Annotated in this window: 52 protein-coding genes (1 of these 52 only partly in view); 27 read left to right on the top strand and 25 right to left on the bottom strand. The window is 61.5% G+C overall.

The genetic code is table 11. From position 1 onward, the window contains the following. Positions 1–150: 150 nt before the first annotated feature. Together ACGSLL_RS21615 and ACGSLL_RS21620 are read right to left on the bottom strand one after the other, a co-directional pair. Positions 151–804, bottom strand: coding sequence for a class I SAM-dependent methyltransferase (locus tag ACGSLL_RS21615; protein ID WP_394507866.1), 654 nt, complete (start codon positions 802–804; stop codon positions 151–153). Then, a complete protein-coding gene (locus tag ACGSLL_RS21620) occupies positions 801–1,265 on the bottom strand; it encodes a YbaY family lipoprotein (RefSeq protein ID WP_093097910.1) in 465 nt (154 codons plus the stop codon). The genes ACGSLL_RS21615 and ACGSLL_RS21620 overlap by 4 nt, the downstream gene beginning before the upstream one ends. Positions 1,266–1,393: 128 nt before the next feature. Between ACGSLL_RS21620 and nrdR the strand changes: the two genes are divergently transcribed. The 12 genes from nrdR to ACGSLL_RS21680 all read left to right on the top strand — a co-directional run bounded on the left by nrdR (position 1,394) and on the right by ACGSLL_RS21680 (position 10,219). After that, positions 1,394–1,858 carry a transcriptional regulator NrdR gene (gene nrdR, locus ACGSLL_RS21625; protein WP_172833237.1) on the top strand — a complete coding sequence of 155 codons (465 nt, stop codon included), beginning with the start codon at positions 1,394–1,396 and terminating at the stop codon, positions 1,856–1,858. Continuing rightward, complete coding sequence (gene ribD / locus ACGSLL_RS21630; protein WP_394507867.1) at positions 1,855–2,985, top strand: bifunctional diaminohydroxyphosphoribosylaminopyrimidine deaminase/5-amino-6-(5-phosphoribosylamino)uracil reductase RibD; 1,131 nt, start codon at positions 1,855–1,857, stop codon at positions 2,983–2,985. The genes nrdR and ribD overlap by 4 nt, the downstream gene beginning before the upstream one ends. A 47-nt stretch (positions 2,986–3,032) precedes the next feature. Further along, entirely contained in the window at positions 3,033–3,695 is a 663-nt protein-coding gene (locus ACGSLL_RS21635; RefSeq protein WP_090286709.1) for a riboflavin synthase, read from the top strand. A gap of 21 nt (positions 3,696–3,716) precedes the next feature. Further along, on the top strand, positions 3,717–4,808 hold the full coding sequence (ribBA, locus tag ACGSLL_RS21640) for a bifunctional 3,4-dihydroxy-2-butanone-4-phosphate synthase/GTP cyclohydrolase II (protein ID WP_093097920.1): 1,092 nt from the start codon (positions 3,717–3,719) through the stop codon (positions 4,806–4,808). A gap of 90 nt (positions 4,809–4,898) precedes the next feature. Then, positions 4,899–5,375: a 6,7-dimethyl-8-ribityllumazine synthase gene (ribH, locus tag ACGSLL_RS21645; RefSeq protein WP_258447870.1), complete on the top strand. Its 477-nt coding sequence runs from the start codon at positions 4,899–4,901 to the stop codon at positions 5,373–5,375. Then, complete coding sequence (gene nusB / locus ACGSLL_RS21650) at positions 5,372–5,872, top strand: transcription antitermination factor NusB (RefSeq protein ID WP_039761889.1); 501 nt, start codon at positions 5,372–5,374, stop codon at positions 5,870–5,872. The genes ribH and nusB overlap by 4 nt, the downstream gene beginning before the upstream one ends. A gap of 27 nt (positions 5,873–5,899) precedes the next feature. Beyond that, a complete protein-coding gene (thiL, locus tag ACGSLL_RS21655) occupies positions 5,900–6,865 on the top strand; it encodes a thiamine-phosphate kinase (protein WP_394507868.1) in 966 nt (321 codons plus the stop codon). After that, entirely contained in the window at positions 6,862–7,365 is a 504-nt protein-coding gene (locus tag ACGSLL_RS21660) for a phosphatidylglycerophosphatase A family protein (RefSeq protein WP_090286703.1), read from the top strand. The genes thiL and ACGSLL_RS21660 overlap by 4 nt, the downstream gene beginning before the upstream one ends. Positions 7,366–7,396: 31 nt before the next feature. Beyond that, the gene (locus tag ACGSLL_RS21665; RefSeq protein WP_394507869.1) at positions 7,397–8,134 is read left to right on the top strand and encodes a substrate-binding periplasmic protein; all 738 of its coding nucleotides are present in this window, start codon (positions 7,397–7,399) and stop codon (positions 8,132–8,134) included. A gap of 251 nt (positions 8,135–8,385) precedes the next feature. Next, complete coding sequence (ribA, locus tag ACGSLL_RS21670; protein ID WP_090286700.1) at positions 8,386–9,003, top strand: GTP cyclohydrolase II; 618 nt, start codon at positions 8,386–8,388, stop codon at positions 9,001–9,003. Then, complete coding sequence (locus ACGSLL_RS21675) at positions 9,000–9,419, top strand: MFS transporter (protein WP_394507870.1); 420 nt, start codon at positions 9,000–9,002, stop codon at positions 9,417–9,419. Before ribA ends, ACGSLL_RS21675 begins: the two co-directional genes overlap by 4 nt. Beyond that, positions 9,419–10,219, top strand: coding sequence for a cobalamin-binding protein (locus tag ACGSLL_RS21680; RefSeq protein ID WP_394507871.1), 801 nt, complete (start codon positions 9,419–9,421; stop codon positions 10,217–10,219). Before ACGSLL_RS21675 ends, ACGSLL_RS21680 begins: the two co-directional genes overlap by 1 nt. A 135-nt stretch (positions 10,220–10,354) precedes the next feature. On the opposite strand, the gene ACGSLL_RS21685 is transcribed toward ACGSLL_RS21680, so the two are convergent. The 5 genes from ACGSLL_RS21685 to ACGSLL_RS21705 form a co-directional block, all read right to left on the bottom strand. After that, positions 10,355–12,238, bottom strand: a complete 1,884-nt coding sequence (locus tag ACGSLL_RS21685; RefSeq protein ID WP_394507872.1) for a TonB-dependent receptor domain-containing protein — start codon at positions 12,236–12,238, stop codon at positions 10,355–10,357. A 156-nt stretch (positions 12,239–12,394) separates the two neighbouring features. Next, positions 12,395–14,293 (bottom strand): 1-deoxy-D-xylulose-5-phosphate synthase, encoded by a 1,899-nt coding sequence (gene dxs / locus ACGSLL_RS21690; protein WP_394507873.1) that lies wholly within the window; start codon positions 14,291–14,293, stop codon positions 12,395–12,397. Positions 14,294–14,384: 91 nt separating this feature from the next. Beyond that, the gene (gene ispA / locus ACGSLL_RS21695) at positions 14,385–15,272 is read right to left on the bottom strand and encodes a (2E,6E)-farnesyl diphosphate synthase (RefSeq protein WP_394507874.1); all 888 of its coding nucleotides are present in this window, start codon (positions 15,270–15,272) and stop codon (positions 14,385–14,387) included. Next, entirely contained in the window at positions 15,269–15,511 is a 243-nt protein-coding gene (locus tag ACGSLL_RS21700) for an exodeoxyribonuclease VII small subunit (protein WP_003228627.1), read from the bottom strand. Before ACGSLL_RS21700 ends, ispA begins: the two co-directional genes overlap by 4 nt. A 106-nt stretch (positions 15,512–15,617) precedes the next feature. Then, positions 15,618–16,751, bottom strand: a complete 1,134-nt coding sequence (locus tag ACGSLL_RS21705) for a Fic family protein (RefSeq protein WP_394507875.1) — start codon at positions 16,749–16,751, stop codon at positions 15,618–15,620. 275 nt (positions 16,752–17,026) lie between these two features. On the opposite strand from ACGSLL_RS21705, the gene ACGSLL_RS21710 reads away from it, so the two are divergent. From ACGSLL_RS21710 to ACGSLL_RS21735, 6 genes are read left to right on the top strand one after another with little or no spacing between them, the layout of a single operon-like run. After that, positions 17,027–17,821 carry a YfaP family protein gene (locus tag ACGSLL_RS21710; RefSeq protein WP_208939602.1) on the top strand — a complete coding sequence of 265 codons (795 nt, stop codon included), beginning with the start codon at positions 17,027–17,029 and terminating at the stop codon, positions 17,819–17,821. 35 nt (positions 17,822–17,856) lie between these two features. Further along, on the top strand, positions 17,857–19,569 hold the full coding sequence (locus ACGSLL_RS21715) for a DUF2138 domain-containing protein (protein ID WP_394507876.1): 1,713 nt from the start codon (positions 17,857–17,859) through the stop codon (positions 19,567–19,569). Further along, positions 19,554–20,219 (top strand): DUF1175 domain-containing protein, encoded by a 666-nt coding sequence (locus tag ACGSLL_RS21720; RefSeq protein ID WP_394507991.1) that lies wholly within the window; start codon positions 19,554–19,556, stop codon positions 20,217–20,219. The genes ACGSLL_RS21715 and ACGSLL_RS21720 overlap by 16 nt, the downstream gene beginning before the upstream one ends. Beyond that, a complete protein-coding gene (locus tag ACGSLL_RS21725; RefSeq protein ID WP_394507877.1) occupies positions 20,216–24,790 on the top strand; it encodes an alpha-2-macroglobulin family protein in 4,575 nt (1,524 codons plus the stop codon). The genes ACGSLL_RS21720 and ACGSLL_RS21725 overlap by 4 nt, the downstream gene beginning before the upstream one ends. Before the next feature lies 1 nt (position 24,791). Further along, on the top strand, positions 24,792–26,411 hold the full coding sequence (locus ACGSLL_RS21730) for a DUF2300 domain-containing protein (protein WP_394507878.1): 1,620 nt from the start codon (positions 24,792–24,794) through the stop codon (positions 26,409–26,411). 3 nt (positions 26,412–26,414) lie between these two features. Further along, the gene (locus ACGSLL_RS21735; RefSeq protein ID WP_394507879.1) at positions 26,415–27,227 is read left to right on the top strand and encodes a YfaP family protein; all 813 of its coding nucleotides are present in this window, start codon (positions 26,415–26,417) and stop codon (positions 27,225–27,227) included. Between the two features lie 7 nt (positions 27,228–27,234). Here ACGSLL_RS21735 and ACGSLL_RS21740 read toward each other — a convergent pair whose 3' ends face one another. The 11 genes from ACGSLL_RS21740 to exaC all read right to left on the bottom strand — a co-directional run bounded on the left by ACGSLL_RS21740 (position 27,235) and on the right by exaC (position 37,806). Beyond that, positions 27,235–27,669 (bottom strand): hypothetical protein, encoded by a 435-nt coding sequence (locus tag ACGSLL_RS21740; RefSeq protein ID WP_394507880.1) that lies wholly within the window; start codon positions 27,667–27,669, stop codon positions 27,235–27,237. 113 nt (positions 27,670–27,782) lie between these two features. Then, positions 27,783–28,022, bottom strand: coding sequence for a type II toxin-antitoxin system RelB/DinJ family antitoxin (locus tag ACGSLL_RS21745; RefSeq protein WP_394507881.1), 240 nt, complete (start codon positions 28,020–28,022; stop codon positions 27,783–27,785). Positions 28,023–28,463: 441 nt separating this feature from the next. Continuing rightward, positions 28,464–29,207, bottom strand: a complete 744-nt coding sequence (locus ACGSLL_RS21750; RefSeq protein ID WP_394507882.1) for a S24 family peptidase — start codon at positions 29,205–29,207, stop codon at positions 28,464–28,466. 222 nt (positions 29,208–29,429) lie between these two features. Further along, entirely contained in the window at positions 29,430–29,957 is a 528-nt protein-coding gene (ppa, locus tag ACGSLL_RS21755; RefSeq protein WP_003205933.1) for an inorganic diphosphatase, read from the bottom strand. A gap of 112 nt (positions 29,958–30,069) precedes the next feature. Beyond that, positions 30,070–30,882, bottom strand: coding sequence for a M90 family metallopeptidase (locus tag ACGSLL_RS21760; protein ID WP_394507883.1), 813 nt, complete (start codon positions 30,880–30,882; stop codon positions 30,070–30,072). A gap of 3 nt (positions 30,883–30,885) precedes the next feature. Further along, entirely contained in the window at positions 30,886–31,536 is a 651-nt protein-coding gene (locus tag ACGSLL_RS21765) for a DedA family protein (RefSeq protein WP_093097959.1), read from the bottom strand. A gap of 227 nt (positions 31,537–31,763) precedes the next feature. Continuing rightward, a complete protein-coding gene (locus ACGSLL_RS21770) occupies positions 31,764–32,225 on the bottom strand; it encodes a GNAT family N-acetyltransferase (protein WP_007958617.1) in 462 nt (153 codons plus the stop codon). 115 nt (positions 32,226–32,340) lie between these two features. Then, a complete protein-coding gene (gene eutC, locus ACGSLL_RS21775; protein ID WP_394507884.1) occupies positions 32,341–33,174 on the bottom strand; it encodes an ethanolamine ammonia-lyase subunit EutC in 834 nt (277 codons plus the stop codon). Beyond that, on the bottom strand, positions 33,171–34,565 hold the full coding sequence (locus tag ACGSLL_RS21780; protein ID WP_394507885.1) for an ethanolamine ammonia-lyase subunit EutB: 1,395 nt from the start codon (positions 34,563–34,565) through the stop codon (positions 33,171–33,173). The genes eutC and ACGSLL_RS21780 overlap by 4 nt, the downstream gene beginning before the upstream one ends. 51 nt (positions 34,566–34,616) lie before the next feature. Continuing rightward, a complete protein-coding gene (gene eat, locus ACGSLL_RS21785; protein WP_394507886.1) occupies positions 34,617–36,065 on the bottom strand; it encodes an ethanolamine permease in 1,449 nt (482 codons plus the stop codon). Between the two features lie 220 nt (positions 36,066–36,285). Next, positions 36,286–37,806, bottom strand: a complete 1,521-nt coding sequence (gene exaC / locus ACGSLL_RS21790) for an acetaldehyde dehydrogenase ExaC (RefSeq protein ID WP_090286659.1) — start codon at positions 37,804–37,806, stop codon at positions 36,286–36,288. A 301-nt stretch (positions 37,807–38,107) separates the two neighbouring features. Between exaC and ACGSLL_RS21795 the strand changes: the two genes are divergently transcribed. The 4 genes from ACGSLL_RS21795 to ACGSLL_RS21810 all read left to right on the top strand — a co-directional run bounded on the left by ACGSLL_RS21795 (position 38,108) and on the right by ACGSLL_RS21810 (position 42,561). Continuing rightward, positions 38,108–40,021 (top strand): sigma-54-dependent Fis family transcriptional regulator, encoded by a 1,914-nt coding sequence (locus ACGSLL_RS21795; protein WP_394507887.1) that lies wholly within the window; start codon positions 38,108–38,110, stop codon positions 40,019–40,021. Between the two features lie 269 nt (positions 40,022–40,290). Then, positions 40,291–41,640, top strand: a complete 1,350-nt coding sequence (gene mpl / locus ACGSLL_RS21800) for a UDP-N-acetylmuramate:L-alanyl-gamma-D-glutamyl-meso-diaminopimelate ligase (RefSeq protein WP_394507888.1) — start codon at positions 40,291–40,293, stop codon at positions 41,638–41,640. Beyond that, positions 41,637–42,284 (top strand): flavin prenyltransferase UbiX, encoded by a 648-nt coding sequence (gene ubiX / locus ACGSLL_RS21805; protein ID WP_258447890.1) that lies wholly within the window; start codon positions 41,637–41,639, stop codon positions 42,282–42,284. Before mpl ends, ubiX begins: the two co-directional genes overlap by 4 nt. Further along, positions 42,277–42,561 (top strand): YceK/YidQ family lipoprotein, encoded by a 285-nt coding sequence (locus tag ACGSLL_RS21810; protein WP_394507889.1) that lies wholly within the window; start codon positions 42,277–42,279, stop codon positions 42,559–42,561. The genes ubiX and ACGSLL_RS21810 overlap by 8 nt, the downstream gene beginning before the upstream one ends. A gap of 111 nt (positions 42,562–42,672) precedes the next feature. Here the strand turns inward: ACGSLL_RS21810 and ACGSLL_RS21815 are convergent, their stop codons facing one another. The 3 genes from ACGSLL_RS21815 to ACGSLL_RS21825 form a co-directional block, all read right to left on the bottom strand. Continuing rightward, on the bottom strand, positions 42,673–43,314 hold the full coding sequence (locus ACGSLL_RS21815; RefSeq protein ID WP_394507890.1) for an oxidoreductase: 642 nt from the start codon (positions 43,312–43,314) through the stop codon (positions 42,673–42,675). Between the two features lie 27 nt (positions 43,315–43,341). Then, positions 43,342–45,069, bottom strand: coding sequence for a C13 family peptidase (locus ACGSLL_RS21820; RefSeq protein WP_093097980.1), 1,728 nt, complete (start codon positions 45,067–45,069; stop codon positions 43,342–43,344). Between the two features lie 102 nt (positions 45,070–45,171). Further along, on the bottom strand, positions 45,172–45,627 hold the full coding sequence (locus ACGSLL_RS21825; RefSeq protein ID WP_090286645.1) for a MaoC family dehydratase: 456 nt from the start codon (positions 45,625–45,627) through the stop codon (positions 45,172–45,174). A gap of 180 nt (positions 45,628–45,807) precedes the next feature. On the opposite strand from ACGSLL_RS21825, the gene ACGSLL_RS21830 reads away from it, so the two are divergent. The 5 genes from ACGSLL_RS21830 (at position 45,808) to ACGSLL_RS21850 (ending at position 48,491) form a co-directional block, all read left to right on the top strand. Continuing rightward, on the top strand, positions 45,808–46,170 hold the full coding sequence (locus tag ACGSLL_RS21830) for a CidA/LrgA family protein (RefSeq protein ID WP_394507891.1): 363 nt from the start codon (positions 45,808–45,810) through the stop codon (positions 46,168–46,170). After that, positions 46,170–46,886, top strand: coding sequence for an LrgB family protein (locus ACGSLL_RS21835; protein WP_093097985.1), 717 nt, complete (start codon positions 46,170–46,172; stop codon positions 46,884–46,886). Before ACGSLL_RS21830 ends, ACGSLL_RS21835 begins: the two co-directional genes overlap by 1 nt. A 10-nt stretch (positions 46,887–46,896) precedes the next feature. Continuing rightward, entirely contained in the window at positions 46,897–47,487 is a 591-nt protein-coding gene (locus ACGSLL_RS21840) for an LON peptidase substrate-binding domain-containing protein (protein WP_394507892.1), read from the top strand. Positions 47,488–47,613: 126 nt separating this feature from the next. After that, positions 47,614–47,844 (top strand): hypothetical protein, encoded by a 231-nt coding sequence (locus tag ACGSLL_RS21845; RefSeq protein ID WP_394507893.1) that lies wholly within the window; start codon positions 47,614–47,616, stop codon positions 47,842–47,844. A 71-nt stretch (positions 47,845–47,915) separates the two neighbouring features. Beyond that, positions 47,916–48,491: a hypothetical protein gene (locus tag ACGSLL_RS21850; protein WP_394507894.1), complete on the top strand. Its 576-nt coding sequence runs from the start codon at positions 47,916–47,918 to the stop codon at positions 48,489–48,491. A gap of 391 nt (positions 48,492–48,882) precedes the next feature. Here ACGSLL_RS21850 and ACGSLL_RS21855 read toward each other — a convergent pair whose 3' ends face one another. The 4 genes from ACGSLL_RS21855 to ACGSLL_RS21870 all read right to left on the bottom strand — a co-directional run. Further along, a complete protein-coding gene (locus ACGSLL_RS21855) occupies positions 48,883–52,362 on the bottom strand; it encodes a calcium-binding protein (protein ID WP_394507895.1) in 3,480 nt (1,159 codons plus the stop codon). 55 nt (positions 52,363–52,417) lie between these two features. Continuing rightward, positions 52,418–54,223 (bottom strand): hypothetical protein, encoded by a 1,806-nt coding sequence (locus tag ACGSLL_RS21860; RefSeq protein ID WP_394507896.1) that lies wholly within the window; start codon positions 54,221–54,223, stop codon positions 52,418–52,420. A 548-nt stretch (positions 54,224–54,771) separates the two neighbouring features. Further along, positions 54,772–56,088: a bifunctional DedA family/phosphatase PAP2 family protein gene (locus tag ACGSLL_RS21865; protein WP_394507897.1), complete on the bottom strand. Its 1,317-nt coding sequence runs from the start codon at positions 56,086–56,088 to the stop codon at positions 54,772–54,774. A 148-nt stretch (positions 56,089–56,236) separates the two neighbouring features. Beyond that, positions 56,237–56,775, bottom strand: partial view of a DNA-3-methyladenine glycosylase gene (locus ACGSLL_RS21870; protein ID WP_394507898.1) — the 3' portion only. The gene runs 187 nt beyond the window's last position; 539 of the gene's 726 nt are visible here — the last part of the coding sequence; the start codon falls outside the window, past its right edge; the stop codon is at positions 56,237–56,239.

A 56,775-nucleotide genomic window follows, 5' to 3' on the forward strand; every position in this document is an offset into this window, starting at 1 on the left:
ACGAAGCATTCTTTATCGGCGCTTTGGTGGAAGGGGTGGGGCGATGTCTCCCACGGTCTGTACTGCGGCTAACAGTCAGAAGCCAGCTTGAGGTCCCACCCACCCCTTCGAGTCCTACCATACAAGCCAGCCTGCTGGCGATGCTTTCAGCTAGCGCCGCGCATGGTAGAGGCTGACATGTCTGAATTCTTCGGGCTCGGCCAGATCGGGGAGGGTCATCGCCTCGAGCATCTCGATCCGCTCATATAGCGGATGCTGGAAATCCCGCACCCGCGAATCCGCCACCAGCGCCTCGCGGCCACGGTTGAGAAAGGCATCGAGCAGCGGCAGATTCGCCCGGTCATACAGCACGTCCGCGACCAGAATCAAATCGAAGCGATCGGCCTCGGCGAAGAAGTCGGTCGAATAATTCATCTCGACATCATTCAACACAGCATTCGCCCGACACGCCGCAATCGCCAGCGGATCGAGATCGCAGGCCACCACTTCCAGCGCGCCGGCTTTCACCGCCGCGATCCCGGCAATTCCGGAACCGGCACCGAAATCCAGCACGCGCTTGCCGCGCACCCACTCGGGAAACTCCGCCAGATAGCGCGCAACCGCCAGGCCGCTGGCCCAGCAGAAACTCCAGTAGGGCGGCTCATGCAGGATGCGCTGGGTTTCTTCCTGGCTGAATTCGCGGGCCATGTTGTCGCCGTCGATCAACCACAGCTGCAAATCGGTGCCCGGCAACGCGCAGGCTTTCAGGCGGGCGTCGCCGAGCAGTTCGCCCAAGGCTTGTTGCAGGTCGAGCGGTGCGGTCATGGGGCTTTGACAAATTGCAGTTGGCCCAGTGCCTGGGTGGTCGGCTGAGAAATGGTCTGCGACGGCAGGTGCAGAATCAACTGGCCGGACTGGCTGGCGCGACCACGCAGCTCAACCCGCGCACCGGCCGGAAACGCTTCGGGATTGAAGCGCAGGCGAAACGGCAGCAGCTGATTGGTGCCGATCAGACTGGAGCTGGCGAGCAGTTGTTGCGGGCGATCCTTTTCATCGATCACCAGCAGCGCCAGTTCGACTTCGGCCCCGGCGGGTACGCCTTGCAGGGTGCCGCTCAGCTCACGTTGATAGGCCGGCAGCGGGCCGAGTTCGGCGGCCTCTTTGGCTTTTTTCTGTGCCTGCTGTGGCGCAGGGCCCGGCGTTGGCGGCTGGGGCTTGGGTGCGTCGCTGCCACAGGCCACCAGCAGGCTGAAAAGACTGAGCAATACGAGCGGACGTAACGGCATTGGAGGCTCCGGCAGAATGAATTCCATGGATCAAACGATCATGCCGTTCTGTATACCGCAAAGGCTATGGCTTGTCTTGCCACCGGGATGCGCTACCATGGCCCTCCCTTTTTTTGTTGCCAGCCACCATGCACTGTCCCTTCTGCGGTGCCAACGACACCAAGGTCATCGACTCGCGTCTGGTCGCCGAGGGCGAACAGGTGCGCCGCCGGCGTGAATGCCTGGCCTGCGGCGAACGTTTCACGACGTTCGAGACGGCCGAACTGGTGTTGCCGCGCCTGATCAAAACCGACGGTAGCCGCCAGCCGTTCGACGAAGAAAAACTTCGTGCCGGCATGCAGCGCGCACTGGAGAAACGTCCGGTAAGCGTCGAACGCCTCGAATCCTCTCTGGTTCACATCAAGCACAAGTTGCGCGCCACCGGCGAGCGCGAGGTCAAATCTCTCGTCGTCGGTGAGCTGGTGATGGCCGAACTGCAAAAGCTCGATGAAGTCGCCTACATCCGTTTCGCCTCGGTGTACAAGCGCTTCCAGGACCTCAACGAATTCCGCGAAGAGATCGACCGCCTCGCCCGCGAACCGGTGCAAGAATGACCGCCGCCGAGCAGGCCATCCTCGACGCGCATTTCATGGCGCGCGCGCTGGAACTGGCGCGCAAGGGTCACTACACCACCCATCCCAATCCGCGGGTCGGCTGTGTGGTGGTGCGCGACGGGCAGATTGTCGGCGAAGGCTGGCATGAACGCGCCGGCGAACCGCATGCTGAAATTCACGCATTGCGCGCGGCCGGAGAGCAGGCTCGCGGCGCCACCGCTTACGTGACCCTCGAACCGTGCAGCCACCATGGCCGCACGCCGCCGTGCGCCGATGCGCTGGTGAATGCCGGCGTGGCGCGGGTGGTGGCCGCAATGCGCGACCCCAATCCGCAAGTTGCCGGGCGCGGTTTGCAGCGCCTGGCCGATGCCGGCATCGCCACCGAAAGCGGCGTGCTCGAAGCCGAAGCGCGGATGCTCAATCAAGGCTTTCTCAAACGCATGGAACACGGCTTGCCGTTCGTGCGGGTCAAATTGGCGATGAGCCTCGATGGCCGCACGGCGATGGAGAGCGGCGAAAGCCAGTGGATTACCGGCCCGGCCGCACGTTCGGCGGTCCAGCGTTTGCGCGCCGAGGCCGCGGTGGTGCTGACCGGCGCCGATACCGTGCTGGCCGACGGTGCGCGCTTGACCGTGCGCGCTGACGAGTTGGGGCTGGATGCCGAGCTAACCGCGCAAGTGATGAACCGGCCGCCGTTGCGCGTGTTGATCGACGGCCGCCTGCGGGTGCCGCTGGATGCACCGTTCTTCAAGGCCGGCCCGGCGCTGGTCGCCACCTGCGTGGCGGTCGAAGAACAGTACGCCAACGGCCCGGAATGCTTGATTGTGCCGGGTGACGATGGTCAGGTCGACCTGCATCAGCTGCTGCTGGAGCTGGCCCATCGCGGCGTCAACGAGGTGCTGGTCGAGGCCGGTCCGCGTCTGGCCGGGGCTTTCGCGCAGCTTGGTCTGGTCGACGAATTCGTGATTTTCATCGCTGGCAAGTTTCTCGGCTCCACGGCGCGTCCGCTGCTCGACTGGCCGCTGGCCTCTATGAAGGATGCGCCGCAGCTGAAAATCACTGAAATCCGCGCGGTCGGCGATGACTGGCGAGTCACTGCCCGCCCTGTCCCTGCGGCGCGCGTATAATTCCCGGCCATCGCCTTAGCGCTGGCCCCGTTCTCAAGGAGAACCCCATGTTCACCGGCATCATCGAATCCATCGGCAGCATCCGTGCACTGACCCCCAAGGGCGGTGATGTGCGTGTGCATGTCGACACCGGCAAGCTCGACCTGAGCGACGTCAAACTCGGCGACAGCATCGCCGTCAACGGCGTCTGCCTGACCGCGGTTGAGCTGCCCGGCAATGGTTTTGCCGCCGACGTCAGCCGCGAAACCCTTGATTGCACCGCCATGAACGACCTGAAAAGCGGCAGTCCGGTCAATCTGGAAAAAGCCCTGACCCCGACCACCCGTCTCGGTGGGCATCTGGTCAGCGGCCACGTCGACGGTGTCGGCGAAGTGGTATCGCGCAGCGACAACGCCCGCGCCGTGGAATTCTGCATTCGCGCGCCGAAGGAGCTGGCCAAGTACATCGCCCACAAAGGCTCGATCACCGTCGATGGCACCAGCCTGACCGTGAACGCGGTCGATGGCGCCGAATTCATGCTGACGATCATCCCGCACACCCTGAGCGAAACCATCATGGCGTCGTATAAGCCAGGTCGCCGGGTGAATCTTGAGGTCGACCTGCTGGCGCGTTATCTGGAGCGTCTGCTGCTGGGTGACAAGGCCGCCGAGAAGACCGCCGGCAGCACGATCACCGAAAGCTTTCTGGCCCAAAACGGCTACCTCAAATAATTCAAAAGAAGGGGGTGCCTTGTGGCGCTCAATAGCATCGAAGAACTGGTTGAAGACATCCGCCAAGGCAAGATGGTCATCCTTATGGATGACGAAGACCGCGAGAACGAAGGTGATCTGATCATGGCCGCCGAGTGCTGCCAGGCCGAACACATCAACTTCATGGCCAAACACGCCCGTGGCCTGATCTGCATGCCGATGAGCCGCGAGCGCTGCGAACTGTTGAAGCTGCCGTTGATGGCGCCGCGCAACGGTTCCGGCTTCGGCACCAAGTTCACCGTCTCGATCGAAGCCGCCGAAGGCGTGACCACCGGCATCTCCGCCGCGGACCGTGCGCGCACCGTGCAGGCGGCTGCCGCCAAAGATGCCAAGGCTGAAGACATCGTCAGCCCGGGCCACATTTTTCCGCTGATGGCCCAGGCCGGCGGCACCCTCGCACGCGCCGGCCACACCGAAGCCGCATGCGATCTGGCGCGCATGGCCGGTTACGAGCCAAGCGGGGTGATCTGCGAAGTGATGAACGATGACGGCACCATGTCCCGTCGCGCCGAACTCGAAGCCTTCGCTGCCGAGCACAACATCAAGATCGGCACCATTGCCGACCTGATTCACTATCGGATGATCCACGAACGTACCGTTCAGCGGATTGCCGAGCAGCCGCTGGACAGCGAACTGGGCCAATTCAACCTGGTGACCTATCGTGATTCGGTGGAAGGCGACGTACACATGGCGCTGACCTTGGGCACCGTTTGCGCCGAGGAGCCGACGCTGGTGCGCGTGCACAACATGGACCCGCTGCGCGACCTGTTGATGGTCAAGCAACCGGGCCGCTGGAGCCTGCGCGCCGCCATGGCTGCGGTCGCCGAGGCGGGCAGCGGTGTGGTGCTGTTGCTCGGCCACCCGCTCGACGGCGACGTGCTGCTGGCGCATATCCGCGAAACCGGCGATCAGCCGGCGCCGAAAAAACCGACCACCTACAGCATCGTCGGTGCCGGTTCGCAGATTCTGCGCGACCTCGGCGTGCGCAAAATGCGCTTGATGAGCGCACCGATGAAGTTCAATGCGATATCCGGTTTCGATCTGGAAGTTGTAGAATACGTGCCCTCCGAATAACGACCGGCTGTTTGCGGACTCCAATTCGCGGCAAATAATCACTGAGGGGCGCGTAACAGACGCGTCCCGGCTCTTTAAGAGAACTGACGAATGACCCTGAAGACCATCGAAGGTACCTTCATCGCCCCCAAAGGCCGCTACGCTCTGGTAGTGGGCCGCTTCAACAGCTTCGTGGTTGAAAGCCTGGTCAGCGGTGCCGTTGATGCCCTGGTTCGCCACGGCGTGAGCGAAAACGACATCACCATCATCCGCGCACCGGGCGCCTTCGAAATCCCGCTGGTTGCGCAGAAAGTCGCGCAGAAAGGCGAGTTCGCCGCAATCATCGCCCTCGGCGCGGTCATTCGTGGCGGCACCCCGCACTTCGAATACGTGGCGGGCGAATGCACCAAGGGTCTGGCTCAGGTGTCCATGGAGTTCGGCGTGCCGGTCGCTTTCGGCGTGCTGACCGTTGATTCCATCGAGCAAGCCATCGAACGTTCCGGCACCAAGGCCGGTAACAAAGGTGCTGAAGCTGCCCTGTCCGCTCTGGAAATGGTCAGCCTGCTGGCGCAGTTGGAGGCCAAGTGATTAGCGACGAAAGCGATCGTTTCAACCCGCGCGATCCGAAACCTGCGGATGCCGGCAAGCCCTCGAAAAGCGTCAAGCGTCGCGAAGCCCGTCAGCTCGCGACTCAGGCGTTGTACCAGTGGCACATGGCCAAGCAATCGCTGAACGAGATCGAAGCGCAGTTTCGCGTTGATAACGATTTCACTGATGTCGACGGCGCCTACTTCCGCGAGATCCTGCACGGGGTTCCGCAGTTCAAGACCGAAATCGACACCGCCCTGACGCCGTGCCTGGATCTGGCGATCGAGGAGCTCGACCCGGTTGAACTGGCGGTTCTGCGCCTGTCCACCTGGGAACTGCTCAAGCGCGTCGACGTACCGTACCGCGTGGTAATCAACGAAGGTATCGAGCTGGCGAAAGTCTTCGGTTCGACCGACGGCCACAAGTTCGTCAACGGCGTTCTCGACAAGCTGGCCCCGCGCCTGCGTGAAGCTGAAGTGAAGGCGTTCAAGCGCTGATCGGCGCTTGAACACTTTGTCTCAGCCATGGGCGAGTTTGAGCTGATCCGCAATTTCTTCGCCGCCGCGCCTTGTGCGCAGGGCGGCGAAGGCGTTGCTCTCGGGATTGGCGATGACTGTGCCTTGCTGACGGTTCCCGCCGGGGAACAGTTGGCCATTTCTACCGATACGCTGGTGGCCGGTGTGCATTTCGCCGACCCTTGCGATCCGTTTCTGCTCGGTCAGCGCTCGCTGGCCGTCGCGGTCAGCGACCTGGCCGCCATGGGCGCCACGCCCGTTGCCTTTACCCTTGCCCTGACTGTGCCGACGGTGACCGCCGATTGGCTGCAAGCCTATGCCCGCGGTTTGAACCGCATGGCGCAGAGTTGCGGCGTAGCGTTGGTTGGCGGCGACACCACGCGTGGGCCGTTGAGCCTGACGGTCACCGTGTTTGGCCGCGTACCCGCTGGCCAGGCGTTGACCCGCAGCGGCGCGCGACCGGGCGATCTGCTCTGTGTCGGCGGTGAGTTGGGCAATGCTGCCGGCGCGTTGCCGCTGGTGCTGGGGCAACGCGACGCCGCGGCCGAAATCGCCCAGCCGCTGCTCGATCATTACTGGTCGCCACAGCCGCAACTGGCCCTCGGTCAGGCTTTACGAGGCAAAGCCACAGCGGCGCTGGACATCTCCGACGGCCTGCTCGCCGACTGCGGTCATATCGCACTGGCGTCAAAGGTGCGACTTGAGATTGAACGCGAGCGTGTACCGTTGTCGGATGCCTTAGTGGCGTTTCTCGGGCAGCGCGGTGCCGAACGTGCGGCGCTCAGTGGTGGCGATGATTACGTGCTGGCCTTCACGCTGCCGTCCGACGAGCTGCCGGCACTGCTGGCAGCCGGCTGGCCGATCCATGTGATCGGCCGCGTCAGCGACGGCCAGGGCGTGGTGCTGCTGGATCGTGACGGTCGCGACATCACCCCGCATACCCGCGGTTATCAACATTTTCAGGAGACACCGTGACAGATCACCCGAAACAGGTTCCGGCTGAATTCGTGCCGCCGTCGGTCTGGCGCAATCCCTGGCATTTCCTCGCGTTCGGCTTCGGTTCCGGCACGCTGCCCAAAGCCCCGGGCACCTGGGGCTCGTTGGTGGCGCTGCCGTTCATTCCGTTGTGGCAGATGCTGCCGGACTGGGGCTACTGGCTGATGCTGGGCATCACCATGCTGTTCGGCTTCTGGCTGTGCGGCAAAGTCGCTGATGATTTGCGCGTGCACGACCACGAAGGCATCGTCTGGGACGAAATGGTCGGCATGTGGATCACCTTGTGGCTGGTGCCGGAAGGCTGGTACTGGTTGCTCGCGGGTTTTCTGGTGTTCCGCTTCTTCGATATTCTCAAGCCGTGGCCGATCCGCTGGATCGACAAACATGTGCATGGCGGCGTCGGCATCATGCTCGACGACGTGCTCGCCGGGGTGTTTGCCTGGCTGGCGATGCAGGGGCTGGTGTGGCTGTTCGCCTGATCAGGATCAGGGGCAAGTGAGGGGCAGGTAGATGTTGCGACGCGGGTTGGCGATGCTGGTTCTGGCTCTGTTGGGCGCGTTCGCCCATGCGCACGAAGCGCCACCGACGCCTGCGGTGATCCATCTGGCCAGCGAAGACTGGGAAGACTACACCGCCGCCGACGGTCATGGCCTCGCCTGGGACGTTCTGCGCAAAGTGTTCGAACCGGCTGGCGTGAAGCTGGACATTCGCACGGTGCCCTACACCCGGTCGATCGGCCTGGTGCAGTTGAAGGAAGTCGACGCGCTGGTCGGCTCCTACCGCGATGAAGCCCAGCAGGTGCTGTATCCGAAATGGAATTTCGATTCCGACCACATTTACGCACTGGGGCTGGCCAGCAGCCCCGAACCGACCCTGGCGACGCTGGGCAAATACCGCTTGGCATGGGTGCGCGGCTATCGCTACGAAAACTACCTGCCGAACATCAAGCGCTACAACCAGATCGAGCGGCGCAGCGGCATTCTGTCGATGCTCAAACAGGGGCGGGCGGATTACTACATTGACGCGCGGACCGAGGTTGAAGCCGTGGTGCGCGATGCGCCGGACCCGGCGCAGTACCGTTATTCGCATCTGGCCGAGTTGCCGTTGTTCCTCGGTTTCGCCGATACCCCGCAAGCCCGGGCGCTGATGGCGTTGTATGACCGGCGGATGGCGCAACTGGTCAAGAGCGACGAGCTGAAGCCCGTTTTCGAGAAGTGGAAGCAGCCGTATCCGTTCACCTCGAACTGATCGTAGATCTAATGACTGACGATGCACCTGTGGGAGCGAGCCTGCTCGCGAAAGCGGTCGATCAGTCATCACTTGGTTGACTGAACTGACGTCTTCGCGAGCAGGCTCGCTCCCACGGGGGTGGGGTGCAGGCCATTGTCATCAAACTTTTTGATCGTTATCGCCGATAATTCAGCCTAAGCGTCCACAGGAACCTGCTGTTACAATGCCGGCCTGCGAATTTTCAGAATTTTTAGATCAGGAGCACACCGGTGCCTGTCGTCTTTGTTGCCGCTTGCAAGCTGCCAACGCCTTATGCGCAATTCACCATGCACGGGTTTCTCGATGAAACGACCGGCCGCGAGCACGTCGTGCTGAGCCTGGGTGAAATTGCCGACGGCGCTCCGGTACTCGGCCGTTTGCACTCCGAATGCCTGACCGGCGATGCCTTGTTCAGCCAGCGCTGCGACTGCGGTTCGCAACTGGACGCCGCCCTGCAGGCGATCGCCCGCGAAGGCCGTGGCGTGCTCTTGTATCTGCGCCAGGAAGGTCGCGGCATCGGTCTGTTGAACAAGATCCGTGCCTACGAATTGCAGGACGGCGGCGCCGACACCGTTGAAGCCAACGAACGTCTGGGCTTTGCCGCCGATCAGCGTGACTACGCCATGTGCCTGCCAATGCTCGAACATTTGGGCGTCAAATCCCTGCGCCTGATGACCAACAACCCGCGCAAGGTCAAAGCCTTGACCGAGATGGGCATCGTCGTCGCCGAGCGCGTGCCGCTGCACACCGGCCACAACCCGCACAACAAACTTTACCTGGCGACCAAGGCCAGCAAGCTCGACCACATGATGGGCAACGAGCATCAGGGCGAGGTCGACCGCGCGTGACGCGCGGACAGGTGCGGCGCCGATTGTCGGTGGCCTGGTGGCAATACCTGGCGCTGGCGCTGTTGCCGCTGTTCGTCATCAATGCGTTGTTCGGCGCGGGCGAGGGGCTGCTGCCGGTACTGGCGATGCCGTTGTTCATTGCCGGTGTCGCGTCGATGTTCGTCAGCCTGAAGTTTTTCGGCCGCTACAAGCATGCGCTGATCGCCACGCAAAAAGCCCTCGACACGCCCGATGAGCCGGCCGCGTGGATTGCGCTGGCAGCGCGCCGTCGTGCGGCGCTCCTTGTCGCTTCCTTGCCGGCGTGGATCGGTACGCTGGCAGTGTTCGTCGGCCTCGAAGCCGTGCCGCTGATGTTGCTGGCGCTGTCCACGGCAGTGCTGTTTTACCTCTACCGTATTCCGCGTCAACTCGGCTGATGCGCCGGCTCTGGCTGGCGGCTCTGCTGCTGATCAGTGCTGGCCCGGTGTTGGCCGAGCTGCGCGTGGTCAGCCTCGCCCCGTCGCTGTCGGAAATTGTCGTTGAACTCGATTCAGCCGACCTGCTGGTCGGCGTGCTCGATGCCGGCGAGCGCCCCGAGTCAATCGCGCATGTGGCCTCGGTTGGGCGATATGGCCAGCTCGACATCGAGCGTTTGCTCAGCCTCAAGCCTGACCTGTTGTTGCTCTGGCCCGGCAGTGTCGGCGCGGCGCAGCGTGATCAGCTCAAGCGTCTGGGTATTGCGACCTTCGTCGCCGAGCCGCACTCTTTCGAACAACTGATAAACCAGATCGAAGCCATTGCCACGCGCCTGGGACGACCGGAGCGCGGCCTGAAGCGCGCGGATTCCTTGCGCCAACAACTCGCCGATCTGCGCCAGCGCTATCGCCGTGAGGTGCCGTTGCGGGTGTTCTATCAGGTCTGGGACACGCCGCTGTACACCATTGGCGGCGGACAGATCATCAGTGATGCGCTTGAGGTCTGCGGGGCGCGCAATGTCTTCGCCGACCTGAGTTTGCCGGCGCCGCAGGTGAGTATCGAGGCGGTGTTGCAGCGTGATCCCGAGGTGATACTGGCGGGGGATCAGCCGCAGCTGGAGGCGTGGGAGAGCTGGCCGCAGGTGGCAGCGGTAAAGCAGGGGAAGTTGCTGTTGGTGACTGACAAAGGTCTTGAGCGCCCCAGTGGCCAAATGATCAGCGCCACTGCCAAGCTTTGCCGGTTGATTGCGCCCGACCATTGAGACCGCAGCGCCTGCATCGCGAGCAGGCTCGCTCCCACATTTGATTGGGTTTTAACCCCCGAGTTTGAGTGCAACAGAGATCCACTGTGGGAGCGAGCCTGCTCGCGAAGAGGCCCGCAAACCACCAAAAAAGGATCAGAGCTCCGGCGTCCAGGTCACCCCAAACATCCACACCCGACCTTCTTCGCGATACCCATACTGGCTGCCGTCATAGCTGTAATTGGCCCGGCTGTAACCCTTGTCGAAAACGTTGTCGACCTTCAAGTCCAGCTTGATCTCGCGATTCAGCGCCCAACTGCTGCGCAAGCCGAACAGCGCATAGCCACCCAATGATTGCTGGTTGTCGCGATCGTCATAACTGCTGCTTACCGTCTGCCAGCTCGCGCCCAGGCTCAAGCGGTCGAACTGCCGATCCAGATCCCAGTTCAGCGTTCGCCGCGCACGGCGCGCCAGGGTGTGCCCGCTGTCGCGGTCACGCGGGTCGATGATCGAAACGCCGAGATTGCTCTGCCAACCGAACAGGTCTTGCTTGAGTGCCGCTTCAAAGCCATTGATCCGTGCCGAAGCGACGTTTTCCGGGCGTGAATTGCTGCCGAAGATGATCGCGTCTTCCAGGTCGGTCCTATAGATCGACGCTTCGAGGCGGCTGCTGTCGCTCAACTGGCTGCGCCATTGCAGCTCGTAGCTTTTCGAGGTTTCCGGTTTCAGATCGGGATTGCTGAAATCCGGGTAGTAGAGGTCATTGAAGGTCGGCGCGCGGAAGCCTTCGCTGTAGCTCAGCAACACATCGTTGTCCGGGTTGAGCGGCAATGTGAAGGTGCCGCTCCAGGTGTTCTGACTGCCGAACTGCTGATTGTCGTCATGGCGCAGGCCCAGCTCGGTGGAAAAGCTGTCGCCCTGGTAGCGATGCTGGATGAAGGCGGCGCGGTTCCAGCGGCTGTCCTCGTCGAACGCGGTGCTGCTGTTGATGCGGTCTTCGTACCAGTCGCCGCCGAGAATCAGGCTGTTGCGCGCATCAAGGGTCAGGTCGTTCTGCCAGTTGACCGAGTCACGATAGGTGTTGAACACCGTGCGCTCGTCGCTGAGCTTGTCGAAGGTTTTTTCGCGATTCTCTGTGTGGCCAAACTCGACACGGGTTTTCCAGCGTTCATTGACCCGCGCGTCGACGTAGCTGTTGAGGCTGCTGACGTTGAAATCGCTGTAGGGCTGTTGCTGGTAGGACTGCTTCGTCGCGAAGTCATATCTACCGAATGGGCTGTCGAATTCGCTTTTGCCACGGTTATCCAGCAGATTGGCGCCGACCTCGATGTCGTCGGTCAGCGCATGGCTGAGGCTCAGGCTGATGGATTGGTTGCGGTAGGCGTCGTGATCGCCGTCGCTCGGGTAGGAGTCGTGAGTGCGGTCGATGCCGGCGCTTTCATCGAGGCTGGCACCAAGGTTGAAGCGGGTTTTATCGTCGCCCCCGGACAAACCGAGGCTGCGCTCCCAGCTCTGGTTGCTGCCCAAGCCCATGTGCAGGCGTGGCTGCAAGCCTTGACCGGTGCCGCGGCGGGTGAAGATCTGGATCACCCCGCCAATCGCATCGCTGCCATAAATCACCGAGCGTGAGCCGCGCAGCACTTCGACGCGTTCGATCTGCTCGATATTCAAATGCTGCAGATTGCTGTCACCGGACGTCGAGTTGCCGATGCGCTGGCCGTCGACCAGCACCAGACTCTGCGCCGACTGTGTGCCGCGAATGTAAATGCCCGGCAGGCTGCCGCGCCCGCCAGTTTGTGCCACTTGCACGCCGGGTACGCGGCGCAGCAGGTCAGGGACGTCGCTCGGTTGCAGGCGATCAATGTCTTCGCGAGTGAACACGGTATTGGCGGCGCTGCTGTCGTTGCGGGCTTCGACCTGGCGGTTGGCGCTGATCAGCATGTCCGGCAGCTTCAGGGCCTGGTCGCGCTCGAAGGTGTCGGCGAAGGTGTTGGCGGTCGGCAGCAGGAAGAAGGGCAGGGCGAGGCGCGAGAGGTTCATCGACATTCCACAGGTATTTCAGGTGTACACACGAAATCAGGGTTTCACAAAACACTGTGGGAGCGAGCCTGCTCGCGAAAGCGGACTGCCAGTCAAAGTAGTGTTGACTGATGGGCCGTATTCGCGAACAGGCTCGCTCCCACAGGGGTATTGCGTTTACTGGTCGAGCAATGCCAGCCGTTGGCGAATCGATGCTTCGATCCCGGCCTCATCGAGCCCGCATTCGGCGAGCATTTGCGCCGGCTTCGCATGCTCGACATAGATATCCGGCAAGCCCAGATGCAGCATCGACTTGAGGATGTTCTCGCGCGCGAGGAATTCGCTGACCGCGCCACCGGCGCCGCCCATGATCGCGTTTTCTTCGATAGTCACCAGCAGCTCGTGGCTGCCGGCGATCTCGCGAACCAGGGCTTCGTCCAGCGGTTTGACGAAGCGCATGTCGACCACCGTGGCATCAAGCTTCTCGGCGACTTTCAGCGCTTCGGCCAGTTGCACGCCGAACACCAGCAGGGCAACTTTGCTGCCCTGACGGCGGACGATGCCTTTGCCGATTTCAATCGGTTCGAGGTCTTTCTCGATGGTCGCGTTCGGGCCGTTGCCGCGCGGGTAACGCACTGCCGCCGGGCCGTTGTACAGGTGGCCGGTGGTGAGCATCTTGCGCAGTTCGTTTTCATCGCTCGGCGTCATGATCAGCATGCCCGGGATGCAGCGCAGGTACGACAGGTCGAAGCTGCCGGCGTGGGTCGGGCCGTCTTCGCCGACCAGGCCGGCGCGGTCGATGGCGAACAGCACGTCGAGATTCTGTACCGCGACGTCATGCACCAGTTGGTCGTAACCGCGCTGCAGGAACGTCGAGTAGATCGCCACCACCGGTTTAGCACCTTCGCAGGCCATGCCAGCGGCGAACGTTACCGCGTGTTGCTCGGCAATCGCCACGTCAAAATAGCGCAGCGGGAAGCGTTCGCTGAACGCCACCAGATCAGAGCCTTCCTTCATTGCCGGGGTAATCCCGACCAGACGCGGGTCGCTGGCGGCCATGTCGCACAGCCACTCGCCGAACACCGCCGAGTACTTCGGCCCGCTGGCGGCTTTCGGCGCGGCGGCCGGCGCGTCCAGTGGCTCGAGTTTGGTGATAGCGTGGTAACCGATCGGGTCGACTTCCGCCGGGGCGAAGCCTTTGCCTTTCTTGGTGACGATGTGCAGGAACTGCGGGCCTTTCAGATCACGCATGTTGCGCAGCGTGGCGATCAGGGTCGGCAGGTCGTGGCCGTCGATCGGGCCGATGTAATTCCAGCCCAGCTCTTCGAACAGCGTGCCCGGAACCAGCATGCCTTTGGCGTACTCTTCGGTGCGACGGGCGATTTCCCAGGCGCCCGGCAGGCGCGACAGGACTTTCTTGCTGCCTTCGCGCATGCTCGCGTAAGTGCGGCTGGAAAGGATCTTCGCCAGATAATTCGACAGCCCGCCGACGTTGCGCGAAATCGACATGTCGTTGTCGTTGAGGATCACCAGCATGTTGGCATTGACTTCCGGCGCGTGGTTCAGCGCCTCGAAGGCCATGCCGGCAGTCAACGCGCCATCGCCGATCACCGCGATGGCCTTGCGATCGCTGTCCTGCAGGCGGGCGGCAATCGCCATGCCCAGCGCGGCGCTGATCGAAGTGCTGGAGTGGCCGACGCCAAAGGTGTCGTACTCGCTCTCGGAGCGGCGCGGGAACGCGGCAATGCCGTCCTTCTGGCGCAGGCTGGCCATGCGCTCGCGACGGCCGGTGAGGATCTTGTGCGGATACGCCTGATGGCCGACGTCCCACAGCAACCGGTCGTCCGGCGTGTCGAAGACGTAATGCAGCGCGATGGTCAGCTCGATCACGCCCAGGCCGGCACCGAAATGCCCGCCGGTCTGGCCGACCGTGTAGAGCAGTTCCAGGCGCAACTCATCGGCCAGGGTTTCCAGCTCGGCTTCGCCTAACCGGCGCAGGCCGTCCGGCGTGTTCGCGCGGTCGAGCAGGGGCGTGGTCGGGCGCTTGCGGGGAATCTCATGAAACGTCGTGGGCATCAGGCGAATCGTTATAGGTATAGAAGATGCGGCAGTTTACCTGATGCATCGGCCCCTGCCCACGCGTTGGTCTTTTTTGGCCGATTCGCCGTCAGTTGCGCCGCTCGACGATATACCGGGCCAGCTCACGCAGCGGCTCGGCCGCCGCGTCAAACGGTCGCAGGGCGTGCAGCGCCTGATCACGCAGCTCCAGCGCATAGGCCTTGGCCGCGTCGAGGCCGAGCAGGGCCGGGTAGGTCGGCTTGTCGCGCGCGATGTCGGCGCCCTGGCGTTTGCCGAGGGTCGCGGTATCGCTTTCGACGTCGAGAATGTCGTCCTGGACCTGAAACGCCAGACCGATGGCCTGTGCATAAGTTTGCAAGGATTTCAGTTCGTCCGCCTCGGCCCGGCCGCTGGCGAGGGCGCCCAGGCGCACGCTGACTTCGATCAGCGCGCCGGTTTTGTGCCGATGCATCTGTTCGAGGGCTTTCTGATCGAGTTTCAAGCCGACCGAGCCAAGATCGATGGCCTGGCCGCCGACCATGCCCGCCGGGCCTGCAGCCTGCGCCAGCGCGGTGACCATTTGCAGGCGAATGTCGCTGCTGCAATTGCTCAGACGCGGGTCGAGCAGGGCGCTGAACGCCAGACTCTGCAAACCGTCACCGGCAAGAATCGCGCACGCTTCATCGAATTTTTTGTGGGTCGTCGGTTGGCCTCGACGCAGATCATCGTCGTCCATCGCCGGCAGATCATCGTGTACCAGCGAATATGCGTGAATCAGCTCCACCGCGCAGGCCGCGCCGTTGGCTTGCTCGGCCTTGCCACCGAGCGCTTCGCACGCGGCGTAAGCCAGCAACGGGCGCACGCGTTTGCCGCCGTTCATCACGCTGTAGCGCATGGCTTCGTAGAGCCGCGCCAACTCCGGCAACGGCGCATTGAACAGACTCTCCAGCGCCGCGTTGACTCGGGCCTGGCTGGTCGCCGAATACGCTGCAATCATTCTGGCTGTTCCGCGTCGAAGGGTTCCTCGGCGAGTTCGCCATCGCGCTCCAGCAGCACCTGGACCTTCTGCTCGGCCTGCGCCAGCGCCGCCTGGCAATCACGGGTCAGACCGATGCCCTGCTCGAAAGCGGTCAGCGAGTCTTCCAGCGACAATTCACCGTTCTCCAGACGCTCGACCAGTGTTTGCAGGTCGGCGAGGGACTGTTCGAAATCCAGTGCAGCTTTTTTGCGGGCCATGGCGGCAATTTCCGGTAGACGTTAAACCGGCGCGACACTAGCAGATAGGGGGGGTATGGGCAAATGAGCGGCGCTGGCGCCGGGTGCAGACTCAATGATTCAGGGATCAGTCCGGATAGTTGATTCGATAGCGTGTGCTGCGGCCCCCTCCGGGCAATCGCTGCAGGCAGCCCTTGTCCAGCAGCTCGGCGAGATGGCGGGTCGCGGTGGCTTTCGACACCTTCGCCACCGCCTGATATTGCCCGGCACTGATGCCCTGTTCAAAACCGCGGTCGCCGCCGTCCAACAGCCCATTGAGCACCTTCACCTGTTCGACGGAAAGTTCCGACTCGCGGTGCGCCTGCCAGAAGCGGGTCTTGCCGAGAACGCTGTCGATGCGCGCGATCGCCTGGCGCAGACTGCGCAGCAAGGTTTGCAGGAACCAGTCGAGCCACTCAGTGATGTCCAGCGTGGCTTTCTGACTCGACTCCAGAATTCGGTAATAGCCCGAGCGATCTTCGAGGATGCTTGCCGACATGGCGTAGAAACGGATCGCCTGCGCCTCACCCTGAGCCAGTGCCAGATCGGTGATGGTGCGGGTCAGGCGGCCATTGCCGTCATCGAATGGGTGCAAGGTCACAAACCAGAAATGCGCGATGCCGGCGCGCAACAAAGGGTCCAGTGCAGTTTGATTCCGGCTCGCTTCGAACCAGTCGAGGAACTGCTCCAGTTGCCGTTCAAGACCTTTGCGCGGCGGCGCCTCGAAATGCACGGTCGGGCGATCAATGCGACCGGACACTACCTGCATTGACTCGTCGCCGCGCAGCGCGCCAACGTGCATCGCTCTCGCGTTAAGGTCGTTTTCCTGATCAGGGAATAACCATCGGTGCCACTCAAGCAAGCGCGCGCAGGTCAGCGGTTCGGCAAAGCGCCGGGTCGCATCGAGCATCAGTTGTGCCAGCCCCTCACTGCGCGGACTGACGCTAGTCCCGTCAACCAGTTCCAGGCCCAGACGTCGAGCCAATGATGAGCGTACCGAGCCGACGTTGAGTTGTTCACCCTCGATGGCCGAAGAGGTCACGATGTTCTGCAGCAGGGCGTCGAGTTCGGTCTGCGCCCCCAGGGCATGACTGACCGACCCCGCCATGCCCATCAGCTGACCTTGCGCCTGCACGCATTCGCGCAACACACCCGCCAAGCGTTCTGTCTGCCAGTTGAAGTCCGGCCAATCGGGTTGCTGCCAGATCCATTGAGTTGCCATTTGAATGCCTGCGTCGGTTCATGAGCCGAATACAAAAGCTATTCGGCTCATCTAGTGAGCCGAATATGACGGCTATTCGGCTCATCGTCCACTGGGTTGGCGCAATTCCTACAGCAAAAGCACATGTATCCGATTGTTAAAAAACCGCCGAATCGCTAATCTTCGCGCCTTCGACGACCCGCATTGGCGGGTTCATCAGACGAAACGCAGTTCACCGCTGTGAAGCGCCGAGGATCGGGTGCAAGGTTTCGTTGGGGCATGGCAGGAGGCGTCACATGCGTTCATTTCTGTTGCTGCTGATTGGTCTGGCCTGTGCGCCGGGGCTGTGGGCGGCTGCGCCGAGCGCCGAATTGTCCGAGCCGGTGGGTGGCTGGCGCTATCACGGTTTGCTCGATCGCACGGAAAATCCGCAGGTCGCCTATCCGACGCCGCCGATCGATCGCGGCGTCCAGCGCAATCGCACGATGATCCAGGGTCAGCTCAAGGCCCTCGGCCATATGCGCCCGCCGCACAGCCTCGCGGTGAATGGCAATCCACTCAATCTGTACACCGACGACCAGGGCCGCTTCGCCCGGCCGTATGCGTTCGGCGCCGGTTCCAACAGCGTCGAGGTGATCAGCGCCGAGGGTCAGTCGCTCAAGCGCGTGCAATTTTATGAAGCCAATCATCTGCGCACGCCGGCGCGGATTCGTCTTGTCCTGGGCTGGGACGATCCGAAAGCCGAACTCGATCTGCATATTGTCACCCCCGACGGTCAGCATGCGTTCTGGGCGCGGCCAGCGCTGAGCAATGGCGGTGGTCTCGACCCGGATGGCGTCGATGGTCCGGGCCCGGAGATGTTCACCATGACGGCGCCGCTGCACGGCACCTATCTGGTTTACGTCAACTATTGGGGCAACTACGGCGCCGGCGGCTATAACTTCGAGGAGACCAGCAACCAGAACGAGGTGATCACCTCGCAAATCACGCTGGTGCTCAACGAAAACACCGTCGACGAAAAACGCGAAACCTTCATCGTGCCCCTGCGCGCGATCGGTGATCTGCTGCTGGTCAAGACTTTCAACTATTAAGCATCCCGCCACGGATGAACTCGGATGTTGTGAACATGAGCGATAACACTGCTACCCCGGCTGCTGCTACTCCGGCTGCCAAACCTTCGCGGCGCTGGCCGTTGCTGTTGCTCGGGCTGTGCCTGATCGCCGGCGTGGCGGGCGGTTTCGGCTGGCTGCTGCTCAAGCCCAAGGCGCCGCCGGCCGAGCTGGCCAGTGACAAGCTCGGCCTCAGTCGCCCGGACGCGTTGCTGGAAACCCGCTCGCTGAGCCAGTTGCCCAAAGACCTGCTGACGGTGCCGTTCCTCAAGGCCACGCTGACCGAAGATTTCGTCTTCTATTACGAAACCCATGCAGATCGCCTCGGCCTGATCGGCAGCCTGCGGCGGATCGTCTACGAGCATGATCTGAAATTGCAGGACAGCCTGATCGAGCAGCTTTTCGATCAGCCGGCGGACGTGGCGCTGTGGCGTGGCGCCGATGGCCGCTTGAAGGATTTCCTGCTGGTGATGGATCGTGGCGGGCTGGCGAAACTCCTCGAGCCACTGGCGAAAGTCGCGCTGGATGACAGCCAGCTCAGCCTGATCGGCAACCTCAAGGTTGGCAGCGACGAAGTGCCGCTCTATCAGCTCAGCTACAACGCCAGCAAATCGCTGCTGTTCGCGTCGCGCGGCGACAAACTGGTGGTGTTGTCCAACCCGGCCAAGTACTACGACCCCGAGAACGGCGCGTCTGAGGAATCCGGTCACGTTTCGTCGCAAGCATTGGCGGCATTGCTCAACGGCGAAAAACTCTTTCCCGAAGCGTTCGGTCTGCCGGCGAAAAACCCCGAAACCAAACAGCGGCTGTCGGTCAATGCCAGCGTGCTTGCCATGGGCTATCAGCGCTTTATCCCGAATTTTGCCGGGCTGCGTTTCGACATGGACGACAAGGGCTGGCACAGCTACCTGGCCATGGACGAGCTGGAAAACCAGCCGGACTTCGATTTCAAACCGGTGTGGCAGGCGATGCCGCTGGGTGCCAGTGCCTGTGTGACCTTGCCGGTGGCAGCCGAACCGCAGAGGCCGTTACTGGTAAAGCTCGGCGCCGACGACGCCGTGGCGCAGACGCTGACCGAGCACGTCGCCGGTGCGGCCGGCCTGTGTTGGTACGCCGATTCACGCTTGTACACGCCGCTGCTGGTGGCCAGCCTGAAAGACGAAGACAGCAGCAAGCTCGACGGCGATCTGGGCAAGCTGTTCGGCTCGATGGTCGGCGCGTTCGAGCCCAACGTTGCGCAAAACGTGTTCCTGGTGGTCGAGAAACAGGAAGGCCAGAGCCACGTCTGGCAACGTCAGGTCAGCTCCAGTTTCGGTCCGTATGCGGCGAAGACTGCGCAGAACCCAGAGGCGATTTCCGGCAAGGCGTTCATGAACGTCAGCCTCGCCCGACACGGCTCGACGCTGCTGTTTTCGCTGGACGACAAACTCATCGACAAGGCCCTCGGCACTCTCGACAAACGCTTCCCGCCGATGGCTGACGTATTGCCCAAAGACGTGCTGATGCCGATCTATTTCGGCCCGGATTCGATGGCTCAACTGATGCAGCAGGAAACCCTCGACAGCCTGCCGCAGGACATGGAGCCGGTGTTCTACAACGCCGCGCAAACCTATCTGCTGCCGAAACTGCGCACTCTCGGCGGCTACGGCAAATATGCCCTGACCTTGCCCGAAGGCAGCGAGCCGGACGGCCACTGGCAATGGCTGCCGCTGGAATGGAAAGCGCTGTGACTGCACTGATCCGCAGCCTCGGCCTGCTCGCGCTGTTGCTCAGCGCGGGCGCCCGCGCCGTCGACTCTCTACCTTTAAAAGCTCCGGCGCTGGATCCGGCGCAATCGCAGGTGTTTCGCGCCTGGTTTGTGCGTATTGCGCAAGAGCAACTGAGCCAGGGCCCGAGCCCGCGCTGGTATCAGCAGGACTGCGCGGGGCTGGTGCGCTTCGCCGCCAACGAAGCGCTGAAAGTCCACGATGACAAGTGGCTGCGCAGCAACGGCCTTTCCAATCGCTACCTGCCACCGGAACTGTCGCTCAGCGACGAGCAACGCAAGCTTGCGCAGCAGTGGCAGCAGGGCGGTGGCAAGGTCGGGCCGTACGTTAACGCGATCAAACTGATTCAGTTCAACAGTCACTTGGTCAGCCGCGATGTGTCGCAGGCGCGCCCCGGTGACCTGATGTTTTTCGATCAGGGCGACGACCAGCACTTGATGATCTGGATGGGCCGCTACATCGCCTATCACACCGGCACCACCACCCCCAAAGACAACGGCATGCGTTCGGCAAGCCTGCAGCAACTCATGACATGGAAGGACACCCGATGGATACCCGATGCAGCCAACCCCAACTTCATCGGCGTCTATCGACTGAATTTTCTCTCCCAATGACCGGTGCCCGCATGTTGCGACTCTGCTCCCGAATTCCTCTGCTGCTGGCCCTGTTGCTGCCACTGGCGACCGTCCATGCCGACGATTCGCTCGAGCCCAGCGGTTACACGCCGGTGTCCGGCGAAAGCTTCTTTCTGCTCGCCGACAGCAGTTTCGCGGCGGACGAACAGGCCATGGTGCGCCTCGAAGCGCCCGGTCGTGACTACCGGCGTTTTCGCATGGAGCCATATGGCGGCGCCGACATTCGCGTGTACCGCATCGACAAACCGCTGGATTTTCTCAAGCGTCAGAAGAACCTGCACCGGGTGGTCAGCGACGGCCAGTTCAAGGGCGAGGGTCTTTCCAACACCCTCGCGTACCTGTGGGACAACTGGTACCGCAAATCCCGTCGGGTGATGCAGCGCGCGTTCTCTTATGAGTCGCGCAAACAGGTCACCGAAGAAGTGCCGGAATTGAAGATGGGCGACGCGATGGCCGCGCCGACGCCGTATGACGCGCAACCGCAATTTGCGCTGATTCCGGGCCTGCCGGTGGTCAGCCAGTTCCGTTATCCACTGTGGCAGGCCAAGCCGATCCAGCCGCCGGCCGGGGTCGATCTGGCCGGATCTTCCAGTGATTTCGTCAGCGTCGCGCCGGGCAACGTTTACATTCCGTTGGGTCAGCTGAAACCGGGCTTGTACCTGGTCGAAGCGCTGATCGGCAAGTACCGTGCGACGACCATGGTCTTCGTTTCCAACACCGTGGCGGTGAGCAAAATTGCCGGTGACGAACTGCTGGTCTGGGCCGCACGCAAACACGAAGGCAGCTCGGTGCCGAAGGTCAATGTGCTGTGGACCGACGGCCTCGGTGTGATGAGCAGCGGCGCGACCGACAGCGACGGTTTGCTGCGCCTGAAACACGTCAGCCCCGAACGTTCGTTCGTCATCGGCGAGGATGAAGAGGGCGGGGTGTTCGTCTCGGAAAACTTCTATTACGACAGCGAAATCTACGACACCAAACTGTATGCCTTCACCGACCGGCCGCTGTATCGCCCGGGCGATTGGGTGTCGCTGAAAATCGTCGGTCGCGAATTCAAGAACGCCCGCGATTCGGTATTGCCGGGGGCGGCGGACGTCAGCGTCAGCGTGCTCGACGCGACCGGTACCGAGTTGCAACATCTCGACCTCAAACTCGATTCGAAGGCCGGTACTCAGGGCCGTTTCCAGTTGCCGGACAACGCCGTGGCCGGCGGTTACGAGATCCGTTTCAACTATAAGGATCAGGCCTACAGCAGCGCCTTCCGTGTCGCCGAATACATCAAGCCGCACTTCGAGATTTCCCTGAATCTGGCCAAGCAGGATTACCGCACCGGTGAGCCGGTCAAAGGTAGTCTGGTGCTGCTGTATCCGGACGGCAAACCGGTGGCCAACGCCAAGCTGAGCTTGAGCCTGCGCGCCCAGCAATTGTCGATGGTCGACAATGAACTGCAATACCTCGGGCAATTCCCGGTGGAATTGACCAGCACCGAACTGACCTCCGACAGCAAAGGCAATGCGACCCTCGACCTGCCGGCCGCCGACAAACCGAGCCGCTACATGCTCACCGTATTCGCCAGCGATGGCGCGGCGTATCGGGTCAAGACCACCAAGGAAATCCTCATCGACCGTGGCGCGGCGAGTTTTCGTTTAAGCGCGCCGCAACGCTTCAGCGCGGCTGGCGACAAGGTCGCGTTCAGCTACGCGAATGAAGGTGGCACCGAACAGAGCAAAGCAGTAACGCCGAGCAGCTATGGCTGGGTGCGTCTCGAAGACCAGAGCACCGGCGAAGGCAAACTTGCCGCCACCGACAAAGGCTTCAGCCTCGCGTTCGAGCGCCCGGGCACTTACAACCTGACACTCAAAGATCTGAATGGTCGCGTCCTCGGCGCCACTGGCCATTCAGTGACTGGCGACGGCGTCAAAGCCGTGCCGGGTACCGTCGAGATCGTCCTCGACAAGCCTGAATACCAGGCCGGCGATGAAGCGCTGGCGCTGATCACTTTCCCCGAGCCGGTCAGCGATGCGCTGCTGTCGCTGGAACGCGACAAGGTCGAAGCCACCGCGCTGCTGGCCAAGGGCGCCGACTGGCTGAAACTGGAAAAACTCAGCGACACCCAGTACCGCGCGCGCATCCCGGTGAAGGATAACTTTGCGCCGAACCTGACCTTCTCCGTGCTCTACACCAAGGGCGGTCAGTACAGCTTCCAGAATGCCGGGATCAAAGTTGTCGCGCCGCAGATCGACGTGGCGATCAGCACCGACAAAGCGGTCTATCTGCCGGGCGATACGGTCACGGTTGACCTGACCACGCAATTCGCTGGCAAGGCAGTGCCGGCCCACCTGACGGTCAGCGTCGTCGATGAAATGGTCTACGCGCTGCAACCGGAAGTCGCGCCGACCATCGACCAGTTCTTCTATCACCCGCGCCGCAACAACGTGCGCACCAGTGCCAGCCTGTCGTTCATCAGTTACGACGTGGCGTTGCCCGGCAGCCCCGGCGCACCGGGCAAGGCCAACCGCAGCGAACGCGGGGTAAAAGTGCTGGAGCGGCCGCGTCGTGAAGACGTCGACACCGCCGCGTGGCAGCCGGAGTTGTTGACCGGTGCCGACGGCAAAACCCGCTTCACCTTCAAGATGCCGGACTCGCTGACCCGCTGGCGCATCACCGCCCGCGCCATCGCTGATGATGGTCAGGTCGGGCAGAAGAAACAGTTCGTCCGTTCGGAAAAACCGCTGTACCTGAAGTGGAGCGGGCCGAGCAAATTCCGCAAAGGCGATCAGCCACAACTGGGCGTGTTCGCGTTCAGTCAGGCCGAAAAACCGCTCAAGGCTGAACTGGTCACGCGTTATGCCGGCGCTGAACAGCGTCTGCCGGTGACCTTGAACAACGGCATCAACTACCTGCCGATTCCGGCGTTCGCCCTGGCTTCCGGTGAGTGGATGGCGGAGCTGGTGCAGGACGGCAAAACCGCTGACGCCTTGGCGGTGCGCCTGAGTGCAACCGGCGATGGCTGGCAAGTGACGCAAACGCAAAGTCTCGAGGTTGCCAGCGGTGATACGCCGTTGAGTCTGCCGGCCGATGCCACGGATATTCGCCTGCGTCTGGATGACAGTCCGCAAGCGCTGTTCCGTTCCGCCCTTGATGATCTGCTCAGCTACCCGTACGGCGGCGTCGAGCAGACTGCCAGCCGGTTGCTGCCGCTGAGCATTGCCTATCCATCGCTGGCGTCGAACCCGCAGATTCGCGATCGCTTGCGCCTGATCATGCAGAACAGCCGCCTGCGGCTGGTGCAAATGGCCGGGCCGTCGGCGAGCTTCACCTGGTGGGGCTATGATGGCGAGCCGGATGCATTCCTCACGGCCTACGCTTATTACGCCGACTGGAACGCCAGTCAGGTGCTCGAACTGACCTTGCCGCCGGAGCATTGGCAGCGGGTGCTGGAGGTCTACGCCAAGCAAGCGCCGAACACGCCGCTGCTGCAACGGGCGCTGATTCTGTCGTTCGCCAAACAGATGCATCTGCCGGTTAACACGCTGCTCAGCGGTTTGATTGACGATCTGGCCAAGGCCGGTGAGGGCAGTGCTGAAACCGTGCTGGACGATGGCGAAGACAGTCTGGTGATGAACGATCCGGATTCGGCGCTCGGGCTGGCGGCGGCGCGGGTATTGGTTGCCTCGCTGGCCACGCAAGCGAAGGTGACATTGCCGCAAGCGTTCAATGGTCAAGTGTCGGCGGCACAGCAACGTCTGGCGGTCAGCTCACAGCCCTTTGTTGAAGCGCTGAACCTCTCGCTGCAACCGTTCGATCAGAGCCGTGCGACAGCGCTGCTGCAACGTCTGCTGCCGCAACAATCGACCCTCGAACGGGCGCTGGCGCTGACCTGGCTGCAACGCAGCATCGCACAGGCGTCGCCGACCATCGCCCTGACACCGGGCGAAGGCTGGAAGAAACATTACAGCGCTACCGGTGAGATGTACTGGACCTGGCAGGGCGCGACGCCGGTGCCAAGCGTGTTGAGCGTGTCCGGCACGCAGGAGCGTCCGCTGCGTGCGGCGCTGAGCTTCCAGACCCAACAGCCAGCGGTCGATCCGATGGCCGTGACCATCACCCGTCGTCTGTCGCGACTGGTGCCGGGCGACGAAGCGTTCACCTTCAAACTCGAGCCGGTCGGCACTAAACCGCTCTCCAGCGACAGCCTGTATCTGGACGAAGTGATCCTCACCAGCAAAGCGCCGAAACCGCTGCGCTACGGCATGCTCGAAGTGCCGCTGCCACCGGGCGCCGATGTCGAGCGCACCACCTGGGGCATCAAGTTGCAGGGCAAGGACGGCAGCGAACCGACTGCGCTGGAAAAGGCCCGATTCGAGCCGGGGCAACTGGCCTATGCAGTGCCGGTGGATGCGCTGAGCGGTGAATTGCGCCTGCGCCATCTGGTGCGTTTCTCGCAAAAAGGCCAGTTCAACCTGCCACCGGTGCGCTTCAAGCAGGTCTACGCGCCGCAGCATCAGGCTCAGGAAGCGAAAGCCGCGCTCGGTCAGGTCACGGTCAACTGACATGATCCGGCGGCTGCTGTGGCTGTTGATCGGATTGATACCTGCGCTGGCAACGGCGCAGGACGAGCCGTTGCGCGTGGCTTATCAGGGCGAATTGTTGTCGCTGAGCCAGACGCAACTGATCGCGCGCGAGCCGTTGCCTCCCGCGTTGGAGGCGCCGCTGGGCAGTCTGTGGAAGTTGTTTGTCTACGCCTGGCTGGTCGATACCGGCGCGCGCGAGCCGGCTTATGAATGTCGCGGTCAGTCGAAAGAAGAAGTCTATTGCTGCACCGCGGGCGGCAAGATCGAGCGCGATCAGGCGTTGGTGAAATCCTGCGGCTTGTATTTTGAACCGGCGCGGTTGGGCATTTCTGCTGCCGATTGGCGCAGCTATTGGCAGGCGCGACAGGCGCCATCGTGGTTGCTGGATCTGCCCTCGGTGCAGCCAGCGCAACGTGTTTCCATCGTGGAGTTGCTCAAGGTGCTGGCCTCACTGCCGGCGCAGGATCAGGCGCGGCGGGTGCTGCTCGACGTGGTGCTGAGCGCGGCGGACGGCAATGTTGTCGGCGAACTGGGCGGACGCTTGCGGGTGAAAACCTGGAGCTGGCTCGGCGATCAGGATCCGCAGTCGCGCCAAGGGGGCTTTGCCGGTTGGACAGCGGATGGCGCGCCAGTCTGGGCCGGTGGGCGCGGCACCAGTCAGAGGGTCTTGCGCCATTACGGTCAGGCGCTGGCGACGGTATTGCCAGCGGTATGGCCGGCGGAGGCGGGGCGTTGTGTCGAAGTCGGGTTGTTTTCGAAATACCCGCTTGCGAAGGTTTCGACGGGCGAGCGAACAGTAACTTCCGGGCCGTTACAAGGCGATTACCGCGTCGAATTCGCCAACGGCAACGCGCTGGATATCCATAGCGGCGGCGAACTGTTTTTGCTCAACGACAAACTGGTCGCCCGGCTTGACCGCGAAGAATACGTTGCCCGCGTGCTTGAGCGCGAAGCCAAGGCGCAACCGGCCGAAGCCGCCAAAGCGCTCGCCGTGGCGATTCGCACCTACCTGTTGCAAAACGCCACGCGCAACGGCGATTGCTTGAGCATTGACGACAGCAGCAACCGCCAGCGCGTCGCGCCACGCCCGGCCTCTGCCGAGTCACGCGACATTGCCGCCTGGACTGCAGATCTGGTCCTCGCTGGCAGCACCGTCACTTATCACTCCGACCAACCCGGCCCGGACAAACTCGCCTGGCAACAAGCCGTCGAGCAAGCCAACGCCGGCCAGCGTTACGACGCGATTCTGCTGCACGCCTATCCGCGCGCCAGCCTCAGCCGCTGGGACAACCCGGTCGCCTCCTGCGAAGCGCTGCCCGCCGCGCAAGACTGGCTGCAAAAACAGCGACGTGGCTGGCGGCCGAAGCTTGCCAGCGAAACCGGCTACAACGACGTCAGCACTTTCGCCGTATGCAAACTTGCCTTCGGCCGGCCCTTCGTCGACCGCGAACGCCAGCGCATCTACGTACGCGGCGCGCTGACGCTGCAAGATCGCCTCGACCTGACCCACGAATACCTGCACCTGGCCTTTGAAGCTCACCCCAACGGCCAGGACGAAACCTACATCGAAGGGCTCGCCCGTCACCTTTTGCTGGAATAGACCATGACACTCCGTTACCCCCAGGTCTTGCTGCTGCTCTGCACGCTGACCGCGCTGGCGTCGGCCCATGCCGCCGACAGCGTCAAGCTCGACACCCCGATCAGCGGCTGGCGCAGCGGCGCCCCGGAAGGCGAGGGTGAGAGCTTCCGCCAGACCGTCAACTACCCGGCCTCGTCAGTGAACACCCCGATCGGCCAGGCCAACACCGCGCGTATCAGCGGCGAAATCAAAGCCAGCGCCAAAAACAACCCGCCCGGCCGCCTGATCGTCAACGGCGTCAGCATGCCGCTGAAAATCGACGCCAGCGGCCGCTTCGACCGCCCGTTCTCCTTCCCCAACGGCAGCAACAGCGTCGAGGTCCGCAGCCCCGACGGCCAACAACGTCACCGCACCCAATTCCTCAACACCCGCGGCGGCGCCACCCCGGCCAAGCTGCGCGTTTTGCTGGCGTGGGACAGCGACGGTACCGACCTCGACCTGCACCTGATCACCCCCGACGGCGCCCACATCTGGTACGGCAACCGCGTCGCACCCAACGGCGCCGCCCTCGACGTCGACGTCACCACCGGCTACGGCCCGGAAATCGCCGCCATGCCCGCGCCGATCAAAGGCCAGTATCTGGTGTATGTAAATTACTACGGCGGTGGGTATCGCGAGGATGACGAGGGCGGCGATGAGGCAGTGCAGGCGTTGACTACGGCGCAGGTGACGGTGATCACCGAGGAAGGCACGCCGAGTGAGAAGATGGAGACGTTTCTGGTGCCGATGCGGGCGGTGGGGGAGTTGACGTTGGTGAAGTCGTTTAGTTATCCGTGAACTCCGGCTAATCAGGAAAAACGCCGCAAAGCGCGTTGCCCTGATAACCATGCACAATCGGCCCCAGCGCCATTAACGGGCCACAGGCATAGAACGGCGAAGGTACAGTTTGTTTTGAATTGAGCAAAACGATTTCATCGCCATACGCGTCACGTCCGAAGGACTGCTCGGAGTACGACGAACACACGGGCAATTTCAACGGCACAGGAATGATCAGCGCCCAAACCGTGATGCCGCACCATTCACGCGTGGGTGTTGATTGCACGGTTCGGGTGACCGCTGGGTGGATCGAGCGAGCGTTAAGGGCTTTGTACTCGTCAGTTTTGAGCGTGGTTTTCTCAGGCAATGCCACGATGGCACCGACGCAGCCGGAGAGGCTAAAACCCAGAGCCGCGATGAGGATATTGAGTCTGAACGGCGTGTAGCGTGATGGGCGTTGCATGTTTTGACGTCCTTGTACGCGTTTTGACTTTCTAAAGTGACTATCCTTCGCACCCTTGGCGGCGACTGCTCAGCCTGTTCCATTCCCTTAGCGCACATCGATCAAACTCAAGCTTATAGGTCATCCAAACTCACCTTGACTCGCTGCGGAGAGGCGAGACGTTGGGCGCCGACGGCGATCAGCGCTTCATCTTCTTCGCTGAGCAATGCCGCTTTGAAAGGCAGCTTGCCCCGCTCGGCGACGTATTGAAGCGTCTGGCGCAAAAGCTCGGAAGGCGTGACACCAAGTTTTTCCAGCGCGGCAAAGGAGCGCTGCTTGAGCTCATCGTCGATGCGGATGTTGATGGAGGCCATGAGGAAATTACCGTAATGATGTTTGTCGTTACGCTAGCAAGGCGTCGAACGCTCGACTAGCGGAAGTGCGGCTTCCGGAACGGTGGACAGCCGATCTTCAGGCATTAAAAAGCCGGCTTGTGGCCGGCTTCTCGGGGACTGGCTTGGCTTATTTTTGGTAAGCCGCGCCAGCCTTCAAAACGTACATCCGGATCTTGCGTCCGGCTGTGGGACTTGGTCAGACGTTGGTCTGCCGCGTCGGGCGTCATCTGAGCCGCGGGAGCGGGTCGATGCGCAAATGTGGGGCGCAGGATACTGAGTTTTGATGGGGATTCCCAGTCGGAAGTGCGGTTTAGAGCGACTGCAGTCGAACAAATTCGGGATTTGCATCGATTTCAGGGCCTCTTCGCGAGCAGGCTCGCTCCCACAAGGTTCTGTGCAGGGTCGACAAACCGCATCAAATCAAAGAAACGGCACCACCGGCCGGCGCTTGCTCACTGTCGACCACCAGAACACCCAGCCCAATATGTGAATTCTTTGTTCCTCGATCTGTGCCGGGCGGAAGACCTCGTCGGGGTATTCGGCGCTGTTGTGGCTGCGCAGGCGCAGGCCGTTGCCGGGCATGCGGTGCAGGTATTTGATGCGCAGCATGCCGTCGTGTTCGATGGCGTAGATTTCGCCGTCGACGACCTGGGTGAGGCTGCGGTCGATGGCGACGATGGAGCCGTCTTCGATGCGGTCGGCCATGCTGTTGCCGATCATGTGGGCGCAGATGGCGTCGTCGGGGCGTACTTCGAGCTGGTCGAGGTGGGCGCGCAGCAGGCGGATCGAGAGGTCCGGATCCTGGATAACATGGGTCTTGTCGGAGCTGTCGAGCGGCGTTTCCTTGAAGAAGGCCAATTCGACGTCGTTGGGGTGGATGAATCGGTAGCTGCCTTGCGGGTCGTTGGCGTCGAAATGGTCGCCATTGCTCGCCGGTGGGCTGAGGCTCGGGGATTCCTTGGTGCCTTCGCCGGTTTTCAGCCATTCGCTGTTGACGGACAGCAGGCGTGAGACTTCTTCCATGCGATACGCCGGGACGCCCCGGGTGTACCAGTTGTGGACATTTTGGGCTTCCGTGCCCCAGAACTTTGCGAAACCCGTCGTCGAGATGTTCGCAGCTTCCAGGAGTGCCTTGAATCTTGGACCGCTAGTGTTCTTTCTCATAAACACGGAGTCTACGGCCGTGCCAGAGCGGTTTGAATAAACCGCGCGTTCAAAAACGGGCTGAATTTTGCGACGGGATGTAAGGCGCACTTGTGGGAAATTACACACCTTAAAACTTTTCTGTAGTCCGCTCTAAACAGCTCGTTTAAGAGAGCTTTGGCCAGGCATAAAAAACCCCGGATCAACCGGGGTTTTTTCAAGCATCACGCAGCGAGCCGTCGCTTAGCCTTTGTAGGCAGCAACCGACTTGGTGATCGCTTCGCGAGCGGCGTCTGCGCCGGCCCAGCCTTCGATCTTGACCCATTTGCCTTTTTCGAGATCCTTGTAGTTCGCAAAGAAGTGCTCGATCTGCTGGATCAGCAGTGGCGGCAGGTCGGTGTATTCCTTCACGTCGACGTACAGCTGCGACAGCTTGTCGTGTGGCACTGCGATGACTTTGGCATCGCCGCCGCCGTCGTCGGTCATGTTCAGGATGCCGACCGGACGTGCGCGGATCACTGAACCTGGGGCAACCGGGTAAGGGGTCACGACCAGCACGTCGAGGGGATCACCGTCGTCAGCCAGGGTGTTCGGGATGTAACCGTAGTTGGCCGGGTAGAACATTGGGGTGGCCATGAAACGGTCAACGAACAGGCAATCGCTGTCTTTGTCGATTTCGTATTTGATCGGCGCGTGGTTGGCCGGGATCTCGATCGCGACGTAGATGTCGTTCGGCAGGTCTTTGCCAGCCGGAATCTTGCTGTAGCTCATTGGGCGTTGCCCCCGTAGTTGACCAAAAACACTTGGCCGGATTGACCAAAAAGTGGCGGCGATTATAGGCATATTCTGCCGTCGGCGCCATGGACCGAAAGTCGTGTGCAGCTTACTCGTGCGCCTGATAGACCGGGTCTGTGGCCTGAAGTTGCCGCAACCTGCCCAACGGGTCCTGGCGGTAGAAAAGCTGCAACTGTGCGTACACCTGCGGATAGGCCTCGTGCAGCAGATCCGGGGCACTGAAAAAGTATTCGCTGGTGACCGCAAAGAACTCCGCCGGGTTTTCCGCCGCGTATGGATCGATGGCCGTTTCGGCGTCTGGATCATCGTCGAGCTGGCGGTTGAGGTCGTCGTAGGCGGCCTGCATCACCTCGGCCCAGTCGCTGACGCGCATGTCGGCATGCAACGGCGGCAGGCCGTTGGCATCGCCATTGAGCATGTCGAGTTTGTGCGCCAGTTCGTGAATGACCAGGTTATAGCCTTCCCAGCCACCGCTGGCCATGACGCCCGGCCAGGCGAGAATCACCGGCCCCTGTTGCCACGCTTCGCCGCTGTGCTCGCCGTCCCACTCGTGTTCGATGCCGCTGGCGTCGCGATGGCGTTGCGGGCTGAGGAAATCGTCGGGGTAAAGGACGATCTCGTGAAAGCCCTGATACCAGTTCAAATCGCCGAGGTTGAGCAGCGGCAACTGCGCCTGGGCGGCAAGCAGCAGGCGTTGTTCCTGATGCAGTTCGACGCCGGGCAGGGCACTCAGGTGTTTGTCTTCGAGGAACAGTACGCAGGCTTCGCGCAGCCACTGGTCTTGCGCGGCGCTGAGGCCACCAAGAAAACTCAGATGGTGGCGCACCCGTTGCCAGACATCATCGGCAATCGGGTGCTTTGCCAGGATGCGCCGGCGACGCCAGGCGCTCAGCGACCACATTGCTTAGTGCGATTGCGCTTTGGTGCCGCCGAAACGGCTGCGCACCACGCCGATGATCATCGGCACCAGCGACAGCAGAATGATCGCCACCACCAGCAGCGACAGGTTCTTCTTGATGAACGGCACGTTGCCAAAGAAGTAGCCGAGGGTGACCAGACCGCCGACCCACAGGATCGTGCCGAGTACGCTGAAACCGAAAAAGCGCGGATACGGCATGCGCGCGATGCCGGCGACGAACGGCGCAAACGTACGGATGATCGGCAGGAAGCGCGCCATGGTCACGGTCTTGCCGCCGTGTTTGTCGTAGAAATCGTGGGTTTTTTGCAGGTAGTCGCGGCGGAATATTTTCGAGTTGGGGTTGCTGAACAGCTTCTCACCCGCCGTGCGCCCGATCACGTAGTTGGTGCTGTCGCCGAGAATCGCCGCGAGCATCAGCAGGCCGCCAAGCAATACCGGGTCCATGCCGCCACCCGCCGCCACGGCGCCGGCAATGAACAGCAGCGAGTCACCCGGCAGGAACGGCATCACCACCAGACCGGTTTCGCAGAAGATCACCAGAAACAGGATGGCGTAGATCCATGGCCCATAGTTGTTCACCAGCAAATCGAGGTAGACGTCGAGATGCAGGATAAGGTCGAGCGGGTTGAAATCCATGGAGGCACCTGTATGGCGGCCCGACTCGGCAGGCCTGTGCGGATGACTTCGTGTAAGCCTACAGCGGGGTGTAGTTTTTCTTACAAGCCGGAAAGCTGGCGATTATACGGTCTGAGGGACGAAAAGCGCGTCGCTTTTGTCGCGAGGAATGTCGGCTGTGATCAATTGTCAGGCAGACCCGACGTGTGGCGAGGGAGCACGCTTCCTCGCCACCTGGCCGGTGGCGATCAGAGCTCGTCGCTGATCGGCAATACGTAGTTCTTGAACTCGGTGTCTTCCTTGAATCCGATGGATTCATAGGTTTTCTGCGCCACTTCGTTGTCGGCGCTGGTGGAGACGCGCATGCGCACGGCCTGGGTTTCCTTGGCCATTTTTTTTGCGGTGCGGATCAGGTTGTCGGCGACCAATTGCCGGCGCGCGTCTTCGGCGACATAGATGTCGTTGAGAATCCACACGCGCTTGAGCGACAGCGAGGAAAAGCTTGGATAGAGCTGGCAGAACCCCATGAGCTTCTTGTCGTCATCATCGGCCAGGGCCAGGTAGATCACCGATTCCTTGCGGCGCAGGCGCTTTTCGAGAAAGGCGCGGGAGGAATCCGGGTAAGGCAGGGAACCGTAGAACTCGCGATATTTGACGAACAACGGGGTCAGCAAATCCAGATGTTCGAGGGTCGCTTGAATAATCCGCATGATAGGTCTCGTCTTCAAGTGGCTGTCTTCAACTGCTCTGACGGCGATGGGAAACCCTGGCGGCCGTGCTTCGATCCTGCCTGAAACCAGCGCAGAAAGGCAATGCGGAAACGGTTCAGGCGGGCGGCGGATCAAGCAGGAAATTACCTTTCATGTTCACCTCATCGTCCGACTCCAACGTCTGCAACTGGGCCTCGTCCTTCAAGTTGACGCCCGACAGCTGCCGACGACAGGCTTCACGCATCAGGTACAGCAGGCGATGCGCCGCCATGCCGTAGCTCAATCCCTCCAGGCGGACATTGGAGATGCAATTGCGGTAAGCGTCGGTCAGGCCGATCTTGGGCGCGTAGGTGAAATACAGGCCGAGGCTGTCTGGTGAACTCAGGCCCGGGCGTTCGCCGATCAACATCACCAGCATTTTCGCCCCGAGTAATTGGCCGATTTCGTCGCCGATGGCGACGCGACCCTGTTCCACCAGCAGCACGGGCGCGAGCGACCAGCCGTCGGCGCTCATCTGTTCTTCCAGGCGCTTGATAAAGGGCAGGGTGTGTCGATGCACGGCCAAGGCCGACAAGCCGTCCGCGACGACAATCGCCAGATCGACGCCGCCCGGATGGGCGCTGGCGTAATCACGCAAGGCTTGCGCCGACTCGTCGCTGAGCTTGCGGCCCAGGTCCGGGCGTTGCAGATACGTGTGGCGATCCGGCGCCGCGCTATGCAGCAGCAGGCTGTCGCGCCCGCCCTCCTGCAACTGTGCGCCGAGCCCGGCATGGTCGAACGGCAGGTGCACCGCATCGCGCGCCTGCGCATGGGCGAACTGGAAATCCAGCTGGGCGCTGGTCGGCAGGCTGGTGCCAGTGCGGCCCAGAGCAATACGCGCCGGGGTCAGGCGGCGCAGTTGCAGCCACGGGTTTTGCGGGTCTACAGGCGGTTTTTCCATGCCATTCATCCCAATTGCGCCAGCGCCTGGCGGAAGGCCGGTGGCAGATTGTTGCCAAAGCGCACCTTGCCATCGGCTTGCGTGAAGATGCCCATGTTCGCCAGCCACTGCTCGAACTCCGGCGCCGGTTTCAGGCCCAGGGTCTGCCGGGCGTAGAGGGCGTCGTGGAACGAGGTGGTCTGGTAATTGAGCATGATGTCGTCGGAGCCGGGAATGCCCATGATGAAGTTGATCCCGGCCACACCCAAGAGGGTCAGCAGGGTGTCCATGTCGTCCTGATCGGCCTCGGCGTGATTGGTGTAGCAGATGTCGCAGCCCATCGGCACACCGAGCAACTTGCCGCAGAAATGGTCTTCGAGGCCGGCGCGGATGATCTGTTTGCCGTTGTAGAGGTATTCCGGGCCGATAAATCCCACAACCGTGTTCACCAGAAACGGCTTGAAATGCCGCGCCACGGCGTAGGCTCGCGTCTCGCAGGTCTGCTGATCGACGCCATGGTGGGCGTTGGCCGACAGCGCGCTGCCCTGACCGGTTTCGAAATACATCAGGTTTTGCCCGAGGGTGCCGCGCTTCAGACTCAACCCGGCTTCGTAACCTTCCTGCAGGACATTGAGATTGATACCGAAGCTGGCGTTGGCCGCTTCGGTGCCGGCGATCGACTGGAACACCAGATCCAGCGGCACGCCACGGTTGATCGCCTCAATCGAGGTGGTGACGTGGGTGAGTACGCAGGCCTGGGTCGGAATGTCGTAGCGCTGGATGATCGCGTCGAGCATTTCCAGCATGGCGCAGATCGAGGCGATGCTGTCGGTGGCCGGGTTGATGCCGATCATCGCGTCGCCATTACCGTAAAGCAGGCCGTCGAGAATGCTCGCGGCGATCCCGGACGGTTCATCGGTCGGGTGGTTGGGTTGCAGACGGGTCGACAAGCGACCCTTCAAGCCGAGGGTGCCGCGGAATTTCGTCACCACGCGGATCTTTTGCGCGACCAGCACCAGATCCTGCACGCGCATGATCTTCGACACGGCAGCGACCATTTCCGGCGTGAGGCCGGGGGCCAGCAGGCGCAGGCTGGTTTCGTCGGCGGCGTCGCTGAGCAGCCAGTCGCGAAAGCCACCGACGGTGAGATGGCTGACGACTGTAAAGGCCTGTTTGTCATGAGTGTCGATGATCAATCGGGTGACTTCATCGGCTTCGTACGGGATCAGCGCTTCCTGCAGGAAATGCGTGAGCGGGGTGTCAGCCAGGGCCATTTGTGCGGCTACGCGCTCACCGTCATTGAGCGCGGCGATTTCGGCAAGAAAATCCCCCGAGCGTGCGGGACTGGCCTTGGCCATGAGGTCTTTGAGGCTGTCGAAGCGGTAGGTCTGCGCGCCGACCGTGTGAGCAAAACTGGCCATTCAGCGTTCTCCGTGACGGCGCAGAACACTCTGCGCCGTGGTTTTCGACATTCAGTGCAAGGCTTGTTCAGCTTTCTGAATCGCCGCGAATTCTTCTTCCGGCGTGCCCGCTACCAGGTGATGCCGACTGTAGAAAGCAAAATAAGCAATTAACACTCCATAGATGATCGCCGCGCCAATTACCACCCGTGGATCGACGAGGAAACCCGCCACCACGGCGATGCACGCCAGGACCAGCGCCACGCCCGAGGTAAAAATCCCGCCCGGGGTGCGGTACGGCCGGTCCATTTTGGGGCGGCGGATACGCAAGGTGATGTGCGCGGCCATCATCAGCACGTAGGAAATGGTTGCGCCGAACACTGCCACCAGAATCAGCAGGTCGCCCTGACCGGTCAATGACAGCCCGAAGCCGATAATCCCGGGAATCACCAGCGCCAGCACCGGCGCTTTGCTTTTGTTGGTCTGCGACAATTTGCGCGGCAGATAACCGGCCCGCGACAGCGCAAATATTTGCCGCGAGTAGGCGTAGATGATCGAGAAGAAACTGGCGATCAGCCCGGCCAGACCGACGAGATTGACGAAGCTGCCCATCCAGGTCGATCCGCCGTAGGCCTTGCTCAGCGCTTCGACCAACGGATTGCCGGAGGTCAGCAGCGAATTGGCGCCAGCGCCGCCGGGGCCAACGATCAGAATCAACAGGGCGAACATCAGCAGCACCAGCATCGCGCCGATCAGGCCGCGCGGCAGGTCGCGCTTGGGATTCTTGGTTTCTTCAGCCGCCAGCGGCACGCCTTCAACGGCGAGGAAGAACCAGATCGCATAGGGAATCGCCGCCCAAACGCCAACGTAGCCGAACGGCAAGAACGGGCTGGCGCCGGCAGCGGCGGTGACCGGAATGTCGAGCAGGTTGGCGACATCGAAATGCGGCACCATCGCCACCAGAAACACGCCCAATGCCAGCGCGGCGACGGCGGTGATGATGAACATCAGCTTGAGCGCTTCGCCGACCCCGAATATGTGGATGGCGATGAAGATGATGTAGAAGGCCAGATAGATCACCCAGCCACCGATACCGAACAGCGACTCGCAGTAGGCGCCGATGAACACCGCAATGGCGGCGGGCGCGATCGCATATTCGATGAGGATTGCGGTGCCGGTGAGAAACCCGCCCCACGGCCCGAACGCGCTGCGGGCAAAGCCGTAACCGCCGCCGGCGGTGGGGATCATCGAGGACAGTTCGGCGAGGGAGAAACACATGCACAGGTACATGGTCGCCATCAGCAGCGTGGCGAGAAACATGCCGCCCCAGCCACCTTGGGCGAGGCCGAAGTTCCAGCCGGCGTAGTCGCCGGAAATCACGTAGGCGACGCCCAGGCCCACCAGCAGGACCCAGCCGGCGGCACCTTTTTTCAATTCGCGTTGTTGGAAGTAGTCAGTGCCGACTTTTTCGAAGTCGACGGAGGAGGTCGCCGGTTGCGGATTTGCATGATCGCCTGGCATAAGCAGTTACCTGTTTTTATTGTTTTTGGCCCGGTGAAGGCGGGCGTGGTGATGGCGCGGTAAGTCAGCTAAAGCTTTGCTGGATGTGCCGCCGCCGCCTTCGCGAGCAGGCTCGCTCCCACAGTGGATTTGTGGTCGCACGCAATGCCCAGTGGGAGCGAGCCTGCTCGCGAAAGCTATACAAGGGGCGATGCGGTAATCACTGCCTCGCCCCGTCCGCTTAGAAAAAGCCCAACGGATTGATGTCGTAGCTCACCAGCAGGTTCTTGGTCTGCTGATAATGGTCGAGCATCATCTTGTGCGTCTCACGGCCAACGCCGGACTTCTTGTAACCACCAAACGCGGCATGCGCCGGGTACAGGTGGTAGCAGTTGGTCCACACGCGACCGGCCTTGATCGCCCGGCCCATGCGGTAGGCACGGTTGATGTCGCGGGTCCACAGGCCGGCGCCGAGGCCGAACTCGGTGTCGTTGGCGATCGCCAGGGCTTCGGCTTCGTCCTTGAACGTGGTGATGCTCACCACCGGGCCAAAGATTTCTTCCTGGAACACGCGCATCTTGTTGGTGCCCTTCAGCAGGGTCGGCTGGATGTAATAACCGGTGGCCAGGCTGCCTTCGAGTTTTTCCACCTTGCCGCCGGTCAACAGTTCCGCGCCTTCGCCTTTGGCGATCTCCAGGTACGAGAGGATCTTGTCGAATTGCTGCTCGGATGCCTGAGCGCCGACCATGGTGTCGGTGTCGAGCGGGTCGCCGCGTTTGATCTGGCTGACTTTCTTCATCACTGCCTGCATGAATTCGTCGTAGATCGATTCCTGCACCAGCGCGCGGGACGGGCAGGTGCACACTTCGCCTTGGTTGAAGAACGCCAGCACCAGACCTTCAGCGGCTTTTTCGATGAAGCTCGGTTCGGCCTGCATGATGTCTTCGAAGAAGATGTTCGGCGACTTGCCGCCCAGTTCCACGGTGGACGGGATGATGTTTTCCGCCGCGCATTTCATGATGTGCGAACCGACCGGGGTCGAGCCGGTGAAGGCGATCTTGGCGATGCGCTTGCTGGTCGCCAGCGCTTCGCCGGCCTCTTTGCCGAAGCCTTGCACAACGTTGAGCACGCCCGGTGGCAGCAGGTCGCCGATCAGCTCCATCAGCACGCAGATGCCCAGCGGCGTTTGCTCGGCGGGCTTGAGCACCACGCAGTTACCGGCGGCCAGCGCAGGCGCCAGTTTCCACGCGGCCATCAGCAGCGGGAAGTTCCACGGGATGATCTGCCCGACTACGCCCAGCGGCTCATGAATGTGATAGGCCACGGTGTTGCCGTCGATTTCTGCGGCGCTGCCTTCCTGCGCGCGCAGGCAACCGGCGAAATAGCGGAAGTGGTCGGCGGCCAGCGGGATGTCGGCGTTAAGGGTTTCGCGGATGGCTTTGCCGTTGTCCCAGGTTTCGGTGATCGCCAGCAGCTCGAGGTTGGCTTCGATGCGGTCGGCGATTTTCAGCAGAATCAGCGAGCGCGCCTGCACTGAGGTCGCGCCCCACGCATCGGCGGCGGCGTGAGCGGCGTCCAGCGCCTTGTCGATGTCTTCGGCGGTGGAACGGGGGAATTCGGCAATCGGCTGGCCATTCACTGGCGAGGTATTGGTGAAGTACTGACCTTTGACCGGCGCGACGAACTCGCCGCCGATGTAGTTACCGTACTTGCTCTTGAACGAGACCTTGGCGCCGTCAGTACCGGGATGAGCGTAACGCATGATGATGTTCTCCTTGGCTTTGTACTTATTAGAGAAACGCGCAAGTGCGCTTGCTATAAGCGTAGAGCAAGGGCCGGGCCATTGCCGTGCAGGTCAGGCAAATCAAGGCCTTGCACGGTTTTTCTCGGACGAGCGGGGCGCTGTTGTGAGGGTTTAGGTACAGCTGCGGTGACAATTTGTACCGTTTCTGGCACAGCCCGTGACTGGGCGGTCTTGCCAGCATTGCAATGCGCCGGTGGCTGGAGGATGCTGGGCGTCACCTCAGCATTGGGCCGTCGCGCCTCGGGGAGAACAATAAGAAATGCACGACAACCATTTGAGTCGCCATGCCCGTCAGGTCCTCACCGCCACGCAGGGCAAAGCGCATTTGCACGGCCCCGGTGCCGACCCGTCGATTGCCCGCTCCTGGCTGCGGTGTCTGCAGGACTATCACCTCGACCCGGCCCTGAGCATGGCGCCGACCGTGCTCGAACACGGGCGCGTGCTGGAAAGCCGCGAACGTCTGCAGCAGGTGCTGCAAATCGCTGGCACGGAAATGAGCAGCCTGCATCAACAGCTTTCCGGCGCCGGCCACGCGGTGCTGCTGACCGATGCGCGCGGGGTGATCCTCAACTGCGTCACCGCGCCGGCCGAACGCAAGATTTTTGAACGTGCCGGGCTCTGGCTCGGCGCCGACTGGAGCGAAGCCTGCGAAGGCACCAACGGCATCGGCACCTGCCTGGTCGAGCGTCAGGCGCTGACCATTCATCAGGACGAACATTTTCGCGGCCGCCACACCGGCCTGACCTGTTCGGCGAGCCCGGTGTTCGACCCGCACGGCGAATTGCTCGCTGTACTCGATGTGTCTTCGGCCCGTCATGACGTTTCGCGTCAGAGCCAGTTTCACACCATGGCGCTGGTCAACCTGTCGGCGAAGATGATCGAGAGTTGCTACTTCCTGCGCTGTTTCGATAACCAATGGTTGCTTCGCTTTCATCTGCAGGCCGAGTCGGTCGGGCTGTTCAGCGAAGGCTTGCTGGCATTCGATGGGGAAGGGCGGATCAGCGCAGTCAATCAGAGTGCGCTGAATCTGCTTGGGCATATTCGCGGCGGCTTGCTGGGCAAGCCCGTCGAGGCGTTTTTCGATTGCTCACTGGATGAACTGCTCGCTCGCGCCAGCGCCAATGCCAGCGCCAGTTGGCCGCTGCGCACCCGCGACGGGCGGCATCTGTTTGCCGTGCTGCGCGGCGAATCACGCAAACCGCTACCGATCCCGGCCCCGGCGAAAATCAGCGAAGCGCCGCGCCTGCCTGGCATCTGCCTCGGTGACGAGGCGCTGCAAGCGAGTTTCCGCAAAGCCCTGCGCGTGTTCGAGCGCGATGTGCCGCTGCTGATCAACGGCGAGACCGGCACCGGCAAGGAAGCCTTCGCCAAGGCTGTGCATCAGGCCAGCCAGCGCTCGGCCAACGCCTTCGTCGCGCTCAATTGCGCGGCAATTCCGGAAAGCCTGATAGAGAGCGAACTGTTTGGCTATCGCGGCGGCAGCTTCACCGGCGCACGCAAGGACGGCATGCGCGGCAAGCTGCAGCAGGCCGATGGCGGTACCCTTTTCCTTGATGAAATCGGCGACATGCCATTGGCCCTGCAGACTCGCTTACTGCGCGTGCTGGAAGATCGACAAGTGGTGCCGATCGGCGGCGAACCGGAGACGGTCAATGTGCGAATTATCAGCGCTACCCACCGTAATCTGCTCGAGCGGGTCGAGGACGGCAGTTTTCGCGAGGATTTGTATTACCGCTTGAACGGGCTGGAAATGGCGCTGCCGGCGTTGCGTGAGCGCAGTGACAAGGCGCAGTTGCTGGATTTTCTGCTGGCCGAAGAAGCGGGTGGCGAGGCGATTCTGATTGAAGAGTCGGCGCGTCAGGCGTTGCTGGCGTTCGACTGGCCGGGCAATGTCCGGCAGTTGCGCAATGTGCTGCGCACGTTGGCGGCGCTGTGTGATGAGGGGCGGGTCGGGATTGAGGATTTGCCGGGGATGATTCAGCAGGTGCGGCCGGTGGGTGTGGCGCAGGAGTCTTGCGAGCGACCGCTGGAAGATGCTGAACGTTCTGCGTTGCTTAATGCGTTAGAGCAGACCCGCTGGCACATGACCCGTACCGCTGAACAATTGGGCGTGAGTCGGAACACGCTTTATAGGAAGCTGCGCAAACACGGGATTGAGCGGCGTGTCAGTTAACAGCCCCTCACCCTAGCCCTCTCCCGGAGGGAGAAGGAACCGACCGCGTTGTTTGCGAAATTTTCGCCAACTTGCGATGTCGAGCCGAGCTCAGGATCTGAAAGTGACCGAGATCGGCTCCCTCTCCCTCCGGGAGAGGGCTGGGGTGAGGGGCTACAGTCGAAAACCGAACCCGAGATCTAGCGGCGTACCCGTGCGCAGACTTCAGCTAAAGAGTGCCATTTCCCCCTCCCTACGCTAACCTGCGGCCATGTTTTACGAGGTCGACTATGCACATTCATATTCTGGGTATCTGCGGGACTTTCATGGGCTCGATGGCGGTGTTGGCCAAAGAGCTGGGCCATCATGTGACCGGCTCCGACGCCAATGTCTATCCACCGATGAGCACGCAGCTTGAGGCCCAAGGCATTCAGCTGACTCAAGGCTACGACCCGGCGCAGCTCGAGCCGGCGCCGGATCTGGTGGTGATCGGCAATGCCATGTCCCGTGGCAACCCGGCGGTGGAATACGTGCTGAACAAAGGCCTGCCGTATGTCTCCGGCCCGCAATGGCTGGCTGATCATGTGCTGCAAGGTCGTTGGGTGCTGGCAGTCGCCGGCACCCACGGCAAAACCACCACCAGCAGCATGCTCGCCTGGGTGCTGGAACACGCCGGCATGAGCCCGGGGTTCCTGATCGGCGGCGTGCCACAGAATTTCTCCGTGTCGGCGCGGCTGGGCGGTACGCCGTTCTTCGTGATCGAGGCCGATGAATACGACAGCGCGTTCTTCGACAAGCGTTCGAAGTTCGTCCATTACCGCCCACGCACCGCAATCCTCAATAACCTGGAATTCGATCACGCCGACATCTTCCCGGATCTTCCGGCGATCGAGCGGCAATTCCATCACTTGGTACGCACCATCCCGAGCGAAGGTCTGGTCATTCACCCAACCACCGAGCCGGCGTTGCAGCGGGTGATCGAGATGGGTTGCTGGACTCCGGTGCAGACCACTGGTGCCGGCGGTCAGTGGCAGGTAAAACTGCTTAGCGAAGACGGCTCGGCATTCGAAGTGATGTTCGAAGGCGTGTCCCAAGGCACCGTCGAATGGGAGCTGACCGGCCAACACAACGTCGCCAACGCCCTGGCGGCGCTGGCAGCCGCGCGGCATGTCGGTGTGGTGCCGTCGATGGGCATTGCCGGTCTGAGCGCATTCAAGAACGTCAAACGCCGCATGGAGAAGGTCGCGGAAGTACGCGGCATCACCATTTACGACGACTTCGCTCACCACCCGACTGCCATCGCCACCACCCTTGATGGCCTGCGCAAGCGCATCGGCGACGCGCCGCTGATCGCGATCATCGAGCCGCGCTCCAATTCGATGAAGCTCGGCGCGCACCGTGACGGTTTGCCGGACAGCGTGGTCGATGCCGACCAGGTGATCTGGTACGCCCCGGCCAACCTTGGCTGGGAACTGGCCGCGACGGCCGCGCTGTGCACGGTGCCGTCGATTGTCAGCGATTCGCTGGAAGGCATCATCGAACGCGTGAAGAGCCAGGCGCAGCCCGGCACGCATGTGGTGATCATGAGCAACGGCGGCTTCGGCGGTCTGCACGGCAAACTCGCCGAGGCGCTGCAATGAACGGTTACTCCCAGGCCGGCGGCCCGGAACGCATCACGCTGGCGATGACCGGCGCGTCCGGCGCGCAGTACGGTTTGCGTCTGCTTGATTGTCTGGTGCGTGAAGATCGCGAGGTGCACTTCCTGATCTCCAAGGCTGCGCAACTGGTGATGGCCACCGAGACCGACGTGTCGCTGCCGGCCAAACCGCAGATGATGCAGGCGTTCCTCACCGAATACACCGGAGCGGCCGCCGGGCAGATTCGCGTGTACGGCAAGGAAGACTGGATGTCGCCGGTGGCCTCCGGCTCCGGTGCGCCAGCGGCGATGGTCGTGGTGCCGTGCTCGACGGGTACGCTGTCGGCCATTGCGACCGGCGCCTGCAACAACCTGATCGAGCGCGCCGCCGACGTCACGTTGAAGGAGCGCCGCCAGTTGATTCTGGTACCGCGCGAGGCGCCGTATTCGAGCATTCATCTGGAGCACATGCTCAAGCTGTCGAACATGGGCGTGACGATTCTGCCGGCGTCGCCGGGTTTCTATCACCAGCCGCAAACCATCGATGACCTGATCGATTTCGTCGTGGCGCGCATTCTCAATCTGCTCGGCATCCCGCAAGACATGCTGCCGCGTTGGGGCGAGCATCACTTGAGCAGCGATGAATAAGCTGCTGGCGCTGGTGCTGGCCTTGCAACTGAGCGGCTGCGCCACGGCGCGGACGCTGGATGCGGCAAAACCCGGCGCGCCGGTGGTGTATTCCGGGACGCGGCTGGATTGGTATGCGCTCAATGGCGGTTGTTGTGCGAAAGATCGCTTCGGTGCTGAGGCACCGGGTTATCCCGGAGTAGACCTGCCGGCGAGCGCGTTGCTCGATACGCTGTTGTTGCCGTTGTCGCTGCTGAGTGTGATTGGCGTGGGTTTTCAGGCGACCGGCGGATTGTAGGGGAGTGATGCGCACTCCATCGCCAGCAGGCTGGCTCCCACATTTTGAAGCGTGCGCTCGCCCCTGTGGGAGCGAGCCTGCTCGCGAAGGCGTTCCTGAGATCGCCGGAGATCATTTGCCGAGCTTGCGCAATTCATCCGACTCGATCACCCGCACCCCGTCCTGCTCTTCCAGCGCCAGCCGCCACATCGCCCGCGCCAGTTGGCAGGCTTCGATGCCGCGATACTTGCCCGGAATCAGCTTGGAAAGCGGCCCGGCCAGTTGCTCGGCCAGACGCGGTTCAACCCGCTCACCGAGCAGCAGCGACGGCCGGCAGATGGTCAGTTGCGGCCAGTCCTGCGCGCGCAGTGCCTGTTCCATTTCGCCCTTGACCCGGTTGTAGAACACCGAGGATTTCGGATCGGCGCCGATCGCACTGATCACGATCAGGTGCCGCGCGCCCATTTCCCGCGCGCGCTTGGCAAACGCCACGACCATGTCCAGATCCACCGCGCGAAAGGCCTCTTCCGAGCCTGCCTGCTTGATCGTGGTGCCGAGGCAGCAATAGGCGATATCGACGCGCCCGCTCAGTTGCGGCAGAAACACCTGCGGATCGCCCACCGGGTTTTCCAGGTGCGGATGTTCCGCCAGGGGGCGACGCGAAGGGGCGAGCACGCGAGAAATCGTTGGCTCGTTGAGCAGACGATCGAGTAAATGTTCACCGGTCAGTCCGGTGGCTCCGGCAAGCAATACGTGCTGAGGCGTCAAGTACATAGTGTCTCTCCCTTGATACTGTTCAGCTTAGTTGCCTTTTGTCGCCCCGTCGTTCAACGCAGCACTTTGCAACGCTTTACGGGCCTGCTGTTTACGCAGCAGTTGCCAGTGCGACAGCACGGTTTTCGGCGCCCAGATCTGCGGCTCCGAAGCCTCGAAACCATCCGCCAGCTCGCGCTCGGCGACGGTGGCCTTGGCCAGTTTGAACGCCTGCTCCAGATCGTCGGTCTGGTTCAGCGCCTGGGCAAACAACGCGTCGCCGAAGTAGGTGAAATTGGCTTCTTCGGAACAGCCAAACGACACCCGATCCGCGCGCGAGGCCGTCATGATCAGCGTGCGTTCGTCTTTCAGCGCCGGAATGAACCCGCCGGAGTAGCACGACGAAATCACGATGATCTTGTCACGGTGCTTTAGCGGCGCCAGCACCGCAGCGAGTTCGTCGGCGGGCAGGTCGGCCAGCTCCATGCGCGGCTGATCGAGCACCAGCTCATGCTCGGCGGTGCCGTGGCTGGTCAGGTAAATGAACAACAAGTCTTCCGGCCCGCTGCGTTCGGCCAAGGCTTGCGCGGCGCGGCGCAGGTTTTCGCGGGTGGCCATCGGCCGGTCGCCGAGGTGGTCGCGATGGTTGACCAGACGTATCTGGCCAAAGGCACCGAAACGCGTGTTGAGCATGTTGGCGACAAAGTCCGACTCGCGCAGAAACACGCTCTGCTTGCCATCGCCGCCGAGGGTCAGGGTGTACAACTCCACCGCCGGAGTCGAGGCGGGAATCGCCGTCAATGCTTCGTCGAGCAAACGACCTTGGGCGAGCAACCCCAGTTCGAGGGTATCGGGCAGCAGTTTGCCGTCGGCGTCGCGCACGCGCTGGCCGTTGATCCAGGTGCCGCTGAGCACGCTGCCATCGGTCAGCACCAGGGTTCCGCGACCGGAATAGCTGTCGTTGTCGAAGCCGCCGATGTAGAAGCTGCCGTCAGACAGGTTCAAGCGACCCTGGCCGGTGAAGCGCCAGTCATTGAATACGCCGATGTAATGGCTGCCGTCGGCGCCGATCAGTTCGCCCTTGCCCGTCAGCGCGCCTTCCTTGAACTGGCCGAGCCAGACGTCGCCGTCTGCGTTTTCGTAGCGGCCCTTGCCGTGCAATTGATTGTTCTTGAACCCGCCGACATAGATGTCGCCATCGGCGCTGTTGAAGGTGCCGTTGCCTTCGAGCTGGCCGTTGACGAAATGCCCGGTGAACGAGTTGCCGCTGGCATCGCCGCGCTGGCCTTCACCGTTGGGCTTGCCGTGGGCGAACTGGCCCTGATAGGAGCTACCGTCTTCCATCTCCAGGCGGCCGAGTCCGGAATACTGGTCGGCGCGGAATTCGCCGCGGTAGGTCATGCCGTTTTCTTTCAGCGTGCCTTCGCCGTCGCGCCGGCCCTGCTTGAAGCCGCCGGTGTAACTGCTGGCATTGGTGGTCAGGCTGCCCTGACCGTCGAACAGCCCCTGCGCAAACTGGCCGCGATAGACCTCGCCGTTGCTGCCGTGCCATTCGCCCTGACCATGCCACTGGCCCTTGTCGAACTGCCCGGCGTACCAGCTGCCGTTGGGATAGTCGACGCGCCCCTGGCCTTGCAGCAAGCCGTCGACCAGTTCACCGCGATAGCGTCCGCCGTCCGGCAGGCGCGCATCCGGCGGCAACAGCGATTCGCCGTCGCCGCAAGCGGTGAGCATCAGGGTCAAGGCAAGGGGTGCAAGACAAGCAAGTGAGCGCATAGCGGGATCCGGGCAATTAGGCGACCGAGTATGCCGCAGCTATGCGTCGCATATATAGAGAGGTGACGCGAAACAGCGTGCGCTGCTTCGCATCCGGAACGATCAGACGAAGCAGAGCGACAGGGGTTCGGCGATATAGGCCGGTTTCTCTGAGCCCTCTATCTCGAGGGTCGCGATAGCCTTGAGCAACCACTGGCCGGGTTTTTTCTCGGTCACTTCAACCAGATCGACCTTCAATCGGACTTTCGAGTCGACCTTCACCGGCTGAATGAAACGCACACTGTCCAGGCCATAGTTGACGACCATCTTCACGCCTTCGGGCAGCACCAGAATGTCTTCCATCAGTTTCGGCATCAGCGACAGCGACAGGAAACCGTGGGCGATGGTGCTGCCAAAAGGCGTTTGCGCGGCTTTGACCGGGTCGACGTGGATGAACTGATAATCACCGGTGGCTTCGGCGAACAGGTTAATGCGCTCCTGATCGATGGTGAGCCATTCGGAACGTCCGAGTTCCTTGCCGACATGATCTTTGAGCTCTGCAACGGGAACATAGGGCATTGAGACTCTCCTTGGGTTCATCGGTTTTATAGTTTTTCAGGTGCAGGATTTGACCGCCCTGCGAACCACTGTAGATCATCACGCCGATTTGCTGCGGTCAACCGACCATGCTTTTGGCGAATGCCGATCCATAGCGCAGGCGTGCTTATAATGCAGGCGACTTGCGCGGAGAGATGTCTGATGTTGCTACGTGGCCTGACCCTGCTGGTGCTGTTTCAATTGCTCGGCACGGCGCTTAATCATTTGCTGTTGCCGGTACTGCCGGGGCCGATCATCGGTCTGCTGCTGTTGCTGGGGTTCCTGATCATTCGCGGTGAAGTCGGTGAGCCGCTGAACCTTGCCGCTGGCAGCTTGCTGCGTTATCTGCCGTTGCTGCTGGTGCCGCCAGCGGTCGGTGTGATGGTTTATGCCGCGGCGATTGCCGCGGATTTCTGGGCGATTGTCGGCGCGCTGGTGCTGTCGCTGATCCTGTCGATGGCCTTTGCCGGTGTGCTGATGCAGCGTCTGGTCAAGCGCCACGCGCCGCCGACGGAGGAATCCTGATGCTGTTCGATTGGCAAGGTGCCTGGGCGTCGGTCATTCATCATCCGCTGTTCGGCATTGGCATTACCCTCGGTGCCTATCAACTGGTGCTGGCAGCGTTCGAGAAAACCCGTTGGATCTTTCTGCAGCCGGTGCTGGTCTCCATGTTGCTGGTGATCGGTGTGCTGGTCGGTTGTGGCGTGACGTATGCCGAGTACCGCAAGAGCACCGAGATCCTCAGCATTCTGCTCGGCCCGGCGACGGTGGCGCTGGCGGTGCCGCTGTATCTGAATCTGCGGCGCATTCGGCAATTGTTCTGGCCGATTTTTACTACGCTGGTGATAGGCGGGGTGGTGGCGACTGGCATGGGCGTGGCGCTGGGCTGGTGGTTCGGCGCCGAGCACATGATTCTGATGACCATGGCGCCGAAGTCGGTGACTTCGCCGATTGCCATGCTGGTGGCCGAGCAGATCGGTGGCGTCGCGGCGCTGGCAGCGGTGTTCGTACTGATCACCGGGGTCATCGGGGCAATCTTCGGCCCGGCGCTGCTGACCCGTCTCGGCGTGCACAGCCCGGAGGCGCGCGGCATGGCGCTGGGCATGACCGCCCATGCGGTCGGCACGTCGGTGGCGTTGCAGGAGAGTGATGAATGCGGCGCCTTCGCGGCGCTGGCGATGAGTCTGATGGGCGTGGCCACGGCGGTGTTCCTGCCGTTGGCGGTGTCGATGGTGGTGTAAGGAAATGTCTATGAGTCTGCCGCTTTTCCCGCTGAACACGGTGCTATTCCCCGGCTGCAACCTCGATTTGCAGATCTTCGAGGCGCGCTACCTCGACATGATCGGCCGCTGCATGAAGCAGGGCGTCGGTTTTGGCGTGGTGTGCATTCTGGAAGGCAGCGAGGTTGGCGTGGCGCCAGAGGGTTTTGCCCTGGTTGGTTGCGAGGCGCGGATTACCGACTTTCAGCAGCAGGAAAACGGCCTGCTCGGTATTCGCGTGCAGGGCGGCCGCCGCTTCACGGTATTGCGCACCGAAGTACAGCGCGATCAGCTGATCCTCGCCGACGTCGAATGGCTCGACGATGAGCCCGAGCAACCCTTGCAGGACGAAGACGCTGATCTGGTCGCGTTGCTCAAGGCGCTGGCGGAACACCCGATGGTCGAAGCGCTCGACATGGGCACCGACGCTATCGGTCAGCAATCGCTGGCCAATCAGTTGGCCTATCTGTTGCCGTTCGCTGAAGAAGACAAGATCGACCTGCTGCAACTCGACGATCCGCAGCAACGGCTGGACGCGATCCAGGCCTTGCTCGATGAGTTGCAAGGCGAATTGTTCGCTTAGTTGTTCGCTCGGTTGTACTTTGAATCAACTGATCGGGTTTGCCAGCATTGTCGCCCCCCAGGCTTTACCTTACTTTCAAGTGGCTCGCAGGACGCGGGTAACTTGAACAAAAATAAGGAAGAAGTCATGACTGTTTATGAAGATGAATGGGAATTCTGGGACGACATCGCTGGCAAGTATATTTTGAAACATGCCGAGACTGACCATAACGTCAATAACGTGATTGAAGCAGCATCGACATATGCCGATCGCATGGTGATTGCCCGACGTAAACGAAAATCGGCAAAAGTACCGGCAGGGGATATCCCTCGGATGTCTGCATCCGCCTCGACCCTAGTGGCAGCCGCCGCTGTTTGAAGACTTTTCCTTTTTCGATATTGCCTGCTGTGGGTATATAGCCGATGGCGGGATGTCTACAGGTGCAAGCCATGTCCATAACCAAAGTAAACAGCAAAACATTCAACGCGCAACTTTATCTGGATGGCCGCCCGGTGGTGCTCAATCAACAGCGTCTGCAAAAGGTTCTTGGCCAACTGCGCATTACCAAAAGTGAGCAACTGGAAGCCGAGGTAGGGCTGGCGGATACGCGTGTCGCCAGTTTCATTACGCTGGCCGATCATGAAGACGATGAACCGCTGTTATTGAAATTCGTACCCCAAGATGATGATTATGAAATCACCCTCGTACAGACGGGATCATTCGCCAATGCGCGCTTGTTCATAGAGGCGGTAACGCATAATCTTTTAGCCAGTACCAGTGCCGTCGCACAACGCTTTTCTCTGCGTACGTTTGGTGTGCCGAAAAGTTCGCTCGCTGAAATCGAAGCGGGCCCGGCCCATCTTGAATTGAGCAGAAAAGCGGATGACAAGAACTCGCAAAGCAAGCCGTTGTACCGCTATGTTAGCGATGGCATGGTCACCTTTGTGGACGAAGATCCGAATCAGACCCGGCACAACGCGTTCAATAACAAACCGGCGACGTTCGTGATCAAGGTCGTTGGATAATTTAACAAAACATGTTCGATAAACGCGCCATCCATCAGTGATGAATGGCGCGTACTTTCAGGCTCGGTAATGTTCGGCCACCGGCCAAGTCACATCATTGGAGCAAGTATTCCGGTCTTTCAATAGTTTCAACGACGCCGGAGCGGGCTATTTCATCGATCAATCCGCCATAGGCATTATTGCCATGTCGGTCGTACTCATCCGTCGCCAAGCGCCAGCCCGTCGGCGCTACGCCGCGGGGATTCAACCATCGGGTCCGACCGGGTCCGGCCAGAGATTTGAAAACCCATGTCAACTGTTGAAAAACAGCCTGTCCATTGGCTGGGTATCACGAGCGCCGGCGCAGCAGTCAGAGCCACATCGGCGCGTATTGAGTGCTGGGTAGAAACGATCAGATATTCTGGCCTGGTATCAGCAAATCTTCGGGCCTGATCGGGGTTTGCGGATCGCCGCCCAGGCTCCATTGCTTGTTCGCCGAGCGATAAATCACCTCTGCGTCTTGTCCCTTGGCGCTGATATGGGTGACATAAACGCTGGCGGCCAGTTCGTTGCGCAGACGATGCGCGTCGATATCGGCCACGAGCGCGTCGACATTGGCGTAAGCACGAGCGTCGACGACATACAGCTGGAAGACTTCAAAGAGCAGCGACACTTCGTAAATATTGCCCGCAGAGGTCACCACGCTGAGCGACTCGACAGGCGCGTCGTCGTCGACGGTCGGCAGTTCAATCGTGACGCTACCGATGCGCAGTCGGTCGGCCTGCAGTTGAATGTCGTCGCGCTTGACCGTTTCCGTCAGGTCGCTGGTGAAAATATTCCAGATCGACGCGTTGGCAGTTTTCGCCGCAGCGCCCGGTGTCGACAGCTGTACGATCGAGTTGCTGGCCAGGTACACGTCGTAAGTGGAACTTTGCCCTTCGAGCACATAAATACCGGTGTGCGGCCCGGCCGCGATCACCACTTTGCTGGGTTGCGCTGGCAGTGACAGCTTTTCGCCGGGTACCGGTCGGGTGAACAGGTAGTTGCCGTTACGCCGCTTCAGGCAACTGCGCGTGCTTTTGCTGCGCGGGCCGGGGTTGCAAACGTCGTCTTCGTAATCCAGATCGGGCACTTGCAGGCGGTATGAGACCTCGTCTTGCAGGATCAGGACGATGTCTTGCGCAAGTACCGGTGTCGTCACTTTCAGGCTGTTTCTGCCGCCGTAGCCGGTGGCCGCCGGGATCGTCTGGATCACTCCTCTGAAGGTCACGACCTTGTCTGGCAAGTGCAGCGACAGTTTGATGTCTTTATAGATCAGGTGGGTATTGCCGGAGACGCCCTTGCGCACTTCGACGTCATAGCTGACGAGCATGTCGCTGATTTCAGCATTCTTGAAGTCGAGATAAACCGAACGAGAGGTGCGAACAGCGCGACCGCTGGCGAAAAAACCGATATCGCCAGGCTGGCGCGACACGAAGTGCCGCTTGCGCCCAAGGTCATTGATTTGCACTGTGCCGGCATTGACGATCTCTGCCACGGGGCTCGGTTTGCCGACGACAGTGACCGCGACATCGACTCGCTCGACCGATGCCGCGCCCGGTTTGCTCGGCAACAGCGCCAGCAATTCATATTCGTCCTGAGTCTTGAACACCAGTTTTTCGTTCGTCAACTGACGCTCGCCGTCGACCCGCTGGTAGACGTTTTCGATGCTCAGGACGTGCTCGGCATCGCTGCCGTCGATGCCGCGCAGGGAGTACACCACCAATGCGGTGTCGTTGATTTCCCAGCGCTGGATGATCTCTCGCGGCCAGCCAAACTCGATCAGGCTGGCGTGCTCGCCGTCTTCGATAATCGTAGTACGCGCGCAGGTGTCAGCAATGTAATAGCGGTCCTTTCCGCTGCCACCGTCCACCCGGCAATCGAAGCCGGAGATGGCAATGGTGTCGTCGCCGCCGCCAGCATTGACCCGGTCATTCCCGTTGGCGGCGATCCGGTTGGCTTCATCATTGCCGGTGACGCGGCTGGTGCCTTTGCGCAGCGTCGAGACGTTTTCGATCGACGTCAGTTGCGCGACGTGAACGGCACCGACCTCTGGATCGAGGCCGCGCAGGCTGACCTTGCCGCTCTGCAGGCTGATGTCGTGGCCGATGTGGCGCGTGTCATTCAGTGGGCGCGTGCCTTCGAACGCCAGGGTGTCTGAGCCGGCGCCGCCATCCAGTACGCTGAGGTGTGCCGGTTTGCTTGCACGGTCGAGTTCTGCGTCGGTGACTTCCTGATAGAACGCGTCGCTTTTGCCGCCGCCGGTCAAGGCTTTGTGATCGTTGCGGTAGGTAAAGAGATTGGCCTGATTCGCCACGCCGATTACTCGGTCATTGCCGTCGCCGAGGCGCCAGAATACGCCTTTGCCATCTCCGCTGGTGCCGGAGACTTTGCCCTTGAGGTCTGCTGGCAGGCCTTTGCCGGCATCGATCACGTCGTCGCCTTCGACGATTGCCGCGTAGCTGTCGAGCTTGAAGGGTTTTTCCCCCGCGCCTTCATTCCACTGATAGCGCCAGATTTCCACGGACTTGAGTTCTGCGCGAAAGGCGCCGTTGATGATGTGTCCGAGGGAGTGTCTGTACGCGCCGTCGAGCATCTGGCGGGCAGACAATTGCAGTTGGCCTTCATGGTCGCGATAACCCTTGGACAGCTTGAAGCGATCGGTGACGTCCTTGTCCATCTCCTGGCCAGTAGAGGCGAACCAGCCGGAGCGCAGACGCTCATGGAACGTCAGTTCGATGTAGTCGTCGATGTCATCGACCACGCGCGCGGCCTGGTAAATAATCGAGCCGGCGATCAGCAGCCCGGCGGCGGCGAGGCCGAGCGGACCGGCGACGCTGCCGAACCCGGCCAGCGCCGCCACACCCAGCACCAGGCTGATGCCCGCGCCGGCAACGCTGAACCCGGCACTGACGTAGTGGTCCTGGGCTTCCTTGCCGCTGGAGGCTGCGGCGGCGTTGAACGACTTCACGGCATCGGTGATGTCGAACGGCAAGGTCAGGATACTGGCGAACATGCCGGCGCCGCGGCCCAGGTATTTGCCGAACGAGGTATAAGGAAAACGGCTGAAAACCTTGGCACCGTGGGCGATCGAGGCAGTGCCGGCTTTGGTGAAGACTTGCTCCAGGCTCAATGAGCCCACTTCGGCGGCAATCGCGCCGCCCTGAAACCAGGCTTCCCCCGTTTCGCCGTGTTTGATCGCATCGAGCATGGCCCGGTAGCCGCTGTAAATGCCGAATGCCTGCATGCCGACGCCAGCGCCGCTCAGAAGATAACTTTTGCCTTTATTGACCCAGCCAGGCGAGTTTTCCAGGGCGTCGGGCTTTTCAAAGTCGAGTTTCTGCGCGGCCTGGCAGAGATGATTGAGGCGCCCCATCCAACTGCGTGGCTTGATGCCGCCAGTGCTGACAAACAGTTTTCCGGCATTGGGTGAGCGCTGGCTGGAGATTTCGAAAAACAGCAGGCCGGGGCCATCGATGTCGGCGGCATCGATGGCTTTCAAGCGTGCCTGGGCCTTGTCGGCATCGAAGTTGAGCCCGTCGAGAAATGCCTGATCTGCGTTCGGCGTGCCGGTGTTCGCCGGGCTCATGGGTTGCCCGTGCACGGTTGCGCCGAAAGCCTGGAGTTCGACCCGGGTGGTTGTAGCCTCGCCGATGCGTAACGGGCCGAAGTGTTCATCAAGGGATGCCAGCGTGCGCGGCAGAGGGGCGTCCAATGCCACCGCAGTGACGCTGAGCGACGGCTCGATGCGCGCCGGCTGCCGTGCATAGGGGTTGGCCGAGGCCTGGATCTGTTGCATGCCGAGAACGCGGGCCTCGAGGGCTGCGACGCTTGGAGAGATGAGTGTTGACACGATTAGTCCTTTAATAAGTTGAGGCGTAAGCCGGTATCCGTACCGGGTGTGTTCTTCAGGTCAATGACGACGGTGGCACCGGATCAGGCCAGCCAATGTCATAGGCGAACTCGTTGCTGTTACCGGAAAGTCTGACGATCGGCAGGCCAGCCGCTTCGACGCTATCGATCAAGCGGTCGTATTCCCAGGCATTGGCATGCCCGGCGCGGGTGGCTGCTTCGATAAGCTCTGCGCGGTCGCCGGCCTGCGCGACGATGTCATCTATCCGGGCGGCTTTGGTCTGTGCTGAATTGAGCAGCCAGATGCGCTCGGCCGCCAATCCGCTGCGGGTGACTGAAATCAGCCCTTCGAAGTCGTCGGAGGGAAACCGGGTCGGGGGCGTTTCGCGGGCCGCCGAGTTGAACATCATGTTTTCCTCGTGCGGGACCACTTCGAGATCGCGCGTGTCGAGGGCATAAATAAACATCTGTTTTTGTTTTTGCCGGGTGCTGCGGTAATGGCGATCGTTGTCCCATGGGATCGGACTGGCCGGGTCCGACCAGTCGGAGGATGTCGCACTTTCGCTATCAGTGGTGTCGCTGTCCGATGGCTCATCCGCGCCGCGGCCCGGGTATCTATTGGTCTGACGCTCGTAACGCAAATACTCCGGGGCGGGGCTGCTGGCGTACATCTGCCCTTCGTTGAGGCTGAATGTCGCGCTCAAAGGCTTGTGGGTCGTCATCCCCGGCTCGTGGTGATAACGCGGCAGCATGGTGCGGTCATCAGCCAGCTCGAAAGGCGTACGCTCATCGCCGCGAAAGAGCCCCGGGACGTCGGTTCGGTACAGGCAGTTGTGCTTGTTGCGCAAGTATCCGAGCTTGCGCAGCAGCGCTTCACGCAACTCGCCGGTCAGGCTGCTTTCCGGGGCGTACCAGTCGTGTTGTGCATTGCGCTTGAGGTTGAGCTCTTCGGCAGCGTCGCGGCTCAATTGTTCAAGGCGCTGTGGATTGTCGAGGTCTTCGGTCAGGCGCTTGTGCGCTTCGGCCCATTGCGGCATCGCCAGTGTGGTTTTGAGTTCCTGGCGCAGGCGCGTCAGTTGGCTCGGCAACAGGTTGTAGGACTGCAGAAAGGTTTCGCTTTGCGCGCGAGTCAGGGTCGGGCACAGCCAGCGCAGGGCGTTGTTCAACAGATCACTGTGCGGGTTGATTGTCTCGCGGGCTTCAACCCAGTCGGGCGGCTTGCCGCTGGCTTCGGCTTCGGCGCGAAACCTGGTGATGTCCGCGCCGTCGATGCCGTACAGCGTCCAGATCTCGCGGTCGGTCCAGTGCTTGAACTGCGCCGGTTCGGCGCCGAATCCCGCCGCGGGCGGAGCGATTCGCACGGCTTTGCCGAATCGATCCATGAAGGCAAACTGGATGTCGGTCGCGCTGGCGCTCAAGTACGGCATGAATTCGTAATAACCCTGAGCATCCGGCGAGCGTGAAGTGGGTCGATAGCGTGACTGGTCAACGTAGGTGGGGGTATCTGCCGGTCGTGGCTGCTTGACGGCAGTCGATTCGGTACCGGCAAGGGCGGGGCGCTTTTGCGCAATCGGGTCGAGTGACAGCCGTTCTGCGTTGCCTGTGGGAACGGTGGCGGGCTGCTCGCTCAGCCGCCAGGTCGGCCGGTCTGCATTCTTGTATAGCCTGGGGCCGGAAGGGTTGCGTTCGGTCAGCAGCTTGCCGTGCCAGATCCCCGCATCATCGGTGCCGACATGTGTGGTTTCGACGCCGCCGGCATATTCCACATCGACGAAACGCCGCCCGACAATCCAGCGAAAACCGTCTTCATCCGCAGTCTGCATGCCGTGCAGAAAGTCTCGCTTGAGCCAGTAGCGATCCAATGGGTTTTCATTACGGGGCACTGGCGGACTTTGCGTCGCCAGGCTGCTGATGATGACCGGGGATGGATTGATACTGACCCCGGCATCAGGGTTGGGGGGTTGAGTGACAGGATCACTCAAGCCAGGAAGGCGCCATGCTGCAGGCAGCCCGGGCGTTATCGCTGGCGTTATGAGCGGCGGTTCCGGTGGGCGATTGGGCGGCACGGGTTTGCGCGGGATTTTCGGACTCATGAATGACTCGTATCAATGGATAAACAAACCCCACGCCGTTTCAACAAGTCGAAATGGCTGGGTGTTTTGAATATCGAAAGTTATTGAAATGAATGAGCCAATCTAATGGTTTTTGCGCGGCGTGGAATTGTTTGTCGCGCTGTTGGAGAAGTGATGTGTAACTTGGTTTTTTATTGATTCTATAAGTACGAAAGTTGAATTCAGCTTGTGAGAAAACTTACTCGCAACGGAAATTCATGTAGCAGTTAATAGCGCGGGTCTTGTCGGAACTTTCCGAAAAGAGCCGCGCGAGGAAATTACCCCTTGTGCAGTTTCAATCAATAAGCGTAACGCAGCAGCGTATGCGGAAGATGGCGCAGCACGAAGAATCCGAACAAGGCAATCATCGATGGCAGGATCAGCCACCAGATCTTGAACGGCATCGGGTTGAGGGAAGTCTGGCGCTGGCTCAGCCATAGCATTGCGGCGCAAACGCAGCTGGCGAGCATGGCGCCGGCAAGGATGTCGGTCGGCCAGTGCGCCCCCAGATAGACCCGCGACAAGGCGATAGAGAGCGCCGGGATGCAAGCGATCAGCAGCCAGGTCAGGCGCATGCGTGGCGGCTGGCCGCGACCGGCCAGCACGCCCAGTGTCAGGAACAAGGCAAACGCGCCAGAAGCATGGCCGCTGGGCATGCTGTAGGTGGTCAAGGGATCACTGAGTACTTCGGGGCGCACTCGGGCGAAGAAGTATTTGGTCCCGGTATTGGCCATCGCGGTGATCAGCATGGTGGAACCGGCGAACATCGCCTGGCGCCACTGCTTGCACAACAGCAACAGCACGACCAGCAGGGCGCTGAACAGCAGCATGTTGCGGAACTCACCGATCAGCGTCAGCGTTACGGCAATTTCGTCCAGCGCTGGTTGGCGATGTTCCTGCACCAGAGTCATCACTCCGTTGTCGAGCGCCGTCAGGTACGGGTAACCGATGAACAGGCCGATCAGAATCAAGAGGCTCATGCCGCCGATCCAGATCGTCGCGCGCCGATGGCGACGCACGCTGCTGTTGACGCTCAGGCCGACCATCACCGCGATGCTGGCGGCGACAATACCCGCCTCGAGCCAGAAACCTTCAGGCAATGGCAGGCGAAACGCCGCGCCGGTGGCCCAACCCGGTAGCAGATAGGCGAGGCTCCAGCCAGCCGCAGCAAGCAGGCTGACAGCGATGAAGCGCGGGAACGGCATGTCGCACATGCCCGCCACCATCGGCAGCATGGGACGTAGCGGGCCGATGAAGCGGCCGACCAGCAGGCTGGCGATGCCGTAACGCTGGAAATACGACTCGGCCCCGGCCATCCACTGCGGATGGCTGCGCAGTCCCGGCAAACGACGGATGTTCTGATGGAAATGCCGGCCGAGGAAATATGAAATCAGATCGCCGAAGATGCCGCCGAGAAAACCCAGCAACAAGGTTTCGCTCAACGACAGCGCGCCGCTGCCGGCCAGAACCGCAACCGCGAACAGCAGAACGGTGCCCGGCACAATCAGTCCGGCGATCGCCAGGCATTCCACCAGCGCCACGACGAACACCGCAGCCGCCAGCCACTGTGGATTGGCTGCCAGCCACCCGGTCACGCTATCGAGCCATGGGCCCATACAGAAAAACTCCATCAAAGCTGCAATTGATATTCAGGGGATTACTGCTCACCTGTGGCAGCGAGCCTGCTCGCGAATGCGGCGTGTCAGACGATTGAAATTGTCCGATAGACCTCTTCGCGAGCAGGCTCGCTCCCACAGGTGGATATCATTTACTCGCGCAATCGACGCTGGCTCCGGGCAACAGAAAATAATCCCGGCCTTCGACCTGACCGCGGCGCAGCGGGTTCCGCGTGCACCATTGTGCGTAGGCTGCATCGACGAAGCGGTACATCAGGTGTTCGTCCCGTCCGAGCGGAATGCCCAGACGAGTCGTTTGAATTATGTGTGAGGGCGCAGGTCCGGTGTCTTCCACCAATAACAGTTCATGGTCGAAACGCTTGGCATCCCACATCGGTACTTTCAGCCCGAGAGCCTTGCACAGCAATGTCTGCCCGGCGCAAAGCTTCTGCGCAGGACGCGCGTGGCCCTGAGCGTCGGGATTGTTCAGGAGCATTTGCGCCATGCTCGCCGGACCGCTGATTTCGTCGACCCACGGATAAGCCGATTTGATCAGCACCGCATTCCCCGGACCCTGCGCGCTGAAGTTCAGCGAATCGCCGCCCCGGGCGTAGTACATATAGATGTGCCCGCCATCCAGAAACAAAGCCTTACGCTTTTCCGTGTAACCGAGTGAGGCATGGCTGC

The organism is Pseudomonas retamae (assembly GCF_043496865.1).
GTDB classification, from domain to species: Bacteria; Pseudomonadota; Gammaproteobacteria; order Pseudomonadales; family Pseudomonadaceae; genus Aquipseudomonas; species Aquipseudomonas retamae.

Excerpts from the sequence above, each read along its gene's own strand:
- ACGSLL_RS21780 (WP_394507885.1), bottom strand. The coding sequence starts at position 34,565 with ATGGCCAGTTTTGCTCACACGGTCGGCGCGCAGACCTACCGCTTCGAC.
- ACGSLL_RS21815 (WP_394507890.1), bottom strand. The coding sequence starts at position 43,314 with ATGTACTTGACGCCTCAGCACGTATTGCTTGCCGGAGCCACCGGACTG.
- ACGSLL_RS21770 (WP_007958617.1), bottom strand. The coding sequence starts at position 32,225 with ATGCGGATTATTCAAGCGACCCTCGAACATCTGGATTTGCTGACCCCG.
- dxs (WP_394507873.1), bottom strand. The coding sequence starts at position 14,293 with ATGCCCACGACGTTTCATGAGATTCCCCGCAAGCGCCCGACCACGCCC.
- ACGSLL_RS21810 (WP_394507889.1), top strand. The coding sequence starts at position 42,277 with ATGAATAAGCTGCTGGCGCTGGTGCTGGCCTTGCAACTGAGCGGCTGC.
- ACGSLL_RS21865 (WP_394507897.1), bottom strand. The coding sequence starts at position 56,088 with ATGGGCCCATGGCTCGATAGCGTGACCGGGTGGCTGGCAGCCAATCCA.
- ACGSLL_RS21620 (WP_093097910.1), bottom strand. The coding sequence starts at position 1,265 with ATGCCGTTACGTCCGCTCGTATTGCTCAGTCTTTTCAGCCTGCTGGTG.
- ribD (WP_394507867.1), top strand. The coding sequence starts at position 1,855 with ATGACCGCCGCCGAGCAGGCCATCCTCGACGCGCATTTCATGGCGCGC.
- ACGSLL_RS21765 (WP_093097959.1), bottom strand. The coding sequence starts at position 31,536 with ATGGATTTCAACCCGCTCGACCTTATCCTGCATCTCGACGTCTACCTC.
- eutC (WP_394507884.1), bottom strand. The coding sequence starts at position 33,174 with ATGAATGGCATGGAAAAACCGCCTGTAGACCCGCAAAACCCGTGGCTG.
- ACGSLL_RS21680 (WP_394507871.1), top strand. The coding sequence starts at position 9,419 with ATGCGCCGGCTCTGGCTGGCGGCTCTGCTGCTGATCAGTGCTGGCCCG.
- ACGSLL_RS21835 (WP_093097985.1), top strand. The coding sequence starts at position 46,170 with ATGCTGTTCGATTGGCAAGGTGCCTGGGCGTCGGTCATTCATCATCCG.
- ppa (WP_003205933.1), bottom strand. The coding sequence starts at position 29,957 with ATGAGCTACAGCAAGATTCCGGCTGGCAAAGACCTGCCGAACGACATC.
- ACGSLL_RS21725 (WP_394507877.1), top strand. The coding sequence starts at position 20,216 with ATGACCGGTGCCCGCATGTTGCGACTCTGCTCCCGAATTCCTCTGCTG.
- ACGSLL_RS21665 (WP_394507869.1), top strand. The coding sequence starts at position 7,397 with ATGTTGCGACGCGGGTTGGCGATGCTGGTTCTGGCTCTGTTGGGCGCG.
- nrdR (WP_172833237.1), top strand. The coding sequence starts at position 1,394 with ATGCACTGTCCCTTCTGCGGTGCCAACGACACCAAGGTCATCGACTCG.
- ACGSLL_RS21830 (WP_394507891.1), top strand. The coding sequence starts at position 45,808 with ATGTTGCTACGTGGCCTGACCCTGCTGGTGCTGTTTCAATTGCTCGGC.
- ACGSLL_RS21745 (WP_394507881.1), bottom strand. The coding sequence starts at position 28,022 with ATGGCCTCCATCAACATCCGCATCGACGATGAGCTCAAGCAGCGCTCC.
- ACGSLL_RS21735 (WP_394507879.1), top strand. The coding sequence starts at position 26,415 with ATGACACTCCGTTACCCCCAGGTCTTGCTGCTGCTCTGCACGCTGACC.
- ACGSLL_RS21635 (WP_090286709.1), top strand. The coding sequence starts at position 3,033 with ATGTTCACCGGCATCATCGAATCCATCGGCAGCATCCGTGCACTGACC.
- ACGSLL_RS21740 (WP_394507880.1), bottom strand. The coding sequence starts at position 27,669 with ATGCAACGCCCATCACGCTACACGCCGTTCAGACTCAATATCCTCATC.
- ACGSLL_RS21715 (WP_394507876.1), top strand. The coding sequence starts at position 17,857 with ATGAGCGATAACACTGCTACCCCGGCTGCTGCTACTCCGGCTGCCAAA.
- ACGSLL_RS21720 (WP_394507991.1), top strand. The coding sequence starts at position 19,554 with ATGGAAAGCGCTGTGACTGCACTGATCCGCAGCCTCGGCCTGCTCGCG.
- ACGSLL_RS21760 (WP_394507883.1), bottom strand. The coding sequence starts at position 30,882 with ATGTGGTCGCTGAGCGCCTGGCGTCGCCGGCGCATCCTGGCAAAGCAC.
- exaC (WP_090286659.1), bottom strand. The coding sequence starts at position 37,806 with ATGCGTTACGCTCATCCCGGTACTGACGGCGCCAAGGTCTCGTTCAAG.
- eat (WP_394507886.1), bottom strand. The coding sequence starts at position 36,065 with ATGCCAGGCGATCATGCAAATCCGCAACCGGCGACCTCCTCCGTCGAC.
- ACGSLL_RS21795 (WP_394507887.1), top strand. The coding sequence starts at position 38,108 with ATGCACGACAACCATTTGAGTCGCCATGCCCGTCAGGTCCTCACCGCC.
- ACGSLL_RS21615 (WP_394507866.1), bottom strand. The coding sequence starts at position 804 with ATGACCGCACCGCTCGACCTGCAACAAGCCTTGGGCGAACTGCTCGGC.
- ispA (WP_394507874.1), bottom strand. The coding sequence starts at position 15,272 with ATGATTGCAGCGTATTCGGCGACCAGCCAGGCCCGAGTCAACGCGGCG.
- ACGSLL_RS21825 (WP_090286645.1), bottom strand. The coding sequence starts at position 45,627 with ATGCCCTATGTTCCCGTTGCAGAGCTCAAAGATCATGTCGGCAAGGAA.
- ACGSLL_RS21700 (WP_003228627.1), bottom strand. The coding sequence starts at position 15,511 with ATGGCCCGCAAAAAAGCTGCACTGGATTTCGAACAGTCCCTCGCCGAC.
- ACGSLL_RS21750 (WP_394507882.1), bottom strand. The coding sequence starts at position 29,207 with ATGAGAAAGAACACTAGCGGTCCAAGATTCAAGGCACTCCTGGAAGCT.
- ACGSLL_RS21730 (WP_394507878.1), top strand. The coding sequence starts at position 24,792 with ATGATCCGGCGGCTGCTGTGGCTGTTGATCGGATTGATACCTGCGCTG.
- ubiX (WP_258447890.1), top strand. The coding sequence starts at position 41,637 with ATGAACGGTTACTCCCAGGCCGGCGGCCCGGAACGCATCACGCTGGCG.
- ACGSLL_RS21850 (WP_394507894.1), top strand. The coding sequence starts at position 47,916 with ATGTCCATAACCAAAGTAAACAGCAAAACATTCAACGCGCAACTTTAT.
- ACGSLL_RS21820 (WP_093097980.1), bottom strand. The coding sequence starts at position 45,069 with ATGCGCTCACTTGCTTGTCTTGCACCCCTTGCCTTGACCCTGATGCTC.
- ribH (WP_258447870.1), top strand. The coding sequence starts at position 4,899 with ATGACCCTGAAGACCATCGAAGGTACCTTCATCGCCCCCAAAGGCCGC.
- ACGSLL_RS21705 (WP_394507875.1), bottom strand. The coding sequence starts at position 16,751 with ATGGCAACTCAATGGATCTGGCAGCAACCCGATTGGCCGGACTTCAAC.
- ACGSLL_RS21840 (WP_394507892.1), top strand. The coding sequence starts at position 46,897 with ATGAGTCTGCCGCTTTTCCCGCTGAACACGGTGCTATTCCCCGGCTGC.
- ACGSLL_RS21685 (WP_394507872.1), bottom strand. The coding sequence starts at position 12,238 with ATGAACCTCTCGCGCCTCGCCCTGCCCTTCTTCCTGCTGCCGACCGCC.
- thiL (WP_394507868.1), top strand. The coding sequence starts at position 5,900 with ATGGGCGAGTTTGAGCTGATCCGCAATTTCTTCGCCGCCGCGCCTTGT.
- mpl (WP_394507888.1), top strand. The coding sequence starts at position 40,291 with ATGCACATTCATATTCTGGGTATCTGCGGGACTTTCATGGGCTCGATG.
- ACGSLL_RS21710 (WP_208939602.1), top strand. The coding sequence starts at position 17,027 with ATGCGTTCATTTCTGTTGCTGCTGATTGGTCTGGCCTGTGCGCCGGGG.
- ACGSLL_RS21845 (WP_394507893.1), top strand. The coding sequence starts at position 47,614 with ATGACTGTTTATGAAGATGAATGGGAATTCTGGGACGACATCGCTGGC.